The following is a 57,013-nucleotide window of genomic DNA, read 5'->3' as shown; positions in this document are numbered from 1 at the left end:
CCCACGGCATTCACCGTGGGTTTTCTTTTGGCAGGCGGCACCCCGAGAGGCACCCGCCACCGGCAGAGTCAGACGGGTCAGTCTGCCGTGGCCTCTTCCGGCTCGGCAGGCTCGGACTTGGCAGACCGCTCCTTCTTGGGCAGCGGCTGGATGTCGAGCAACACCTCGGGCGTTTCCACACCCTTGTCGTCGGTCTTCATCTCGATGTCCACCGCCAGACGCCCACCTTCGGTCAGGCGGCCAAACAGCAACTCGTCGGCCAGCGCACGGCGGATGGTGTCCTGAATCAGGCGCTGCATCGGGCGGGCGCCCATGAGCGGATCGAAGCCCTTCTTGGCCAGGTGCTTGCGCAGCGTGTCGGTGAAGGTGACTTCCACCTTCTTCTCGGCCAGTTGCGTCTCCAGCTGCAGCAGGAACTTGTCCACCACGCGCAGGATGATCTGCTCGTCGAGCGCCTTGAAGTTGACGATGGCATCCAGCCGGTTGCGGAACTCGGGCGTGAACAGGCGCTTGATGTCGCCCATTTCGTCGCCCGCCTGCCGCGGGTTGGTGAAGCCGATGGTCGCCTTGTTCATGGTCTCGGCGCCGGCATTCGTGGTCATGATGATGAGCACGTTGCGGAAGTCGGCCTTGCGGCCGTTGTTGTCCGTCAGCGTGCCATGGTCCATGACCTGCAGCAGCACGTTGAAGATATCCGGGTGCGCCTTCTCGATCTCGTCGAGCAGCAGCACCGCGTGCGGCTTCTTCGTGATGGCTTCGGTCAGCAGCCCGCCCTGGTCAAAGCCGACGTAGCCCGGAGGCGCGCCAATCAGGCGGCTCACGGCATGGCGCTCCATGTACTCCGACATGTCGAAGCGGATCAGCTCGATGCCCATGATGTAGGCCAGCTGCTTGGCCGCCTCGGTCTTGCCGACGCCCGTAGGGCCGCTGAACAGGAACGAGCCGATCGGCTTGTCGCCCTTGCCCAGGCCCGAGCGCGCCATCTTGACCGACGACGCCAGCACTTCCAGTGCCTTGTCCTGGCCGAACACCACGCTCTTGAGGTCGCGCTCCAGCGTCTGCAACTTGCTGCGGTCGTCGTTGCTGACATTGGCAGGCGGAATGCGCGCGATCTTGGCCACGATCTCCTCGATCTCGGCCTTGCCAATGGTCTTCTTGCGCTTGCTGGGCACCAGGATGCGCTGCGCAGCACCGGCTTCGTCGATCACGTCGATGGCCTTGTCGGGCAGGTGGCGGTCGTTGATGTACTTGGCGCTCAACTCGGCCGCTGCTTGCAGGGCTGCCGCAGCGTACTTCACGCTGTGGTGCTCTTCAAAGCGGCTCTTGAGGCCCTTGAGGATGTCGATGGTCTCGGCCACGCTGGGCTCGACCACGTCCACCTTCTGGAAGCGGCGGGACAGCGCGGCGTCCTTCTCGAAGATGCCACGGTATTCCGTGAAGGTGGTCGCACCAATGCACTTGAGCTGGCCGCTGGAGAGCGCTGGCTTCAAGAGGTTGGAGGCATCGAGCGTGCCGCCCGAAGCTGCGCCCGCACCGATCAGGGTGTGGATCTCGTCGATGAACAGGATGGCGTTGGGCTTGTCCTTGAGCGACTTGAGCACGCCCTTGAGGCGCTGCTCGAAATCACCCCGGTACTTGGTGCCCGCCAGCAGCGCGCCCATGTCGAGCGAATACACCGTGGCCTCGGCCAGGATCTCGGGCACATCGTTCTGCGTGATGCGCCAGGCCAGGCCCTCTGCAATCGCCGTCTTGCCCACGCCCGCCTCGCCCACCAACAGCGGGTTGTTCTTGCGGCGGCGGCACAGGATCTGGATCGTGCGCTCGACCTCGTAGTGACGGCCGATCAGCGGGTCGATCTTGCCATCCTTGGCCGCCTGGTTCAGGTTCTGGGTGAACTGCTCCAGCGGCGAGGCCTTTTCGCTGCGTTCACCACCACCGCCCTCCTCGCCCTCAGCCTGGTTCTCGGCCTTGGCAGGTTCTGGCGGCTCGCCCTTCTTGATGCCGTGGGCGATGAAGTTGACCACGTCCAGGCGCGTCACGCCCTGCTGGTGCAGGTAGTACACGGCGTGCGAATCCTTCTCGCCGAAGATGGCCACGAGCACGTTGGCGCCGGTGACTTCCTTCTTGCCGTTGCCGGTGGACTGTACGTGCATGATGGCGCGCTGGATCACGCGCTGGAAGCCCAGCGTGGGTTGGGTGTCCACCTCGTCGGTACCGGCGACCTGCGGGGTGTTGTCTTTGATGAAGTTCGACAGCGATGAACGCAGATCATCGATGTTGGCCGAACATGCGCGCAGCACTTCCGCTGCGCTGGGGTTATCGAGCAATGCAAGCAACAGATGCTCCACGGTAATGAACTCGTGGCGCTGCTGGCGGGCCTCAACAAAGGCCATGTGCAAGCTGACTTCCAGTTCCTGGGCAATCATGTGAACTCCTTTGTGCTTGCGTGGAAGGGATAACTGTATTTCGGGATCAAAGACCTGTTATTCAACAGGCTCACTGACACATTGCAGTGGGTGGCCCGCCTTGAGGGCGGCGTCAAGCACTTGTTCCACCTTGGTGGCAGCCACGTCGCGGGAGTACACGCCGCAAACGCCTTTGCCGTCGAGGTGGATCTTCAACATGATCTGGGTCGCTGTTTCGCGGTCCTTGCTGAAGAACTCCTGCAGCACCACGATGACGAATTCCATGGGGGTGTAGTCGTCATTGAGCATGACCACCTGGTACATCTGGGGCGGCTGGGTCTTCTGCGTGCGCCTTTCGAGCACGACCGAACCGCCATCATCCCGCGCTGGCCGTGTAACCGGCGGCGCGGTGGGGGGTGAAGGTGGTTTTGTTGCCATGAAAATCATTCTAGCGACCCGCGCAGGGGGCTGCCGCTGAAGAAGTTGGGAGTTGACCCGGTATTTTTCAAGCCATGGCGCCGCAAAGGGCGCCACACCCCGGAACCGCGCCACTCGCCTTGCCCTCGCCTTACTCGTACACCACCGTGGCCGCCCCCGGGCCCGCCTGCGCGGTCCATGCCGCCAGGGCCGCATCCGACGGGAAGAAGCGCGCGTTTTCGCCCAGCTGCAGCTCTGCCACCGCCACTGCTTCCCCGACCTTGCAGCGCACCCCCATGCGCACCCGCAGGCCATGCACGGCGACCTCGCCCTCGGCACTTTCCTCGCGCCGCGCGGGAAACTCCTGCACCAGGCGGGGCACATCGGGCAGTTTCTCACCCACCACCACATGCAGGTATTTGCCAAACCGGCAGCGTGCACCGGCCAGGTCCCACACCTGCTGCACCTTCACACGCAGGCCTCCGCTGAAATGGTCCAGCTGCAGGCGCCCCATCATCACCACAAACTCGTCTTCCTTGAGCTGGTTGCGGTAGGTGTTGAGCAAGGCTTCATCGGCCGATGCCTCGATGACGGCGGACTTGTCATCCAGCTTGAACAGGGCCAGCTTGCCCCGCTGCCCATTGATGACGCGGAAGTCGCTGATGATCCCGGCCAGCACCTGGGGCTCGCGGCTGTCGAGCAATTCGTCGATCTGGGTGCGCACGAAGCGGCGCACCTCGGTGGCCACTTCGTCGAACAGGTGGCCGGACAGGTAAAAGCCCACTGCGGTTTTTTCCAGCGTGAGCCGCTCCTTGATGCCCCAGGGCAACGCCTCCACCAGCTCGGGCTCCTGCGTGCTGGAGCCATGGGCGTCATCGCCCATCATGTCGAACAGCCCGCCCTGATTCACATTGGCCAGCGTGGCTGCCGCAAAGTCAAAAGCCCGGTCAATGGACGCCACCATCGCTGCGCGGTTCATGTTGATCGAATCAAAGGCACCCGCCTTGATCAGGGCCTCCACCGTGCGTTTGTTCATGCGCGACTTGTCCACGCGCAGGCAGAAGTCGAACAGGCTCTTGAAAGGCCCGGTGGTGGAACCATTCGGCCCCTCGCCCCGACCTTCGCGCGCGGCCACCATGGCTTCGATGGCCTGCTGGCCAGTGCCCTTCACGGCGCCCAGGCCGTAGCGGATGATCTTGTCCGTGACCGGCTCGAACCGGTACTTGCCCCGGTTCACGTCCGGTGGTTCGAAGGTCATGCCGAAGTGCTTGACCGCGTCCTCGTACAACACTTTGAGCTTGTCGGTGTCGTCCATTTCCACGGTCATGTTGGCGCAGAAGAACTCGGCCGTGAAGTGCACCTTGAGCCAGCCCGTGTGGTAGGCCAGAAGCGAGTAAGCGGCGGCGTGCGACTTGTTGAAGCCGTAGCCTGCGAACTTCTCCATCAGGTCGAACACCTCGTCGGCCTTTTCCTGCCCGATGCCTTTTTCGGCCGCCCCCTTGCGGAAGATCTCCCGGTGCTCGGCCATCTCCTCGGCCTTCTTCTTGCCCATGGCCCGGCGCAGCATGTCGGCGCCGCCCAGGCTGTAGCCGCCCAGCACCTGGGCGGTCTGCATCACCTGCTCCTGGTACACCATGATCCCGTAGGTTTCGGCCAGCACGGGCTCGACCAGGGGGTGCGGGTACTCCACCGGTTCCTTGCCGTGCTTGCGGTTCACGAAAGTGGGGATCAGGTCCATGGGGCCCGGGCGGTACAGCGCGTTCAGGGCAATCAGGTCCTCCAGGCGGCTGGGCTTGGCCTCCTTGAGCATGCCCTGCATGCCCCGGCTTTCAAACTGGAAAACAGCCTCGGTCAGCCCGTCCTGAAAGAGCTTGTATGTCTTGCCGTCGTCCAGCGGCACGGTCTCGAACGTGAAGTTCTCCTGGCCCTTGTGGCGCTTCATGATGAAATCGCGCGCAATCTCCAGGATGGTGAGCGTGGCCAGGCCCAAAAAGTCGAACTTCACGAGGCCGATGGCCTCCACGTCGTCCTTGTCGTACTGGCTCACGGCCGATTCGCTGCCCGGCTGCTGATAGAGCGGGCAAAAATCGGTGAGCTTGCCCGGCGCAATCAGCACGCCCCCGGCGTGCATACCAATGTTGCGCGTCATGCCTTCGAGCTTCTGCGCCATCTCGATGACGGTCTTGACGTCTTCTTCCTTACGCACGCGCTCGTAGAGCATGGGCTCCAGCTCCAGCGCATAGTTGTTTTTGTCGCCCTCTTTCTTCACCTCGGGCGGGTACTGCAAGGTGTACGACATGCCCGGCTTGCCCGGCACCAGCTTGGAGATGCCGTCGCAGAAGGTGTAGCTCATGTCCATCACCCGGCCCACGTCACGGATGGCGGCCTTGGCGGCCATCGTGCCGAAGGTGGCAATCTGGCTCACGGCGTTCTTGCCGTACTTGTCCTTCACGTAGTCAATCACGCGGTCACGGTTGCCCTGGCAGAAGTCGATGTCGAAGTCGGGCATCGAGACCCGCTCAGGGTTCAGAAAGCGCTCGAAGAGCAGGTTGTATTCAAGCGGATCCAGGTCGGTGATCTTGAGCGCGTAGGCCACAAGCGAACCCGCGCCCGACCCCCGGCCTGGCCCCACGGGACAGCCGTTTTCCTTGGCCCACTGGATGAAGTCGCCCACAATCAAAAAGTAGCCCGGGAACCCCATCTTAAGGATGGTGCCAATTTCGAACTCCAGCCGCTCCACATAGCGCGGGCGCTGCTGTTCGCGATCGGACTCCTTGGCAAAAAGTAGTTTGAGGCGTGCCTCCAGCCCTTCGAAAGACGCAAAGCGAAAATACTCATCGATCGGCATGCCGTTGGGCGTGGGAAAGTCCGGCAGTTGCGGCTTGCCCAGCACCAGCGTGAGGTTGCAGCGCTGGGCGATCTCCACGGTGTTCGCAATGGCCGAAGGCACGTCGGCAAACAGCGCCTCCATCTCGGCCGACGACTTGAAATACTGGTCGCGAGTGAATTTGCGCACCCGGCGCGGGTTGGCCAGGATTTCGCCCTCTGCAATGCAGATGCGGGCCTCATGGGCCTCGTAATCATCTGCCGTGGCAAATTGCACGGGGTGCGTGGCCACCACGGGCAAATTCAGGCGCGCCGCCAGCTGGGCCGCTGCGGCCACATGGGCTTCATCGTCGGCACGGCCAGCGCGTTGCAACTCCACGTAAAAGCGGTGCGGAAAAACCCCCGCCAGGCGCAGCGCGAGGTCGGCCGCACGAGACTCGTCGCCTTTCAACAGGGCCTGCCCCACCGGGCCCGCCTGCGCACCCGCGAGGGCAATCAGGCCTTCCGACAGCTCCTCCAGCCAGGCCCAGGTGCACAGCGCCAGGTTCTTGACCACGTTGCGCGTCCACGCGCGGGCCAGCAGCTCCGACAGGTTGAGGTAGCCCTGGCGGCTTTGCACCAGCACGATCATTCGCGATGGCGCAGCCCCCGCTTCGCCTTCCAGGAAAACTTCTGCGCCCAGGATGGGCTTGACGCCCTTGCCTCGGGCTTCTTTGTAGAACTTGATTGCGCCAAAAAGGTTGTTGAGATCGGTGATGGCCAATGCAGGCTGGCCATCCTTGGCGGCCGCCTTGGCCACCTCATCGATTCGGTTGGTCCCGTCCACGACGGAAAATTCGGTGTGCAGGCGCAGGTGAACAAACATGGGGCCATTGTAGAAAGCCCTGCCCACGCTCGTCCGAAAGCAGAGCACGCGGCGCCTCTGGGCGGTAACGGCCACCAGTACAATGCCTTTTCTGTTCAAGATGCCCGTGGACCCTTGGGCCGGAAGCGCAACACACGCCCCGGACGGACCCAGCCTCGTGTGCACCTGTTCCCTCCTTTGCTGAAAGCTGCTTGCGATGCTGCGTGCCCCACTGCCCCTCGTTTCCGCCCTGCTGCTTGCCGGTCTGCTGGCGGGATGCTCCAGCACTCCCGACGACAAGACGGCGGGCTGGAGCCCCAACCGCATCCACTCGGAAGCCAAGGACGAAATGAGCAGCGGCGCCTACGACAAGGCGGTACCGTTGCTCGAAAAGCTCGAAGGCCGTGCAGCCGGCACGCCGCTGGCGCAGCAGGCCCAGATCGACAAGGCCTACGCCCACTACAAGGCCGGTGAAAAGGCCCAGGCCATCGCCACGCTGGACCGCTTCATGAAGCTGCACCCGGCCAGTCCCGCGCTGGACTACGCGCTGTACCTCAAGGGCCTGGTGAACTTCAACGACAACCTGGGGCTGTTCTCCTTTATCTCACGCCAGGACCTGTCCGAGCGGGACCAGAAGGCCGCCAAGGACTCGTTCGAGGCCTTCAGTGAACTGTCCACCCGCTTCCCCGACTCGCGCTACACGCAGGATGCGCGCCAGCGCATGACCTACATCGTCAACTCGCTCGCGCAGTATGAAGTGCATGTGGCACGTTACTACTTCCAGCGTGGTGCGTATGTGGCCGCCATCAGCCGCGCCCAGGTGGCCGTGGCTGACTACCAGGGCGTGCCCGCGCTGGAGGAAGCGCTGTACATCCTGATCCAGTCGTATGACGCCCTGGGCATGACCCAGTTGCGTGATGACGCACGCCGCGTGATGGACAAGTCCTATCCCCAAAGTCCTTACATGAGTGGCGGCTTCAAGGGCAAGTCGGATCCGTGGTGGAAGGTCTGGTGAGCAGCGCCTGCAAGGCGTCTTCAAAAGCATCCTCCGACTCCAGCCGCCGCATCGGTGGCAATGCAGCCAGCAGGCGCTTGCCGTAGCCCATGGTGGCAAGGCGAGTGTCCCCCACCACCAGGATCCCCCGGTCCGACTCCCGCCGGATCAAGCGCCCCGCCCCTTGCTTGAGCGCTACGGCCGCCTCGGGCAGTGCATAGGCCTTGAAGGCCTTACCCCCCGCTTTTTCGATCCGCTGCGTGCGCGCCTCGACCAAGGGGTCGCCGGGTGGCGGAAACGGCAGCTTGTCGATGACCACCAACTGCAGCGCGTCACCGGGCACATCGAACCCTTCCCAGAAGGTGGCGGACGCGACCAGCACACAGCCCGGCTGGCCATGGTCAGCCCCCTCTCGAAAACGCTCCATGAGCCGCCGCTTGGGCCAGTCACCCTGCACCAGCACCTCCAGCGCTCCTGACGACGCAAACCGCTTCTGAAGCGCGTCGCCCACCGCGCGCAAGGCCTTCAACGTGGTGGTGAGCACCAGGGTGCGCCCCCCCAGCCGCTCGGCAGCGTGGCCCACCCATTGCGCCAGTGCCGGGCTGTGTGCCGGGTCGGCGGGTGCAGGCAAATGGCGCGGCACATACAGCGCAGCCTGCGCCGGGTAATCGAACGGACTGGCCACTCGCAGGATCTCGGCCTCCTGCAGCCCCGCCCGCTCGGTGAACCAGCTCAGGCGCTCGTCATCGCCCAGGGTCGCCGAGGTGAATATCCAGGCCCGGCCCGGGCCTGCGGGGCTGTCATCCGGCCAGCCATCGCCGCCCGCTCCCTCATAAGCCTCGGCAGGCGCCCCCAGCAAGCGGGTGCGCATGGCCTCGGCGATGTCCAGCGGCGACTCAACCAGCCGTAGCTGCATGCCCACATCCACCCAGCGCACCACCTCTGGATCACCGGGGCCCGCGAACCGGGCCAGGCGCGCCAGCAGCTCGGAGCCGCGCTCATACAGGCGCACAAAGTCCGGTGCGATCTCGCTGACCGTGTCCAGCGCCTCTTGGGCCTGCGCGCAGGCCTGCGCCACGCCGCGCAGGGCGCCGTGCCAGTGCTCCGTCGGAATTCCCTCCGGGGCATCGTCCGCCAACCGCAGCTTGGTGACACCTGTGACCGTGCGAGCGACCAGGCGCAGGTCCTGCGCCGACAGCTCCACCTGGCGGGACAACCCCACCCAGTCCGCCAGGCCCCGGGCATGCTGCAGGCCTGCGGCCAGCAGGTCCCTGCTGAAGTCCATCACCTGCCCTGTGGACAACTGGGCGCCGAGAAACTGCACACCCGTCTCATTGATCTGGTGCGCCTCATCAAACACCACCACACGCACCGTGGGCAACAACTCGGCCATGCCCGACTCGCGCACCGCGACATCGGCAAAGAACAGATGGTGGTTGATGACCACGATGTCGGCCGCCAGCGCCTCGCGCCGCGCCCGGTGCACATGACAGGGGCGGAACTGGGGGCATTGCGAACCCAGGCAGTTCTCGCGGGTGGAGGTGACCAGGGGAATCACGGGCGAGCGGTCATCCAGTCCCGTCAGTTCCGCCAGGTCGCCCGACTGGGTGTGGTGTGACCAGTCTTCGACCTTGGCCAACACACGCGCCACGCCCCGGTCCCGGGCCTGCGCGTCCTGGCGCGCCAGCTCCATGCGGTACAGGCACAGGTAGCTGGAACGGCCTTTGAGCAGCGCCATGCGCACCGGCATGCCCAGCGTTTCCACCAGCCAAGGCAGGTCCCGCGCGAAAAGCTGGTCCTGCAGCGCCTTGGTGGCGGTAGACAGCAGCACCCGCTCGCCGCTGAGCAGGGCGGGCACCAGATAAGAAAAAGTCTTGCCCACCCCGGTGCCAGCCTCTACCACCAGAGCGCCCCCTGCTTCGATGGTCCGTGCGACGGCACAGGCCATCTGGGTCTGCCCCTCGCGGGGCTGGAAGTGTGCGTCTGCCCGCTCCAGAACACCACCGGCGGCAAACACCTCCGCCACCATGCCAACCAGCGCCATCAGGCCGGCTCTTGGGGCAGGAGTTCACGTTCCAGCCGGTCCATCGCGTCGCGCAGGACCAGGCGGCGCTTCTTCAGCCTCCGCAGCGTCAGCTCGTCAGGCGCCGCATCGGGGGCGCAGCGATCAATCAACGCATCCAGATCGGCATGTTCCATGCGCAATTCGATCAGTTGTCGGTGGGGAGAATGGAGGCTGGGTTTCAAGGCAGGAGCGCCACAAGCATGGCGAAAATGCCACAGGCGGGCGGATAATACGCGCTTGGCCCGTTTTCCACGACGAGCGTTTGTGCACGCGCCCCCACAATCACCAGCATGACCAAAGCGTTTCGCCTCATCGCGTCCACCGGCATCCACAAGGGTGACCGGGAATACCAGCAAGACCAGGTCGCCCTGATCTCCCACGACCGACACAATGGCTGCGTGCTGGGCGTGATCGCCGATGGCATGGGCGGCCGCAGTGGCGGCCGCAAGGCATCGGACCAGGTCATGATGACCGCGCGGCAGCTGTTCGAGCGTTACTCGCCCGACACCGACGACGCCGTGTCCATGCTCAAGAACATGGTCGAAGAGGCCCACATCGTCATCCGCCTGACGGCCATTTCGGCAGAACAGGAACCCCACAGCACGATTGCGGCCTTCCTCATCAACCCCCGGGGCGACTGCCACTGGGTGCATGCAGGCGACTCGCGCATCTACCATTTCCAGGGCCCCCGCATGGTGTTCCGCACCAGCGATCACTCCTATGTCCAGGCGCTGGTGGACCGGGGTGAGCTGACCGAGGCCGAGGCCAACAACCACCCCCACTCAAACATCCTGGTGGGCTGCCTGGGCACCGAAAGCGACCCGCCCATCACCACCCACATCATTCCGCAACTGCAACCGGGTGATGTGCTGCTCGCCTGCAGCGATGGTGTGTGGCACTACTTCTCGCCCACCGAACTGGCCTCAGTGGTGGATTCGCTGTCCCCCCGCGAAGCCACCGAGTTTCTGATCGAAAAAGCGCGCTCCCGGGCCCGGGGTGGTGGCGACAACCTCTCGCTGGTCATCGTGAAGATCGAAGCCCTGGTCGAAGAAAAGAAGATCGCACGCCTCGTTCCGCTCGACGCGGGCCGCGCCTGACCCACAGCCCACTGCGGCTGTATCAGGCCATCGGGAGGCAAGTGGCTTATGGCGGCGGCTACCCACCAGTGGAGCGGCTTGCCCCCATAAATCGATAGGCCAGCGGGCCATCGATGCCCCCGCTGCGCTTTTTCAGGCGATCAGCGCACTGGGCTGGATGCCACCCGCGCCGGTGCTGGCAACGGCGCAGCAGGCGGGTGCCCCTTTGCAGCGGCATCGGCCTGGGACTTTTCGACCCGTGCACGGCGCTCGTCCGCCGCTTTCAGTGTTTCTGCATGGCGGACACGCGCCTGGGCGGCGCGGTCGGCCTGAATGGCCGCGCGGGCAGCCTGCTCGTTGTCATGCTGCTGGACCCGGTTGCGTTGCAGCAGTGCGCGCTGCTCGGCTCCGTGGTCCCGCTGCGCCTTGGTGTTCGCGGGGTCTGCCGGGGTTTTGCGCACCGCGGCGTCTGTGCCCTGCCCCCTGGACGCCGGGGGTGGCACGGCCTTCTGCTTTTCCTCAATGGAGCGCAGGCGTTCGGCCGCCTTCTCCCTGCGCTCAGCGTCGTTCAACTCCACTTCCTGGGCACGGAGCCGGTCGCCGGCTTCACGTGCCTTTGTGCGGACGCTGCGCAGGCAGTCCTCCACCGCAAACTGCCTGTAACACGCAGCTTCTTCCTTCTGGCGCACAGCGGCCAGCGCCTCGCGCTCGTGGCGGATGCGCTCGTGCTCGGCCTTACGGTGCGCGGCTGCAGCGGCCAGGGCGCTGTCCTGTGTTCCATCGGTGGCCTGGGCCCACACGGAAGCCACTGGCAGCACCAGCACGGTGGCAAGCACCGTTGCAGCAAAACATGCACGCTGCATCATGTCAGCCCCGTATCCACCATGCGCCGCTCCAGGTCCAGGAACTCCTTGGACTGCATCTCATTGAGACGCGACACCGTGCGCGGAAACTCGTGTGCCAGCGGCCCTTCGGTGTAGAGCTGCTCGGGCGGCACAGCCGCCGACAGGATGAGCTTGACACGCCGGTCATACAGCACGTCCACCAGCCAGGTAAAGCGCCGCGCGGGCGACGCCATGCTCACCGGCATGTAGGGCACGTCGGAGAGCAGCACCGTGTGGAACTGCGTGGCGATCTCCAGGTAGTCGTTTTGCGAACGCGGGCCGCCGCACAACGCCTTGAAGTCAAACCACACCACGCCGCCGGCCTTGCGCCGCGCACGGATCTCACGCTGCTCGATGTGCAGCACCGGGTCTTCGTCATGCACCTCGGCAAGCTGGTCGAAGGCCTGGCTCATCTCGGCGTCGGCCTCGGGGCCCAGGGGCGTATGGTAGAGCTTCACATGCTCCAGCGTGCGGCGCCGGTAGTCCGTGCCGTTGTCCACGTTCACCACTTCCAGCTTCTCGTTGAGCAGCGCAATCGCGGGCAGGATACGGTCGCGGTGCAGGCCACCGGGGTACAGATCGTCCGGTTTGAAGTTGGACGTAGTGACAAACCCCACGCCGTTGTCGAACAGCGCCACCAGCAGCCGGTGCAGGATCATCGCGTCGGTGATGTCCGCCACATGGAACTCGTCGAAGCAGATGAGCTTGTAGCGCTTGGCAATGCGCTCGCCCAGCACATCCAGCGGGTTCTGCGTGCCCTGCAACGCCACCAGCTCGCGGTGCACTTCGCGCATGAACTCGTGAAAATGCAGGCGCACCTTGCGTTTCAGGGGCACGGCATCGAAGAAGCATTCCATCAGGAAGCTCTTGCCCCGCCCCACCCCGCCGTACATGTACACGCCACGTGGAATGTCGGGCCGGTTGATCAGCTTCTTGAGCGCGTTGGAGCGCCGCGCCTTGTAGGCAGCCCACTCATCGGCGCAGCGCTGCAGCGCATCCACGGCCCGCAGCTGGGCCGGGTCGCTTTGGTAGCCTTTAGCGGTCAGCTCGGCCAGGTAAGCCTGTTTGACTGTCACGGGATGGGCACCCTTCCGATACTATGAATTTAATAGCTACCAGCGCATGACTAGCAGGCGCTGGAGCCCTTTTTTATTCAAATATCAGAAGTTGAGGGTGCGCTTGTCCACGGCCAGGGCCGCTTCCTTGGTGGCTTCGCTCAGCGAGGGGTGCGCATGGCAGATGCGCGCGATGTCTTCGCTGCTGGCCTTGAACTCCATGGCGACCACGGCTTCGGAGATCAGCTCGCTGGCCTGCGGGCCCACGATGTGCACGCCCAGGATCTCGTCGGTCTCGGCATCCGCCAGCATCTTGACCATGCCGGTGGTGTCGCCCAGCGCACGTGCCCGGCCGTTGGCCAGGAACGGGAAGCTGCCCGCCTTGTACTTCACGCCGTCGGCCTTGAGCTGCTGCTCGGTGCGGCCCACCCAGGCAATCTCAGGGCTGGTGTAGATGACCCAGGGCACGGTGTTGAAGTTGACATGGCCGTGCTGGCCGGCAATGCGCTCGGCCACGGCAACGCCCTCTTCCTCGGCCTTGTGCGCCAGCATCGGGCCGCGCACCACATCACCCACCGCCCACACGCCGGGCAGGTTGGTCTTGCAGTCGGCATCGACCACGATGGCACCGCGCTCGTCCAGGGCCAGGCCCACGGCTTCGGGGTTCAGGCCGATGGTGTTGGGCACACGGCCGATGGAGACGATGAGCTTGTCCACGTCCAGCGCCTGGGCTTCGCCCTTGGCGTTGGTGTAGGCAATGCTCACGCCCTTCTTGCCGGTCTTGATCTCGCCGACCTTCACGCCCAGTTCGATCTTCAGGCCTTGTTTGTCGAAAGCCTTCTTGGCTTCCTTGGCGATCTGCTCGTCCACCGCACCCAGGAAGGTCGGCAGGCCTTCGAGGATGGTGACTTCGGCACCCAGGCGGCGCCACACGGAGCCCATTTCCAGGCCGATCACACCCGAGCCGATCAGGCCCAGCTTCTTGGGCACCGCGCCCACGCGCAGCGCACCGTCGTTGGACAGCACCAGTTCTTCGTCAAACGGCGTGCCGGGCAGCGCACGGGCGTTGGAGCCGGTGGCGATGATGATCTGCTTGCCAACGATGGATTCTTCAGCGGCACCTGCCACCTTGATCTCGTAGCCGCCTTCGGCGGCCTTGACGAACGAGCCACGGCCATGGAAGAAGCTGACCTTGTTCTTCTTGAACAGGTACAGGATGCCGTCGTTGTTCTGCTTCACGACGGTGTCCTTGCGGGCAATCATCTTGGCCACATCCATCTTGACGCCGGTGGCCGTGATGCCGTGTTCGGCAAAGTGCTTGTTGGCATGCTCGAAATGCTCGGACGACTGCAGCAGGGCCTTGGAGGGAATGCAGCCCACGTTGGTGCAGGTGCCGCCGGGTGCGGGGCCACCCTTGTCGTTCTTCCACTCGTCGATACAGGCGACATTGAAGCCCAGCTGGGCGGCACGGATGGCGGCGATGTAGCCACCAGGACCGCCACCGATGACGATCACATCAAATTGTTTGCTCATGGGAAATCTCGTTCAGTCTGTTGGAGAAAGACCCACCGGCGGGCAGGACCAGAGGCCGGGCCACGCGGGTGGGTCAATGCAGTCAGGGGATCAGATGTCGAAGAGGAGACGCGATGGATCTTCCAGCGCGTCCTTCATCGCCACCAGACCCAGCACGGCTTCGCGGCCGTCGATGATGCGGTGGTCATAGGACATGGCCAGGTAGTTCATCGGGCGGATCACGATCTGGCCGTTTTCCACGACAGCGCGGTCCTTGGTGGCGTGCACGCCCAGGATGGCCGACTGGGGCGGGTTGATGATGGGGGTGGACAGCATGGAGCCGAACGTGCCGCCATTGGAGATCGAGAACGTGCCGCCGGTCATTTCTTCAATGCCCAGCTTGCCTTCGGCAGCCTTCTTGCCGAACTCGGCGATCTTCTTCTCGATGTCGGCGAAGCTCATCTGGTCAGCATTGCGCAGGATGGGCACCACCAGGCCACGGGGCGAGCCCACGGCGATACCGATGTCGAAGTAGCCGTGGTAAACGATGTCGTTGCCATCGACCGACGCGTTCAGCACGGGGTACTTCTTCAGGGCGTGCACAGCGGCCTTCACGAAGAAGGACATGAAGCCCAGCTTGGTGCCATGTTCCTTGGTGAAGCTGTCCTGGAACTTCTTGCGCAGGTCCATCACGGGGGCCATGTTCACTTCATTGAACGTGGTCAGGATGGCGTTGGTCGATTGCGACTGCAGCAGGCGCTCGGCCACGCGGGCGCGCAGGCGGCTCATGGGCACGCGCTGCTCAGGACGACCGCTCAGGTCTTCCTTGCCAGCGGGGGCTGCCACCTGGGGCAAGGCCTTGGAGGGCACACCAGTGGGGATCACGCTGGGGGCTGCCACAGCGGGCTTGGCGCCACCGGCCACAGCGGCCAGCACGTCGCCCTTGGTCACGCGGCCGTCCTTGCCCGAACCGGCCACGGCCGAGACAGACAGGTTGTTGTCGGCCAGCAGCTTGGCAGCGGCGGGCATGGCCACATCACCCTTCGAGCCACCAGCAGCGGCAGGCGCTGCAGCGGGGGCAGCTGCGGCGGGGGCTGGCGCGGCAGCTGCAGGAGCTGCTGCGGCTGCGCCCGCCTTGCCTTCGGTGTCGATCTTGGCGATGAGCTGGTCGGCCACCACGGTGGCGCCGTCGCCCTGGATGATTTCGGACAACACGCCTGCGGAGGGGGCAGGCACTTCGAGCACAACCTTGTCGGTTTCGATCTCGATCAGGATCTCGTCCACGGCCACGGCTTCACCGGCCTTCTTCTTCCAGGTGAGCATGGTGGCTTCTGCCACGGATTCGGACAGCTGGGGGACTTTGACTTCTACGATAGCCATTTTGAATTCTTTCGGTAGGGGTTCTGTTCTGTGTTCGTTCGGGTAGCTGGCCTTACTTGGTCAGGACAAAACCCTTGAGCTTGGCGAATGCTGCATCCACCAGCGCCTTTTGCTGCTCTTGGTGCAGGTGGGCGTAACCCACAGCGGGCGAAGCGGACGCGGCGCGGCCTGCGTAGCCCAGTTTCTGGCCGTCGAGCATGTTCTCGTGGATGTTGTGCTGGATGAAGAACCATGCACCCTGGTTCTGCGGCTCGTCCTGGCACCACACCACATCCGTCGCGTTGGGGTACTTCTTGAGTTCAGCCGCAAACGCCTTGTGAGGGAACGGGTAGAGCTGTTCCACACGGATGATGGCCACGTCCTCGTCTTCGCGCTCAGTGCGCTTCTTCACGAGGTCGTAGTACACCTTGCCCGAGCACGCGATCACGCGCTTGACCTTGGCGGCCTTCTTCACGATGGCTTCGTTCTGCTCGGGAATCACCGTCTGGAAGCTGCCCTTGGTGAACTCGGACAGCGGCGAGGTCGCGTCCTTGTTACGCAGCAGCGACTTGGGCGTCATGATGATCAGCGGCTTGCGCAGGTCACGCACCATCTGGCGGCGCAGCACATGGAAGATCTGGCTGGCCGTGGTGGGCTGCACGATCTGCATGTTGGCGTCAGCCGCCAGCTGCATGAAGCGCTCCAGGCGGGCCGAGCTGTGCTCGGGGCCCTGGCCTTCGTAGCCGTGCGGCAGCATCAGCGTGATGCCATTGACACGGCCCCACTTCACTTCACCAGAGGCGATGAACTGGTCGATCACGACCTGGGCGCCGTTGGCGAAGTCGCCGAACTGCGCTTCCCAGATCACCAGGGTGTTGGGGTCGTTCGATGCGTAGCCGTATTCAAAGCCCAGCACCGCCTCTTCGGACAGGATGGAGTCGATGACAACGAACGGAGCCTGGTTGTCGGCCACGTTCTGCAGCGGCACATAGGTGCCTGCATCCCACTTCTCGCGGGCCTGATCATGGATCACCGCATGGCGGTGGGTGAAGGTGCCGCGTCCGCAGTCTTCGCCCGACAGGCGCACCGGGTAGCCACTCGCCACCAGGGACGCGAAGGCCATGTGCTCACCCATGCCCCAGTCCACGTTGATTTCGCCACGGCCCATGGCAGCGCGGTCGTCGTAGACCTTCTTCACCAGTTGGTGCGGTGTGACGCTGGCAGGAATGGTCGTGAGCTTTTCGGACAGGCGCTTCCATTCGGTCAGCGGAATTGCGGTATCGCCCGCATCGGTCCACTTCTTGCCCAGGAAGGGCGACCAGTCCACCGCGTACTTGCTCTTGAAGTTGGTCAGCACGGGGTCTACCGTGTGTTTGCCTGCATCCATCGCTGCGCGGTAGGCCTTGGCCATGTCCTCACCCAGCGTCGCACCCAGGCCCTGGGTGGCCAGCTTGTCGGCGTACAGCTTGCGGGTGCCGGGGTGGGCCGCAATCTTCTTGTACATCAGCGGCTGCGTCAGCGAGGGCGTGTCCTGCTCGTTGTGGCCCAGCTTGCGGAAGCAGGTGATGTCCACCACCACGTCCTGGCGGAATTCCATGCGGTATTCCAGCGCCAGTTGCGTGGCCAGCACCACGGCTTCGGGATCATCACCATTGACGTGCAGCACCGGCGATTCAACCATCTTCACGATGTCGGTACAGAACGCGCTGGAGCGCATGTCGCGCGGGTCCGAGGTCGTGAAACCGATCTGGTTGTTGATGATGATGTGCACCGTGCCACCTGTGGTGTACCCACGGGTCTGTGCCAGAGCCAGGGTTTCCTGGTTGACACCCTGGCCGCCGAATGCGGCGTCGCCGTGCACCAGCACGGGCAACACCTGGCTGCCCCGGGGGTCATCACGACGGTCCATGCGGGCGCGCACCGAGCCTTCCACCACGGGGTTGACGATTTCCAGGTGGGAGGGGTTGAACGCCAGCGACAGGTGGACCGGGCCGCCGGGAGTGGACACGTCCGAGGAAAAGCCTTGGTGGTACTTCACGTCACCGGCAGGCAGGTCTTCCGGGGCCGTGTGGTCAAACTCGGCAAACAGGTCGGCCGGCATCTTGCCCAGCGTGTTGACCAACACATTCAGGCGGCCACGGTGCGCCATGCCAATGACGATTTCCTGGATGCCCTTGGACCCCGCTTGCTGGATCAGCTCATCCATGGCGGCAATGAAGCTCTCGCCTCCTTCCAGGGAGAAACGCTTCTGACCGACGTACTTGGTGTGCAGAAAGCGCTCCAGGCCTTCAGCGGCCGTCAGGCGATCAAGGATCTGCTTTTTCTTTTCCGCGCCGAAGCTCGGCTTGCTTCGGATGGTTTCCAGCTTTTCCTGCCACCAGCGTTTCTGGTTCTGGTCGGTGGCATACATGTACTCGGCGCCAATGGAGCCGCAGTACGTTTCGCGCAAGGCATTGATCAGCTCGCGCAGTGGCATCGATTCCTTGCCGAAAAACGTGTTGCTGGTGTTGAACACGACTTCCTGGTCGGAATCGCTGAAGCCGTAGAAAGAGGGTTCGAGTTCAGGGATCGCGGGGCGCTCGGTGCGCTTGAGCGGGTCCAGATCGGCCCAGCGTGCGCCCACATTGCGGTACGCGGCGATCAGCTGTTGAACAGCGGTGCGCTTGCGGCCCAGTTCGGAATCTGCGCCGGTGGCAACAACCACCTTGGTGCCGCCCTGCTTTGCGCGCTCGGCAAAGGCATTGATCACGGGCAGGTGGGGAACGTCCTTGGCATTGCTGCCGTCCACTGCGGGCACATTTTGCAGTGCATCAAAGTACTCGCGCCAGTTGTCTGGCACGCTACCTGGGTTGGCTAGGTAGTTTTCGTACATCTCTTCGACATAGGGCGCATTGCCGCCGAAGAGGTAGGTGTTGCCTTGGTAGGCTTGATAGACGGATGTCGTATCGCTCATATTCCGCTGACCTCCGCTTTCCTTGGGAAAGCATTAGCTGGTTGAGAAACCTTCCGCGACACGGCTGAACCGATTGGCGGATGCGACTGTGGCTGGGGAAGGGCCTTGGTACGGGCGGTATTGTGCCACCGAACGGGCAATCGCCCAAAGGAAGGGACAAGCGCGCGCCAACAGCAGGCTGCAGGCAAGCTGACGCCTGCGGGCCTCGCGTACATTCTGGGTATCTCATTGCCTCCAAGCGACATGACACCCAACCACCTCCAAGACAAAGCCTTCCTGCTGCTGCTGATCGCCGTGACCATTGCCTTCGGGGCCATCCTCTGGCAGTTTCACGGCGCTGTTTTTTGGGGCGTGATCCTGGCCATCCTGTTTGCCCCGCTGCACCGCAAACTGCTCAAGCGCATGCCCAAGCGCCCCACCCTGGCAGCCCTGTGCACCCTGGGGCTTTGCCTGGTGATCGTCATCCTGCCCATGACCGCCATCACAGTATCGTTGGTCCAGGAAGCCAGCGTCATCTACGAACGGGTGCGCTCAGGTCAACTCAATTTCGGGCTGTATCTACAGCAAGTGATCGCGGCCCTGCCCGCATGGGCCGCCAATCTACTAGACCGGCTGAATCTCACCAGCATCGGAGAACTGCAGCAGAAGCTTTCCTCCGTTGCCGTGCAGGCCAGCCAGTTCGTCGCAACACAAGCTCTGAGCATCGGCCAAAACACGCTGGAGTTCCTCGTCGGCTTCGGCATCATGCTGTACCTCCTGTTTTTCCTGCTGCGCGATGGCGCGAGCCTGGCCCGCCGGATTGGCCACGCGACCCCACTGGACGATGCCCACAAGCGGCAACTGGTCAGCAAATTCACCACGGTCATCCGAGCCACCGTCAAAGGCAACATCGTGGTAGCGGCCTCCCAAGGCGCTCTGGGCGGCCTGATCTTCTGGGTGCTGGGCATTCAGGGCCCGGTTCTGTGGGGGGTACTGATGGCGTTCCTGTCACTGCTGCCCGCTGTGGGCGCAGGCCTGATCTGGGTGCCGGTGGCCATCTACTTCCTCGCCACCGGAGCCGCGTGGCAAGGGGCGGTACTCACCGCATTCGGGATCGGCGTGATTGGGCTTGTGGACAACGTCCTGCGCCCCATCCTGGTCGGCAAGGACACCAAGATGCCGGACTACATCGTGCTCATTTCCACACTGGGAGGCATGGGTCTTTTCGGCCTGACAGGTTTCGTCATCGGCCCCGTCATCGCTGCGCTGTTCATGGCCAGCTGGGACCTTTTCGCACCGAACCACACGGACTCTTCAGCCAGTCCGTGACGCGCGATACGCCCCTCATGCGGGGCGCACCTGCAAAACGCACGCCGGAAAAAACAAAGGCCTCCGCAGGGAGGCCTTTGAAATCGCACATCAGTCGCTGTGCAATGAATCGTGTGGTAGGACGTACTGGATTCGAACCAGTGACCAACGGATTAAAAGCCAGAATCAACGCCAATGATCAGTCTTCATTTTGCATGATAAGTCGTTGATTGACAATGATTTTTTCTCTTCTACATCCCTCGTCAACCGTCTACCTTTGGCATCAATTTTGGCTCTGAGTGCACCACTTTTGCACCACTTTTTGACTTCGACCAGTCCCATCCACTAGTGGACATGAACGACATCTCAGAAACCCAATCCGCTAACCGATCGACCTGTTCTGCGGCCGTCGCGTCAACCCTGTCCACCTCACTGAGATAGTAGTTGCGCAGGCGCGAAAAATTGAAACGAGACGGTTGATACTTAGTGCGCTTCGGGTCAGGGATTGGGGGATGCTTCATGACTTCAGCCAACTCTTGCAAGGCCTGCGCAGCCTTGTTCCGGGCCTTGTAGAAGTCTTCGGCCTTTTTCGATTCTGCGGCAAAGTCGAATTCTGTGGAGCGCCGCACTTCTTCGCTGGTCACCATGCCGAAGTCGTCCCCGGGCGGATCGATATACCCCGCGGCCACCAATTGGTCGTGCATGGTAACTAAGCCACTACATGCACTTCTACGGCCGTTCAGCAGCTCGCTAAAACGGCTGCCTTCAGATTTTCTCTGCTTATCCAAATCGGCCAGCGCAGATTCAAGCTCCACATTGGTTCGACCACTTTTTTCCTTAGCCATCTTCGCAACACGCTCGGTTTCGAGCAGAACCTGTGCTGCGATTGCACGGGGGGATTGCGGCATATCGGTGAGTTTTTGAGAAAGTTCGGGATGGTGGGTTGAATGCTCTTTGACGACCATCGGTTTGTCAACCACTCACGACAACCGACACCATGCACTGCAAGAAAAAGCCAGGCGACGATGGCGACTTTCTCAAGGCCTTCGCGGCCCTTGATGACTCAACACTTATCAGTCCAAAAAACTGGGCGGCCCTATGCGAGCAATCGCTTGACAGCATCTACAGCGCGCGGGCGCGCGGCTTTTTGCCGAAGCCAGTTATTGAAAAGAACAGACTAGTGCGCTGGACTGCGGGGCAGTACCGTGAATGGGTACGCGGCCTGGCAGAGGCCGCGACTGCGCATCGACGCGGAGGGCGGCCACGTAAGGCTGCGCAGCAGTCCGAAGGGGGCGAAGCATGAGCACCCCCTCTGCCAAAAGTTATCCACAGCCCGAGGGAGTTGGAGAAACTGGTAAGTTGTTAGTTGTTGTTAATACTAAAAACAACAACAACAACAACGCAGCGCGCAGCGCGGCCCCCGTACTCAGCTTTGCCAACGGATCTGGTTTGACACAGGCCGAGCGGGAACACCTTTCCAAGCTGCTCCAGTACCACCCCCACGGCCAAGCCATCGTCGACGAGCTGTCCGGTCAACTGCGGGCGCGCGGGCGCGGCGGCGCAGGTATCAGGAGCCCGCGCGCCCTGGCAGTGCGGTTGGCCAGGGAAGCCACGATCCGTGGTGTAGGGCTGTGGTACTACTGCCTGGATGAAGCGGACCGGCGGGCCTTGCAGCCCGGGGGCACGCACGATGAAGCCTCCGCGCCTGCAAGTCGGGAGACGATTGAACGAGCTCGGGCAGAGGCCCAAGCCATCAGAGAGCGCATGGCAGCAGAGCGGCTGACGAGAGGTGGTAAATGACCACCCCCCGCACTAAAAAAATCGAGGAACTGCAGCAGCGCTTGGCGCGCCTGCAGGCCGAGCAGCGCAAGGCAGCGGCCCGCGCTCGCGCTTCGGCCAGCAAGGCCTGCCGAGCCCAAGAAACGCGCCGCAAGATCCTCCTCGGCGCATTCTTGCTGGAGCAGCTCGGCGGTGCGTCGGGCGTGGCTGACTTGAGCGTTCAAGGCAAGCGTTTCGACTCATGGTTGACCCGCCCCGACGATCGCTCATTGTTCGGCCTGCTGCCCCCATCCCCCGCCTCGCCTGCCACCCCAGCACCTCCCGGCGCTGGCGTGTCTGCGGCGGGTGCGGCGCCCTATGCTGGAGGAGGCTCAGAATGAAGCGCCGCGCTCAACTCCCGTTCGCTTTTCAAGCGAAGGGCGCACTTACGCAGTTTCTCTTCGAGAAACTGAGTGCGACAGAAGGCGTGCCGCCTCCTGTACCTCCTGCTTGCCGCGCCGCCTGAGATGAAAGAAACACCATGGCAATCTTTCATCTCAGAGCCCGTTCCCTGGGCAAGGGGAGCGGCTCGTCTGCAGCCGCCAGCGCCGCCTACATCCTGCGCCTTGGCAAGTATGCCAAGGCGGGACTGGATCCCTGCATTCACTCAGAGTCGAAGAACATGCCTGCGTGGGCTGCTGGACCGCGCAAGCACCTCGACTATTGGAAGTCGGCGGACCAGAACTCGAGGGTGAATTCCAGACTTGCGAAGGGCTTGGAATTCAGCCTACCCGTTGAGCTCAGTCACGACCAGCGCCTCGCACTGGCACGCGAGTTTTGCACCCGTGTGGCCACCACTAGCACGGGAGAGCCGCTGCCTTTTGTCATGGCGGTGCATCACGGTGGCGCTCTGGCTCTGAACCCCCACGTGCATGTACTCCTAAGTCAAAAAATCTGGGATGGTTATGACAGAAGCCCTGAGCTCTGGTTTTCTCGGGCAGCGCCGAAAGACAAGAAACCAGAGAGCGGAGGTGCTAGGGCTACGAACGACTTGCGGCCCCGTGAATGGTTGCTAGCTACGCGCGAGCTACTGGCCCGGTTGACCAATGAGGCTTTGGCCGCAGCTGGCTTCACGGCGCGCGTGGACCACCGCAGCCTGTTGGCCCAAGGGATCGAGCGCCCCCGCGGCTTGCACCTCGGCCCTGCCGGGGCGGCCAGGCTGCGGCGTGGCGCGGGTTCGCGGCGCGCCGAGGACCTGGCGCAGCACCAAGCCGCGGAGCAGGAGGCAAAGCAGCTCTTGGCCGAGCTGCGCAAGGAAGCCCGAGCCGTCGAGTTGGAACTGGCCAACACGTTGCACTCGGCCCCCGTCTCAACGCCGCCTACCAACAACAGCACAACCGCCATGCTGGCCCGCGCGCAGCGCCAAGCCTCGCAAGAGCAGCAAGACGCAGCTGCGAAGAAACCCGAAAGGAGAAAATCAAATGACTTTGAATTCAGACCTTGATTCCGAAGAGAAATGGGTTATTCAACGTCGAGTTTATCGGCGCGGAGATAAATGCTCTTGGAAAACGATCTCACCACCAACCAGCTACGGTGAAGCGTTAAAGGAACTGTTCAAGCTCCCCGCCGAAACAGCTCGCCTGATGGCGGGCATCGAAGAATATTTTCCAATTAACTCAATTCAGCGAGAAGTTTAACCATGGACTTCACCATTACACCGCGAAACCTGACCAAAGAGCAGCGCATTTCTATCTGGCAGACTGAATTTCAGCCTAGCGCACCGACCGGATTCGAAGTATACGACTGCGACCTAAAACAAGAAAATATTTTGACTCTTAGTCTGGATAAATACTGGTGGGAAGAAAGTATTGTTCACTATTCAGAGTCAGATTTGGTGAAGCGCTGGCTAGATGATGAATATCCTGAGCGGCAGCAGGACGTGGAAAACCTTGCGAAATATCTATTTCTAACGCGCGACAAATCAAAAACTGAGAGAGCATGCTATCTAGCATGCCTCTGGGCCGAGCGAAGTGGAAAACTAGCTCGAATGACGAAATTCAAGTCCGCCAACGATATGCTTCTTGAGAAATATCCCACACTTGATTCCAAGGCTCGCGAAGCTATTGCTATTAATTGGCTCTCACCTGGATTTTTTGGCGATTTGCCTGAGCCAATCCTAAAACTTCTTGCGCTTGCTATCGATGAGGATATGCACAATTTTGCATTGTGGATCAATCAAAATATGGCCTTTGAACTCGATGATATGTTGGGATTCCTTGTGCGTGCGCATCAAGTCGATCCAGACTCTTCAAATAACCCACCGAGCCAGGGCTCTCCAGATGACCATGGCGGAGAAGCAAAGTCGAGCATGGAGATTGAATTGTGAGCGTACCAGTGCTAGTTAAACATTTGGTTCAGGCGGATGAGTGTAAGACACAATGGCTGAACGCCATGCTTGCCACTGCGGTTGAAGCATGTCGTTTCGAGAAGGTGCCAGGCGTCAGAATTGCCCCCCTATCCGGTCCGCGAACAAGATTTTCAGGCTGCGTGGATCGCTGGAACTATGAATGGGCAATTCAGCTAAGCATTTCTGTTGGATTCTGGAGAAAAGAGGAAATTACTTCTGTCTATATTCATGAATGCGCCCATTTAATGGTCATCAATGAAGAGAGAGCGCGTGGTGTTTACACCTTAGCTCATGGTCCGGTGTTTTTTCTCACCAATCTCGTTCTTTGCTCAAGAGTGGACGCAGCATGTAATCTGCCCAGGAGTTTAGTAAGGCTAGTTGGCTTATACGACTTCCAAGACTCGCCCTTTGAGAGCTGGCCTGAGGCCAGATGGCGCAGTTTAGTGATGCATTTTGCATTTAAAAACTATGCCTGCTTAGCCGACAGCGATCTGTCTGCAGAAGCTGTAGCCCGTGAAGCGTGGAAGCTTTGGGAAATCGAGCGTGAAACCCTCTTGAACGAGGAGCAATCGAAAATCGCCGAGATCAAGGAGAAAATCAACCTTGTGAATGAGCGCGACAATTTCAAGGCTAAAGTCAATGAACTGGAGCGCCAACGGGCTGTGTCATTTGGCTGGAGATTTTTATTCGGAATTGGGTGGGCCGGACTGATCTTTCCCGGTTTTCTTGGTTTGGCGGTCTATACCTCGCTTGTGGCGTCCATCGCGTATGCCACTGCCTTACACAGGCTCCTATGAGGAGATGTCCCCGCGCTAGCGCGGGGCCGGGCCCTATGGCTTTGCCACCAAGCCACCTACGGTGTCTCGGCCCATACGGGTCACGGTCCCTCATCCGGAATACCAGGGGGAAGGCCGACGGCCATCCCCCTCGGTTACACCACACCCCCTCCAACCACAAGGCGCGACGCGCCATGTGGGCGCCCCTGGCGCGTGCTTCGCTTCGCTCGATGGTCTGCGGCCACGTTCCGTGGCCGAGGGGCGCTCGCCGCGCGGCGTCGAATGCGCACATGTGGGCTTCTCGGGCCTTTGGGATGCCTCAGCCGTTTTCACCTTCGCCTTTTCGTGTGACGGTAGCCGCCCTGGCCAGCGGGGCAAGGGTTCGGCTCCGCCCACGTCCTCACCCGGTCCCTCCGCTGCGCTGCGGGCTGCGGCTTGCGGGCGTGCCCTTGCCCCGCTGGCCAGGCCGTCTCCTCTTGTCACACGGCGACGGTGAAAACGGCTGAGGCAGGCCACAAACGAAAGGAATAGCCATGCGCGCACTCGACAAATCACAAACCGGCTCGGGCTCTACAGCCAAGGCGGGCTTTGAACTCCCCTCACCGGCTTCGCCGGTGCAAATTGATCCTGAAACCTTTGCAGAGCTGCTGGGCGCAATGGATGAAAGAACCGTAAACGAAGAGGAGACAGCGGCGCTGGAGCGCTTGATTCAGGTTGCACAGGGCGACACGGGCCAAAGCCGACGCGTGGCCGACTTCTTGTTGGCCTGGTGGAACGCGGCGAGCTGCGGAGCCTTCGATCTAACGACGCTTTGGGGATTGGATACCGGCATCGCCAAGGACATGGTGACGGTCTTTGGGCTGGTCGCGAAGGTGAATCAGTACCCGGACTCACTGGGCTATGAAGAGCCTTTCAAGCGCATCGTGCGCGAGTGGCGACCCGAACTCTGAACTCACGAGCTCTCTGGAGCGTCAAGGTATCGACGCTCTACACGGGTCAGAAACACGCCCAAAGGAAGCTCCAAAGCCGTCGCCAGACGATGCAGAACGCTCAGGGTTGGCTGCTTCCTGGCGGCCTCAATCAGGGTGACATACGGCCTATCGAGATCTGCACGCGCAGCAAGGTCTTCTTGGGTCAACCCTCTTTCCAACCTGCACACCTTCAGCTCCACACCCAAAGCGCGGATCAGAGCTGAATTTGTGCTGGCTCGCATGGAGCCAATGTGCCAACTATGTATACTAAAGACACGTGTCTATAGACAACAAAATTGAATGTATCTTCACAAGGAAAGTCTATGAATCCGAAAATTGAGAAGCTCACACTTACAGACAAGCTTGTCGAAATTGGGCCAGAAACAACATCTGGACAAACGGGGTCTTATGCTTATCTTGAATTTGAACGTAGAGGCCGAATTTTGAATGTGGCGTCTGACGATCACACGCGATCAAGATTAGCAGGGATGCTTGGCATTAATAATTCTCAATTTTATCTTTTGCTGACAACCAATACTCATACCAAACAAGCGACTGCTGCTATGGTAGCCTTTGGCGAGCGGCTCGGTCCAAAATATGCATTAAATATGGAAGGTCATGGGGCCGAAGATGCAATTTCAGCAAGCAAAAGGAAAATAAAACACTCCTACATGGTTCAGCTATTAGGGTTATTTTTCCTAATAATTGGTATACCTGCATTTTTTATATTCATAGGAATTCCAATGATCATCGGTGGAATTTATACCATCCTCCAAGGAGGAAAAATGCGAAAAGCGGCTTCGCATTCAATTGCATTGATTCAAGAAATGATAAATATTCAACACAGCATACCTGAAATAAAATATCTATAATTCAAGCGAATCATGCGCACACGCAATGAGATTGGCTCAGCTCGCTTACAGATTCTGAAAATTCCGCAACCTGTTTGAGGTCGTGGATCGGCATCGACTCCAACTCAGTGACCTTTTTAGGGTCGTTGGCTCTGTATCGCCTGAAGTTCCGCGACCTGTTTAAGGTCTCCGGGAGACATTGGAGGGGCCCAGGATACGTTCTGGCGCCCCTATTTGCTTGTATGTTCTTAGCACGACCTTTTTCGACCCACACCATCTCAGCAAGACAATTTTCAAGCCACCACAAAAAGTTCGTAAATACCGGCGGCTAACGTGGCATCAGAGACGTCAATCACATTAGGGATCAAATATTCATCGACGCAAGGCAGCATTCTGCCTCGCTATGATTTTCTTAGCCCGCGTTACCACTCAGAGTGGCTCACTGAAAGCTCCGAATCTTTAGCTTTGAAAATTATCTAGAACCAACGCCTCTGGCGTGACGCATCGCCCGCGATGCCTGAGAAGCAGGCTGAATAGTCAGAAAGCGTTGTAACTCCTGGGAGAATGCAATCACTGCAGCCTCGTTCTCCTTACATAAATGCTGAATAATATCTTGTTGACTCATTATTCTTTGCCTGACTACTTCTTTAAGCAATCTTTTTCCAGCATCACCGAATTCGCCTTCTGAAGAGACATCAGATTTTTTCCCTTTCTTCCTTCGTGGAACCAGTAGTGAAGACCGGAGAAAATTGCAGAGCCTGTCTTTCAATGAAAGGTTCGCCCTCGTTGGGCCAGCAGAGGTAGGAGCCTTCCTTAGAATTGGCACATAGCGGCGTAGCCGATCAACATCACCTTTCAAAAAGGCCTGACAATCTATTCGCCCTTTAAGCCCTCCTTCTAGACAATGCGCTAAAAACTCCTTTTCTAAGCTTTCAAAAGGGATGCAGAGCGTCGAATTGTTCTTAGCATGTCTAAGTTTTCTTTGATCGCCATCGAGGACACTGATGACGTTATCTGCACTAGAGAAAAATTCTTCTACGCGATTTCGATTCATTAAATCAGTAGTGTTTAATCCACCGCCGATATAAATTATGTTGTAAGAAAAATAAACATTACTGCAATAATTTTTAATTAGATATTCCAGCAACTCCTTCAAAGCAGCATCCTCGGTAAGAATATATTTATCCCAACCCTTAAATCCAAATAAAATGCTTTTAATATAATTGTAAGGCACATTCTCAATCTTCGCCACACCGGAGGACGGTTCAAATTCCAAATGAAAAATTTCATGAGATTTGAGTGTCTGCATCATCGCAAGCGAATGCGTGGTAAGCAGAAACTTGACATCGATGTCAGCGCCAAAATCTCTGAGACTTTCAATTAATCGAACTTGCGCTGCTGCATCCAAAGAAATATCAATTTCATCAATCACGATAAGGCGATAGCCTTGGGAGATTCTTCGATAGATGTTGATCAAAAAATACTCACCAGAGCTGAAATAGTCTTCCCGCAAGTAGCGGGTGCCCACCGTCAGTCGACAATAGTAAGTCTGTCCCTTAATTTCCACTGCCACCAAATTATCAAAATTCTTGTTCTCATAAATTCGATGAAGGAATTTTATTAATTCATCTGGTTTTGTATATCTTTTAAGAACAACTGCTGTACGTATGTCAGCATCCAAGTTACTGATTCTCTGAAAAAACGTGAATCGCTCTCCATGCGGAATTGGAAGCTCAACGTATATCTTAGACCGATACTCTATCGGTACAGGAGTCCGGCAGTTGATTGTTTCGATTGATTTTTCGTAAGCATAGGCCAATGTAAGATCGTCAATTTCATACTCAATCGAGCTACCCTCGTTGAACACGCCTTCGGAAGAGGTTTTGGCGAAAGTATCAGAGTTGGTCAGATTTCGAATTGCTTTAACCAATGTAGTCTTACCGGCGCCATTTTTTCCGGTGACACATACAATAGGGCCTTGATCGAAATTAACATTAAACCTCAAATCAACTATTTGTTGAACATTATTTATCTTGATATTCAACTTCATCTTTGCGCCTTCTCTTTCGGCAACGGACGATGAAGAAATGTATCGATGACTGTGACACCAAAGTCTCTTCTTAGTTTGTCCAAATAGTCCTGATCCACAGAATTAATGTAATTCAAGTAGCCGGTAATTTTCGCCTTTACACGATCTTCTTCCTTTTCGATTGCCGCAAGAAATGCTTCTCGGCCTTGCGAATATCTATACAAAAGGACCTCAACTTCTCTTTTAATCTTTGAGTCGACAGTTACCTTGCCATTAGGCAAAATCATGAGGCCGAGAATCACGATTTTTCCGCCTACTCGAAAATTTTTGCTCTTCCTCTCGTTCAATTTGAGTTCTGCAGCCCCATGCTGAGTCAGTAAATTCTGCACGATGCTCTTAATATCTGCAAGATCTTCTTTTTTTTCTGCAGAAATAATAATATCATCCGAATATCTTGTATATATTAATCCGTGCGCAGCGCAGTACTGATTGAGCGCATTGTCGAATTTTAAAAGAACTGCATTACTCATGGGTGCTGAGCATGGAAACCCCATAGGCAGCGAATTATCGATACATATTAGATCGATAATTCTTGCAAGGTTAACGAGCACATCCCCAGCAGGGCAAAATTCTTCGCCCTCCGCAATAACTTTACCCACCAAATTTGCGTTAATACTTGAAAAGAAAGAAGATATATCTGTCTGAAAAAAATGCTTAGATTTTGCATGCTTTACAACAGCATCGTATGCACTGCTTCCCTTTCTGTACGAAAAAACAACTTCTTGATTTATTGGCAAAAATTCGATTACGAAAAGATTCAAAAATGAGTGATATATCCTAAGTTTCTTCTCTGGAACTAGAACTTCGCGCTGATTTCTGGGGGGGCCAATAAATTTCCGACGGTATAAGCCCTCGACGGGTTCGGAGATAAATTCGGAAAACTTTTGCTTGCCGTGATACATCGAGTCAAAAAGCTCTGAGAGCGGTGTTCTTGTCATATGTAGTTCTCAATGGGACATGCTCGGCGACTCAGCGTCTCTTGGAGTTGCAAGAAGGAGCCTCTTGCGTTATCCTAACGGCATGTCAGTGACTAGGAGCATCTCCAGTCATCTTGCTGACCTCTAGGCCGTCAGATCTACCCGATCGGAATTTGTGTGGTCGCGCAGCGCGCGATCACACAAATCGTAGACTCAGGCGCGCATCCTCATATCCCGCCCTGCTCCCTCTCTATTTCTCTGCTTTGACCTTGCTATCGTTGGTTCGGTACAACTGAGTTGCGCCATCGACTGTCACGTTGAAGGCGTGTGGCTCCTCGTTCTCGCAGTGTTCCATATCAGTCCAACGAACTAACCTAGCCGGATTTGCACGCCGTCGATCAACAGCTCGCGACTCGGACCCAGGACGTGACAAGCGATGCGGCAGGTGTGGCGGCAGCGAGGCGCGCTGGGCGACTTCTTCTCTGAATCGCCCCGGGGCGATTCAGAAGCTCGATTCACATTACGTCAGCCCAGCTTACTGAGCAACTGAGCTGGCGATAGGTGCACGTAACGACGCAACATGCTCAAACTGCGATGGCCCGTCACAGCCGAAGCCTCCATGGGATTCAGCCCGCGCTCAAACAAGCGCGAGGCCCCTTCGTGTCTCAGGTCATGCCAACGGAGGCCCTGTAAGTGCCCAGCCTTGGGGGAACGACCTGCAGCCCGCTCCGCATCCTCATAGCGACGCCGCGCAGCTGCAAGTGCACGTTTCCAAGCAACAGACACCGCATTCTGAGAACAGCCCAGTAGTTTGCCCGCACGCTCGCCTGATCCGCACTCAGGCAAGGCCACAACGATTTCCGCAGCACGACTGGACAGAATCACAAACGCTGGCACGGCTTTGTTGCCTTTACCCTGGTGCTCACGCGGAACGCGGAAGAAGCGACCCGATGCATCCAGCCAAGCCCGCTCCAGTTTGAATAGCATTCCTTGACGCAAAGTCGTTTCAATTGCCAGCTCAAAGGCTGGAAGCACCCAAGGATTCCCACACCTAGCCAATTCCTCGGCTAGCGCCTCAAACTCTCCAGCCATCAGGCGCCTGTCACGCTCGCTAGAGCCTGAAGGCTTCCGAATGTCGTTGAGCGGGTTCAGCAGGCCCTCCATGCCCCACTCCTTGCGCGCCACATTGAACAGGTGGGCAACTAGTTGCAGTTCCAATCTAACAGTGTTTTCTGCGCGTCCGAGCTTGCGTCGAGCATCGCGGTAGGCGGCGAAATCCACCCCTCGCAGATTGGAGAGATACCTTTGTGCCAGCGGCTGCGCTTGCCAGTGCCGGATTCGCTGATGCTCTTGCTTGGGATAGCTCTTAGCGGAACCAACTTCGCGCCAGTAGCGCTCCAGCGCCTCTGCTAAGGTCATTTTTTCAGCGTCGCCGAGAGTTCGGAAAACGCCTTGATCCATAGAGCCCTCAGTCGCTCTCGCCCATGTCTCAGCTTGGAGTTTCGTGTCGAAGGTCCGAGAGATTGCCGGATACCCTTTACGGCGAACTTGTGCTCTCCAGTACTCGCCGCGCTTCTTGATGCTTGCCACCCGCTGTCCTTTCTTTGGAAGATCGACTGGCGTTGAGTTTCCGTGTGCACCACTTTTGCACCAATCCCGAATTTTTTCGAGAAGTCAAAGAAAAAAGGCCTTGGCGCGAATGCGCTAAGGCCTTGATTTCATTGGATTTTAAGTGGTAGGACGTACTGGATTCGAACCAGTGACCAACGGATTAAAAGTCCGCTGCTCTACCAACTGAGCTAACGTCCCGACCGATTGCAATAATCAGAATTTATCAGACTGCTGCAAAGCCTTGAATTATAGCGTCTTTTTTGAACCCGACTTGGAATCTGTCGCAAGTTTGTCGAGCACCCACCCAGCAGCACATTGCCCAAAGGTGGCCGTGACCGCGACCACCGAGCCATAGCCGTGGCAGTTCAAAGTGCCATCCCCCTCGATGTTGCAAGATGCATCAGGAGGGGCCACAGCCTCGCGGCTGAACACGCAGGTCACACCGATCTTCTTGCCTTCACGCGGCGCGCGGTGGTGTTTTCGCATCTGGTAACGCAACTGCGCCAGCAAAGGATCGTGGGTCGTGTGGGCCAGGTCATCCACATCGACCTTGTGCGCCTGGCGCTTGCCACCGGCAGCACCGACCGCAATGTGCAGCACCCCCACAGATTGCGCCCATGCGGCAATCGCCACCTTGGCCCGCACTTGGTCACACGCATCGATGACTGCATCCACAGGGATCGTCAACAGCCCAGGCCAGTTGCCAGGCTCCACAAACTCCTCAATGCAATGAACGGCGCATGCCGGATGGATCTGGGCTATGCGATCCCGCATCGCCAATACCTTGGCCTGGCCCACCGTGTCTGTCAGTGCATGAATCTGGCGGTTGATGTTGGACTCGGCGACGTGGTCCAGATCGACCAAAGTAATCTGGGCCACACCGCTGCGCGCCAGCGCCTCAGCGGCCCAGGACCCCACCCCTCCGATACCGATGACGGCAACATGGGCACGGCGGATTTTCGCCGCGCCTTCTACGCCATACAGCCGCGCCAAACCACCAAACCGGCGCTCCAATGCGGCCTGAGATTCCTCCGGCAGTGGCACCCCAGGCGAGACAATTTCGCCCGCCATTACTTCAAGCGGGACAGACGCTCTTTGGCAGCGACGGCCGCCTCAGATTGTGGATAGGCGCGGACCAGGTCTTCCAGCGTCTTGCGTGCGGTGCGCGTGTCCTTGAGTTCGATCTGGCAGTTGGCAATCGACAAAGCGGCCTCTGGGGCCCGGGCATGGCCGGGCGCATCCGCCAACATTTGCTTGAAGTTGCCAATGGCCTCCTTGTACTCCCGCGTGGCGTACTGGGCATTGCCAAGCCAGAAACGCGCTGACGGCACAAAACCGCTGCGCGGGTACTGGCGCACATACCCGGCAAACGCCGTGCTGGCTTCGGGGAACTTGCCAGATCGAAAGACCGCAAGTGCGGCCTCGAAGTCCCGCTTTTCTGCGGGGTCGGCCTGAAACTCCTTGCCATCCAAAGCCACCTTGACGGGCTCGAACTGGCGAAGCCGTTCATCCACCCCTTGGGCGATGTCCTTTTGGCGCCGCTGAAGGTCGCCCACATCACGCAGCAGTTGCTCGTTTTGACCGTTCAGCTTAGCCTGCTCGGCCCGCAGGGTCTCTATCTGTGTCTGCAGGTCCAGAAGGCTGCGGCGCAGCTGGGCGTTTTCTTCACCCAGCTTGCGCAGCTCCTCGGCAGAGCGCTGGCTGGACATTTGCAGTCCATCCACACGCTGACGCATTTCCAGAATGGCCCGGCGCGCCTCGCCATCTTCAAAGATGGCCGCCTGTGCCGAAGGCAGCAAGGACACCGACAACGCGGCAGCCGCCAAGAGCCGAAGAGGGAACACCACAGCAGCGGTTCGCATCAACGGTAGGACAGTTCAGCACGGCGATTCTTCGCGTGCACATCTTCAGTACCGCCTTGGGCTGCGGGCTTCTCCTTGCCAAAGCTCACCGCCTCCACCTGGCCATCCGGCACGCCCAGCAGACCGAGCGAACGGCGCACAGCCTCGGCACGCTTTTGGCCCAGCGCCAGGTTGTACTCACGGCCGCCACGTTCATCGGTGTGGCCTTCGATCATGACCTTGCGGCTGGGGGTTGCCTTGATGAAACGGGAATGTGCTTCGATCACGGATTGGAACTCGGGCTTGATGACATAGCTGTCGTAGTCGAAGTACACGATGCGCGCCACGCCCACAGGGCCTGCGCCATCACGGCCGGATTGCCCCAGATCCACACCGGCCACGCCGCTCTGCGACGTATTGCCAGAGTTGGCACCGCTGTTGGCGCCGCCCATGGTGGACGTTGCGTTTTTGTCTTCGACGGGAACATCGTCCAGCTTCACGCCAGAGCTGCAGCCAGCCACCAGTGCAACAACGGTAAGGGCAAGGGTAAAACGTTTGATCATCCAAATTTCTCCTGAAGGCTTGATAACTAAAAATATCGATAAGTTCATTGCTTTTGAAACGGACCCCAGTCCGGTTCGCGAAGATCGCCCGCCTGCCCTGCAAGGCGGGCCTTGATCTTGCCGTCCAGCGTGGTGGTCATCAGTGCCTCACGCCCCTGCTGCTGGGTGGCGTACACAATGAGGCGGCTGTTCGGGGCAAAGCTCGGGTTTTCGTCGGCCATGGTGTCGGTCACGGCATTCACGGTGCCTGTGGACAGATCCATCACGTGCAGCTTGAAAGCCCCACCCACGCGGGAGATATAGGCCAGCCAGCGCCCGTCCGGGCTCACCGTGGGCGAGATGTTGTAGGTGCCCGTGAAGGTCACACGCTCGGCGTTGCCGCCCGAGGTGCCCACCTTGTAGATCTGCGGCGCACCACCACGGTCGCTGACAAAATAAATGCTGCGGCCATCGCCCGAGAACACCGGCTCGGTGTCAATGCCGGAGCTCTGCATCAGGCGGCGCGGCTCGCCGCCATTTGCGTCGATGGTGTAGAGCTGCGAGCCACCGTCGCGGCTCAGCGTCACCGCCAGCGAACGCCCGTCCGGCGCCCAGGCAGGCGCACTGTTGGAGCCCCGGAAGTTGGCAATCAGGCGGCGACGGCCTGATGCCACGTCGTGCACATAGACCACCGGTTTGCGGGACTCGAAGGACACATAGGCCAGCTGCCCTCCATTGGGCGACCAGGCGGGGGAAATGATGGGCTCCGGGCTCGACAGCGCCGATTGCGCGTTCTCGCCATCTGCATCGGCCACCCACAGGCTGTAGCGGGGGCCCGTCTTGGTCACGTAGGCAATGCGCGTCGAGAACACGCCGCGCTCGCCGGTGAGCTTTTCGTAGATGAAATCGGCAATGCGGTGCGCCACCAGGCGCAGGTCGCCCTGGGTCACGACAAAACTTTGCCCTCCCAGGTCCTGCCCCCTGACCACGTCCCACAGCCGAAAGCGCACATCAAAACGCCCGTCGGCCAGCCGCGTCACGCTGCCAGTGGCCAGCGAGTCGGCACTTTTTTGCCGCCACAGCGCCACATCGGGACGGGCGGTTTCGTCCAGTGCAGCGCCCGCAGCGTCGATAGCACGGAACTGGCCGCTGCGCTCCAGATCGGCCTGGATGATGGCCGCAATCTTCTGGGGGGCTTGCGCCTCGCCCCGGAAGGGGGCAATGGCAATGGGCAGCTGGGTAAGGCCCACACCTGTCACCTCGACGCGAAACTGCGCCAGGGCCGGAAGGGAGGGGGTTGCGATGAGCGCGGCCAAAAGCTGGCGGCGCAAGGGAAGCGGCGAAGCCGCGGAGGAGAGGTGTTTGGAGATTCGATCTGTGGTCATTGGCATCCAGCAGTGGCCGAACAAATGCCGAAGGGCAACCCCGAATGGTACACACAGCGGTAAACCCCCTGTGACAAACTGTGCCTCCCCTACAGGCTTCGCATGCACCGCACCCGGTTGTGCCAGGCATGCGCCTTCGGTGCAGACTGCCCCCCATGAGCACAACCTTAGAATCCGGGCCACATGCACGCCACCGACACGGGCTCCGCGCCTGCCAACGCCCCCTCCTCGCCGCCGCCCAGCCTGACCACGCGCCTGAAGCGGCTGTCCATCTACTTCGGCGGCCAGCGGCTGGCCTGGGGCCTGGCGATTGCCGCCACCCTCGTGGGGGCCGTGACCGAACCCCTGATCCCGGCCCTGCTGCAGCCCCTGCTGGACCAAGGCTTCACCCAAGGGAGCCTGGAACTGTGGATGGTCCCTCTGGCCATTCTTGGAATCTTCTTCGTGCGCGGGCTCGCCCAGTTTGTGGGCCAGTACGCCCTCGCGCGCATCGCCAACGAAGGCATGCTCAACTTGCGCACCTCATTGTTTGAACGGGTGCTGGCCGCAGAAATGGGCCTGTTCAGCCGCCAGTCGGCCAGTGCGCTGTCCAACACCGTGGTCTATGAAGTCCAGACCGGGTCAACACTGCTCGTGCAGGCGCTGATGGGGATTTCGCGCGACGGATTCACGCTGGTCGCACTCTTGTTCTACCTGCTCTACCTGAACTGGCAGTTGACGCTGATCGTGGCCGTGGTAGTGCCTGGCGTGGCCTGGATCATGAAGACGCTATCCAAGCGGCTGTACCACCTCACCAAAAGCAGCCAGCAGGCCACGGACGAACTGGCCTATGTGGTGGAGGAAAACGTGCTGGCACACCGCATGGTCCGGCTGCACGGTGCCCAGGAGGGCCAGGCCCGGCGCTTCGAGGGCCTCAGCCACAGCCTGCGACGGCTAGCCATCAAATCCACGATTGCATCCGCAGCCATGACACCGCTGACCCAGCTGCTGGCGGCTGCCGCACTGTCGGTGGTGATATGCATCGCACTCTGGCAGAGCCGTGGGGCGGTGGATGCCAAGGGCGTCACGGTGGGAGGGTTTGCCGCCTTCATCACCGCGATGTTGATGCTCATCGCCCCCATCCGGCGCCTGGCCGATGTTGCCAGCCCCATCACGCGCGGCGTGGCGGCGCTGGAGCGCGGCCTGGCCCTGTTGGGCGAAACGGGCGCTGAAAGTGGCGGCCAGTACCGCACCGACCGGGTCCGTGGCGAGCTGGCGCTGGAGCGGGTCACGGTCTCCTTCGGGCCGGACCATGCGCCTGCCCTGGACCAGGTCAACCTGAAAGTGGCACCCGGCGAGATCGTGGCGCTTGTAGGCCCGTCCGGTGCTGGCAAGACCACACTCGTCAACCTTCTGCCGCGTTTTATTGCACCGGTTGAAGGCAACATCCTTGTCGATGGTCATCCCGTCCAGGACTGGGACTTGGGGTCGCTGCGCTCGCAGTTTGCAATGGTGAGCCAGGACGTGGTCATGTTCAACGACAGCATTGCCGCCAATGTGGCATTGGGAGCTGCGGTGGACGAACAACGGGTGCGCGACTGCCTGGAAGCCGCGAACCTGGCGGGGCATGTCGCCGGACTGCCGCAGGGCATCCACACCATCGTCGGCCACAACGCCACGCAGTTGTCGGGTGGGCAGCGCCAACGGCTGGCCATTGCACGGGCCCTGTACAAGGATGCGCCCATCCTGATCCTGGACGAAGCAACCTCAGCGCTCGACACCGAATCCGAGAGACTGGTGCAGGATGCCCTGCAACGCCTGATGCAAGGTCGCACCACGCTGGTGATTGCCCACCGCCTGTCCACCATCGAACACGCCGACCGCGTGGTCGTCATGGAACGGGGCCGCATTGCCGAGCAAGGCACCCACAGCGCATTGATGGCACAAGGCGGGTTGTACGCGCGCCTGCAGGCACGTCCAGCGACTGGCAACACAGCCGCGCCGGAATAGCCCCCCGGCAACGGCAGGGACTACGCTCTTACCACTTGCCCCGGTTGGGCTGGCGCCGCCGAATGGCGGCAGCAATTTTCTCGGCAGATTCCGTGCGGCTCACACGCAAGGCGAAATCGGCGGCGGTCAACCCCAGCTGGTTCTTGAGTGTTGGGTCTGCGCCCTCTTCCAGCAGAAGCTGCACCGCTTCAATCGATCCATAGTGCGCGGCCATCATGAGCGGCGTGGTGCCGTTGGGCGAAGTGGCATCGATGTAGGCATGGTTCTCCAGCAGCAGCGAGATGATGACGGCATGCTGCGGCGAACCCGCCGATGCGGCGTAGTGCAGCGGCGCCCAACCGGTCTTGTTCACATCGGCCTCGCGGGCGATCAGCGCCTTCACCGCATCCACATTGCCCTTGATCGCGGCGATCATGAGCGGGCTTTCGTCCTGGGCATTGCGCGCTTCCACATTCACCCGGCGCGAGGCCAGCAACGCTGCAAAAGCCTTGTTGGCACCATTCTGCAAGGCCAACGTGAGCCCCACCTGCCCCTTGGGATCGCGCGTGTTGGGGTCAAAACCTCGGCGCAACAATGCAGTAATCGCATCGCCATCGTCTCGCAGGATGGCCACAAAAAAATCTTCATAAGCACCCGCCCAGGCCCGGGCAGACACCAGGCCCAGCGCCACAGCGGCCAGGGCAGAACGTCGTTGCAGGCTCATGCCATCACCCCCGGGAACAAGCGGTCGAAATTGCGGCTGGTGGCCTCGGCCACCACCTCCAGCGTGAGGCCCTTGGTCTCGGCCACCTGCCGGGCCACGTGGGGAACATACGAAGGGTTGTTGGTCTTGCCACGGTAGGGCACCGGGGCCAGGTAAGGGCTGTCGGTCTCGATGAGCATTCGGTCCAGCGGCACAAAGGCCACCACGTCGCGCAGCTCCTGCGCGCTCTTGAAGGTGACAATGCCCGAGAACGAGATGTAGTAGCCCCGATCCAGTGCGGCCCGCGCCACCTGCATCGATTCGGTAAAGCAGTGGAACACGCCGCCCGCCTGGTTGCCCGCACCATCCTCGCCCTCTTCCTGCAGGATGGCCAGCGTGTCGTCGGACGCGCTGCGCGTGTGGATGATGAGCGGCTTGCCACAGGCGCGCGCCGCGCGGATGTGGGTGCGAAAGCGGTCGCGCTGCCACTCCAGGTCGGCAATGCTGCGCCCGCCCTTGCGATCTTCCATGCCGTAGTAGTCCAGGCCGGTCTCGCCAATCGCCACCACGCGGGGCAGCGCCGCGCGGTCCAGCAGATCCTGCACGCTGGGCTCCGTCACGCCCTCGTTGTCGGGGTGCACGCCCACCGTGCTCCAGAAGTTGTCATGGGCCAGGGCCAGGGCGTGCACGCCCTCGAACTCTTCCATGGTGGTGCAAATGCACAGGGCCCGGGTGACCTGCGCTTCGGCCATGGCCTGGCGGATGGCGGGCAGCTGGCTGACCAGTTCCGGGAAGTTGAGATGACAGTGCGAATCAGTGAACATGTGATGAAAAACAAAAATGCCGACCAGCCAGCGCGGGTCGGCACAGAGGCAGCGGCGGCGCCGATCAGATGGTCTGGGTAGGACGGTCAGAGCCCAGCGCAGTTCCCAGCAATTCCTCGATCTTGGCCTTGAGCTGGCGGGATTTTTCGTCCTTGGGGAATTGGATGCCCACGCCCTGCGTGCGGTTGCCTGCCGCACGGGCCGGTGTCACCCAGGCCACGCGGCCTGCCACGGGGTAGCGCTGGGTATCGTCGGGCAAGGTCAGCAGCACATACACGTCGTCGCCCAACTTGTAGTCGCGCTGGGTGGGCACAAAGATGCCCCCTTCGGCAAAAAAAGGAATGTAGGCGGCATAGAGAGCGGCCTTTTCCTTGATGGCCAGCTGCATGACACTGGGACGGGGCGCGGTGGATGGACTGCTCATGGGTGGGGGGTGCGGCTTAGTGTTTGGAGTGTAGGGTGTTTCGCGCCTGGGCGACAAGCGCCTCCAGCATGAGCCCGCCGTTGAACGGGTGGTCTGCCGTGCGCGCAGCCTTGGACAGTGCGCGCGACCAGCGCATGAGCGCGCCCAGCGGCGGCGTCTTGGGCAGATCGGCTGGCGCAAAGTAGCGTGGCGCGGCGCCTACGCTGGCAGCCAGCAGGTCGTGGCAGAGCTTCTGCAGCGCGTCGATCACCTGGGCCGGGGCCCAGTCGCCCAGCGCCGTCAAGTCACCCCGCGCCACCGCCTGGGGCAAGGCGGACCAGGCTTGTGGGCTGCGGCCCGACTGGGCCAGCGCCAGGGCATCCTCAGGCCGCCCGCCTGCCGCACGCAGAAACGACGCTGCCGCATCCCGGGCCAAGCCCTGGGCCTGCAACCAGGCCAGGCTGTCGGCCTCCACAGGCCAGACCATGGTGTGGCCCAGGCAGCGGCTGCGGATGGTGGGCAGCAGCTGGTGCGCAGCCTCGCTGGCCAGCACAAAACGCACGTCGCCCGGCGGTTCTTCCAGCGTCTTGAGCAACGCGTTGGCCGTGACATGGTTCATCTGCTCGGCCGGGTAGACCAGCACGGCCTTGCCTTTGCCACGCGCCGAGGTGCGCTGCGAAAACTCCACCGCATCGCGCATGGCTTCCACGCGGATCTCGCGGCTGGGCTTGCGCTTTTTGTCGTCGATGTCTGCCTGCGCCTTCTCCGACAAGGGCCAGCCCAGCGCCATCATCTGCACCTCGGGCATCAGCACGCACAGGTCGGCATGGGTGCGCACGTCAATGGCGTGGCAGCTGCCGCACTGGCCGCAGGCGCCCCGCTCTGTCGGCGCGTTGCACAGCCATGCGCGGACCAACTCCAGCCCCAGGGCGTACTGCCCCAGGCCCGACGGCCCTTGCAACAGCCACGCGTGGCCGCGCTGGGCCAGCAGGCTGATGCGCTGCGCGGCGATCCAGGGTGCCAATGGCACGACCGACTCGCTCATTGAGGCCCTCCCTGCGTGGCCACCATGATGGCCAGCCAGCCCTTGCGCACAAACACGCTGGTGAGCTGCTGCCACACGCGGTGGCGCTCCTGCGCGGCATCCAGGCGGGCAAACCGCTGCGGTGCGGCGGCAGCGCGGTCGGCATAGCCCTGGGCGACGCGGCGGAAAAACTCGACCGGCTGGGCTTCAAAGCGGTCGGGCACGCGCGCGCCAGCCAGCCGCTCGGCCGCCACCTCGGGGGCCAGGTCAAACCATACCGTCAGATCGGGTTCACGCATCAAAAGGGGGTCCTGCGCCAGTCCCGTCTGGGCCAGTTGCTCCAAAATTGATAGCACCTCCAGATCAAAGCCCCGCCCCGCGCCCTGGTAGGCAAAGGTGGCGTCGGTGAACCGGTCACACAGCACCACATCGCCCCGCACCAGGGCAGGCTCGATCACGTTGCGCAGGTGGTCGCGGCGGGCGGCAAAGATCAGCAGCGACTCGGTGAGCGCATCCATGGAGTCGTTCAGGACCATCTCGCGCAGCTTTTCTGCCAGCGGCGTGCCGCCGGGCTCGCGGCTCACGGTAACCGTGCGGCCCTGGGTGCGGAACGCGGCCGCCAGGCCCTCGATGTGCGAGGACTTGCCTGCGCCGTCGATGCCTTCAAAAGTGATGAACAGTCCGGGTCGTGACATGGTGGCCTTGCTTGATTACTGCTGCCCGCGCTGATAGCGGTTGACGGCGCGGTTGTGCTCTTCCAGCGAGGCACTGAAGTGGCTGCTGCCATCGCCCTTGGCCACAAAATACAACGCGCGCGTGGCCTCAGGCTGCACGGCGGCCAGCAGCGCGGCCTTGCCGGGCATGGCAATGGGCGTGGGCGGCAGGCCGGGGCGGGTGTAGGTGTTCCAGGGGGTGTCGGTCTGCAGGTCGCGCTTGCGCAGGTTGCCGTCAAATTTTTCGCCCAGTCCGTAGATCACCGTGGGGTCGGTCTGCAGCAGCATGCCCACACGCAGGCGATTGACAAACACGCCTGCAATCTGGCCCCTGTCGCTGGCCTTGCCGGTTTCCTTCTCGACGATGCTGGCCAAGGCCAGCGCTTCGTCTGCCGACTTGAGGGGCGTGTCGGCCGCACGCTGCGCCCAGGCGGCTTCGAGGCGGCGGTCCATGGCATGCAGGGCACGGCGCAGCAAGGCGATGTCGCTGGAGCCTTTGGCATAGGTGTAGGTGTCGGGGAAGAACCGCCCTTCGGGCGCCACGCCGGGGCGGCCCAGCTGGGCCATCAGCGCTTCGTCGGTCAAAGTGGCGGACTCGCGCTTGAGCTGCTCCTCCTTGGCCAGCGCCTGGCGCACCTGGCGCCAGTTCCAGCCTTCGACCAGGGTGAGCGCGCGCAGGGCCTCTTCGCCCCGGGCCAGCTTTTGCAGCAGGCTGATGGGGGTGGTGCCGGGCGGTATTTCGTAGTTGCCCGCCTTGATGGCGCGGTCCTGCCCCGAGAAGCGGAACCAGGCGTAGAGCAGGCGGGCGTCCGTCTTGACCCCGGCCGCCACCACGTCGCGCGCCACACCGCGTGGCGTGGTGCCGGGTTCGATGGCCAGCTCCAGCGGCTCGGGGCCGAGGTCCAGCGGCTGGTGCAGCCACCAATAAGCGGCACCGCCCAGTGCGATCCCCACCAACACGATCAAAGCCAGTAAACGTCGCACAACCCTGCCGTCTGTATGTATGAAACAGGGCATCATAATTCAGCGATGACCTACCCCTTGAATGGCATTGCCCCCCTGTCCCACCTCGGCGTGATTCGCGTGGAAGGCGAAGACGCCGCCAAGTTTCTGCACGGCCAGCTCACCCAGGATTTCGCCCTGCTCGGCATGGACCAGGCCCGCCTCGCAGCCTTCCTATCGGCCAAGGGCCGGATGCAGGCCAGCTTCATCGGCTTCAAGCGCAGCGCCACCGAGGTGCTGCTGGTCTGCAGCCGCGACCTGCTGCCGCCCACGCTCAAGCGCCTGTCGATGTTTGTGCTGCGCGCCAAGGCAAAGCTCACCGACGCCTCCAACGACTTTGCCCTGTACGGCCTGGCCGGAGATGCCGTGCCCGGCGGCAGCCAGCCCGCCTGGACCAAGGCCGACACAGGCAGCGCATCGGTGGTCCACCTGTATCCGGCCGACGGGCAGCCCCGCGCACTGTGGGTGGCCCCGGCGTCAGACCCTGCCCCTGCAGGCCCCGTGCTGGACGAGGCCCTGTGGCGCTGGAGCGAAGTAAAAAGCGGCGTGGCCACGCTGACCACGCCCGTGGTTGAGGCCTTTGTGCCCCAGATGCTCAACTACGAATCCGTGGGCGGCGTGAACTTCAAGAAGGGCTGCTACCCCGGCCAGGAGGTGGTGGCGCGCAGCCAGTTCCGGGGCACGCTCAAGCGCCGGGCCTACATCGCCCACGCGGCGGCCGAGGTGGCCGTGGGTTCCGAGGTGTTCAACACAGCGGACCTGGAGCAACCCTGCGGCACGGTGGTGCAGGTGGCTGCCGCGCCGGGTGGTGGCTTCGAAACCATCGTGTCGCTGCAGATCAGTGCAACGCAAGAAGGCAGCCTGCAGGTGGGCGCAGCAGGCGGCGTGGCGCTGACGCTGCAGCCCCTGCCCTACCCTTTGCTCGAAGATATTTGAACAAAAATGGGCTTTTGCGCGCGTCCATCATGCGCAGATAGCTCACTTTTTAATAGCAAATCAGTTATAGCTGCCGGGCCATTGCGATGTGCGCGATGCCCGCCTCTTCGTAGCGCTCGCCCACCACGGCGAATCCTGCGCGGCGGTAGAAGCCCTCGGCGCTGCTCTGGGCATGCAGCTGCACCTCGGTGTCACCCCGGGCCTGCGCAGCGTCCACCAGCGCATCCAGCAACTGCCGCCCCCATTGCGCGCCGCGCACCGAGCGGTCCACCGCCATGCGGCCGATGCGGCCCACGCACGGTGAAGGCTGCAGCAGGCGGCCTGCGGCGATGGGCATGCCCAGCCGGTTGTAAAGCACCGCATGGAGGGCCGAGATGTCCTGCAGGTCGGCCTCGATCTCGGCGGGAATGCCCTGCTCGCGCACAAACACCGCCGTGCGCACGCGGCCTGCATCGCGGCCCAGGGTGTTCCAGTCGCCGGTGCGCACTTCGGCCATCTCGGCGCCTGCCTCAAAGCCTTCAAAGATCGCGCGCAGCGCAGGTGGCACGGGGCGGGAGGTCTGCGTGGCCGGGTCGGCAAACACATAGACCAGCTCGGCCGAGATCAACAACCGGTCGCCACTGAAGATGCCTGCCGTGAACAGGCACGACGAGTTGCCGATGCGCGTGGACTGCATGCCCACGTCCAGCGTGTCATCGAGCCGCGCCGAGGCGTGGTACTCCACGGTGGCCTTTTTCACATACAACTCGCCGCCCAGGGCCAGCAGGCTCGCCTCATACGGCAATGCCAGCGCGCGCCAGTAGTCGGACATCGCCGTGTCGATGTACATAAGGTAGTGCGCGTTGAACACGATCTTTTGCATGTCCACCTCGGCCCAGCGCACGCGCAGGCGGTGAAAAAAGCGGAAGTCACTGCGTTGCATGGATTGATTTACTCCAGGTGAAAAGCCAGCCGCAGCGCGCGGGCCGCGTCGGCATGGGCCTTGCGCGCCTCAGGGATGGCGCGGCCCATCTTGATGAATTCGTGGGTCACGCCCCGGTAGATGTCCAGGTCCACCGGCACGCCTGCCAGGCGCAGCTTGTCGGCGTAGGCTATGCCTTCGTCCACCAGCGGGTCACACTCTGCCAGACCGATCCAGGCGGGGGCCACACCATCGACATCCGGGGCATGCAGCGGGGCAAAGCGCCAGTCTTCGCGCTCGGCGCGGCTTTGCACGTAGTTGCCGAAGAACCAGCTGATGGCAGGCTCTTCCAGCACCAAGCCGCGCGCGAAGGTAGTGTGCGAAGGCGTGTCCTGGTGCGCTGCACAGCCGGGGTAGATCAGCAGTTGCAGCGCCAGCGGCAGGCCCGCATCCCGCGCCAGGATGGCGTTGACGGCGGCCAGCGTACCGCCTGCACTATCGCCGCCCACGGCCAGCCGCTGGGGGTCGGCCCCCAGGCGCTCAGCGTTGGCAGCCAGCCACTGCAGCGCATCCCACGCATCGTTGCTGGCCGTGGGAAAGCGGTGCTCCGGCGCCAGCCGGTAGTCCAGCGACACGACCATGCAACCTGCAAGGCGTGCCAGTTCGCGGCACAGGATGTCGTGCGTGGCAACGCTGCCGATGGTGAAGCCGCCGCCATGCGTGTACAGCAGCATGGGCAGGCCCGCGTCGGTGCTGGGCGCATACAGCCGTCCGGGCAGCATGGCGCCATCGCGGGTGGGGATCTGCAGGTCCTCCACCCGCGCCAGCGCGGCCTTAGGCACCTCCAGCACATCCGCGCCCGCCTGGTAGGCCACGCGGGCATCCTGGGGCGTGCGCGTGTGCAGCGGCGGGTGCCCCGCGCGGGCCATGCGTTCGAGCACGCTGCGCATCTGGGGGGTCAGGCGGGTGTGGTGGATGTGCAGGTCGGTCAACGGTTGGGGTCTCGGCAAAAAAAGAAAGCGGCCCGCACGGCGGCGGGCCGCTCATCGGTGGCTTACTTGAAGGTCACGCGCACCGGTGCGGCGCCGGGCAGGCCATCGTAGGTGGCCGTCACCGACAAACCGGCCTTGGGTGGCAGCAGGGGCGAGAATGAGCCCAGGCTGATCAGATCGCCCGGCTGCATGGCCAGGCCTTCTTGCGCCAACGCGCCCGCCAGCCAAACCACGGCATTGAGCGGATGCTCCAGGATGTCGCTGCCCTTGCCGCCACCCAGGCGCGCACCCGTGCTATCGGTCAACGACACGTTCATGTCGGCCAAGGCCTTGAGCATGGCAAAACGTTCGCCCCGGTACACAGGCACGGCAATCGGCGCACCGGCCACGCCCAGGCGCGCGCCCACGTTGATGGCTGTCACGCCCGCGCCGTTGAGCTTGGGTGGGGCCTGCACCATCAGGTCGGGCAGCTCAATGAACGGAATGACCTGGTCCACGGCGTCCAACACGTCCATGGGGGTCTTGGCCTGGTTGATGGCCGCGCTTTTCACGCGCACCAGCATGTCGGCTTCATACAGCGGGCGGGCACCAAAGGCGGGGTCCACCGTGGCACCGCTGGCCAGCACCATGCCCTCGTAGAGCTTGCCCCACACGGGCTTGTCGGTGTTGAAGCGCTTTTGCACGGCGGGGTTGGTCAGGCCCGCCTTGTAGCCGATCACCTTGCCCATGCGCTGGGCCAGCAACTGGTTGACCTTGCCCCGCGTGCAGGCGCCATCGGCGTCCGTCAGGTTCTCAGGGTTGGCGGCCGGGGCCTTGGCCATATAGCTGGCCACCAGCTCGGCGGACTGCGCATCGGTCAGGCACTGTGCCTGGGCCGTTGTCACAGATGCGACGGCCACCAGGGCTGCCATCAGGGTTTGCTTCGTTTTCACGCGTGTCTCCTCCTTATAAAGTGGGCTCAGAACCCGTATCCAGGGCTGGCGGGCTATCGTAATCGCTGGCACTCCCATTCACACATCCTGTTGCACCATGGCTTTCATCTACTACGTCACCCAGATCCAGTTTGAATTCGGCGCTGTCCAACTGCTGAAGCAGGAATGCGAGCGCGTGGGCATCACCCGCCCTCTGATCGTGACGGACCCCGGCGTGAAGGCCGCCGGTGTGCTGCAAAAGGCGCTCGATGCGCTGCCCGGCATGACGGTGGCGGTGTTTGACCAGACCCCGTCCAACCCCACCGAAGCCGCTGTGCGCGCTGCCGTCGAGATGTACAAGGCCCAGGGCTGCGACGGCCTGATTGCCGTGGGTGGCGGCTCCGCCATCGACTGCGCCAAAGGCATCGCAATTGCCGCGACACACGAAGGACCACTGACCCACTACGCCACCATCGAAGGCGGCTCGCCGCGCATCACCGACCGCGCAGCGCCCCTGATCGCCGTGCCCACCACCAGCGGCACGGGCAGCGAGGTGGCGCGGGGCGCGATCATCATCGTAGATGACCACCGCAAGCTGGGCTTTCACTCGTGGAACCTGGTGCCCAAGACGGCCATCTGCGACCCCGAACTCACCCTCGGCCTGCCCCCCATGCTCACAGCTGCGACGGGCATGGACGCGATTGCGCACTGCATGGAGACCTTCATGTCCGCCGCGTTCAACCCCCCCGCCGACGGCATTGCACTTGACGGCCTCACGCGTGGCTGGGCGAACATCGAGCAGGCCACCAAAAACGGCAGCGACCGCGACGCGCGCCTGCACATGATGAGCGCCAGCATGCAGGGCGCCATGGCGTTCCAGAAGGGCCTGGGCGCCGTGCATTCACTCAGCCACAGCCTGGGTGGCGTGAACCCGCGCCTGCACCACGGCACGCTCAATGCCATTTTTTTGCCCGCCGTGGTGCGCTTCAATGCACAGGCCGAATCGGTGCAAAAGGAAAAACGCCTGGAACGCATGGCCCATGCCATGAGCCTCGCCAGCGCAGGTGACATCCCCGAAGCCATCCGCGACATGAACGCACGCTTGGGCCTGCCCACGGGCCTGGCCGCCATGGGGGTGACCGAGGCGATGTTCGACTACATCATCCAGGGTGCCATGGCCGACCATTGCCACAAGACCAACCCGCGCATTGCAACGCCCGGGGAGTACCGGGACATGCTGGCGCAGTCGCTCTGACCACATCCCCCTCAGCCCGCCACGGGTCTTCAGACCCACGCGCGGGCCCCGCCACAGGTGGCACGGGGTTGAAAATTACAAAATGTCACAAACTCGCCACACTCCCCCACCGGGCTTCGATCAAAAGGCAGCCCGCGCAGCACCAGCGGCTAGACTCCCTCCGGTGCACCATTAATTAACGATTCATTACCTGGGATGTGGGAGAGGGCCACCGCCGATGACGCGCACTGCAAATCTCAGCACCTGGGTTCTGCGGGGCACCTACCCCCGGCTCTACGTCCCTATCGTGCTGCTCATCCTGCTGGTCAGTGGCGTGCGCTACCACTACCTGCTGCAGGCCGAGACCGGCGAGGTCCACCGCCATGCTGCGGCCGAGCTGCGCCGCGCCAGTGACTACCTCTTGCCGCGCCTGGCGACCACACCCACCCCGGATACCGACGCGATTGCAGGCATCCTGCGCGATGGCATCACCCACCTGGGCCCCGGCGTGCAGGCGCTCCGGTGGGAGCCCTCAGAGTCGGCGCAGCAGCTCGCGTCGCCTGCCACCGAGGTGCATGCCCCCGCACACACCGCCCCGGCGGCCCCTGCCTGGTTTGCCCGCTGGCTGAACATCCCCCCGCCCCTGCAACAGTCCGCCCAGCGCCTGGTCGACGGCACCCCGGGCCGCCTGACCATCGCGCTGCACACCCAGCCGCTGGTGGACCGCGTCTGGGACACGGTGATCGTTCAGGCCCGCATCTCGGCGCTCAACATCTTCACCATCCTGTTTCTGCTCACCCTGCTGCTGCGCGCCAATGCACGCATGCTGCGGCGGCTGGCGCAGGCCACAGACGCCTTCCGCCAGGGCCACCTGGGCACCCGCATGGAAGTGACCGGCACCCTCGAATCCCGGGCCATGGCCGAGGCATTCAACGACATGGCGGGCAAGGTCCAGTCGCTGGTGCTGTCGCTGCACGAAACCCAGCGCCAGCAAAGCGAGCAGCTGCATTTCACGCGGCAGCTGATCGACGCCCTGCCCCTGCCCGTGTTCGTGCGCGATGCCGACGGCGCCTATGTGGACACCAACCGCGCCTGGCAGCGGCTCTTCCAGGCCCCGGTGGACCCGACTGGCGCACACCACGCATCCACCCTGCCCGAGGCCCTGGCTCCCGAACACTCTGCCCAGGTCGCCAACGCGCAGGACAACGTGGTCGCCATCCACCCCCTCCACGCAGCCCACCAGCCGCCGCTGTATATGGCGTACTACGAAGCGCCCTTCACCAGCACCAGCGGCGCCTTGGCCGGCACCATCGGCACCCTGGTGGACGTGACCGAACGCAAGCGCGCGCAAGAAGCCCTGCATGCCGAAAAGGAACGCGCCGAAGTCACGCTCGCCTCCATTGGCGACGGCGTCATCACCACCGACCTGGCAGGGCGCATCGACACCATCAACGAGGCCGCGCAGCTCATGACCGGCTTCACGGCCCAGCAGGCCGTGGGCCGGCAGCTGGACGATGTGTTCCGCCTGTATGAAGAGTCCGCCAGCCGCAACGCCAGCACGGCCGCCGAGCGCGACAGCCAGCCCGGCGCGCTGCAGCAAGCCACGCACGAGGTGCTGATCCACCGCTCGGGCGAACGCTACGCCATCGAATGCACCGCCTCGCCCATCCGCCAGCACAACGGCCAGGCCGTGGGGTGCGTGCTGGTGTTCCGCGATGTGACCGAAACCCGCAACCTGCGCCACCAGATCTCCTGGCATGCCCGGCACGACCCGCTGACCGGGCTCTACAACCGCACCGCCCTGGCCGAGCGCCTCACCCACGCCCTGTTCGTGGCCCGCAACAAACGCCTGCTGCTGGCCGTGTGCATGCTGGACCTGGACCATTTCCAGGCCGTGAACGATGCGTTCGGCAACCGCGTGGGCGACCGCCTGCTCAAGGAAACCGCCCGGCGCCTGGGGGCCTTCATCACCCCCAGCGACGCCGTGGCCCGCATGGGCGGCGACGAATTTGTGCTGCTGCTGGGCGAGCAGCCCGACATCCCGGCCATCGAAGCCCGCCTGGCCGTGCTGATGCAGCAACTGGCCGCGCCCTATGCCATCGACAACCGCGAGGTGAACACCACCGTGAGCATTGGTGTGGCCGTGTTCCCACACGACAACGCCAACCCCGACACCCTGCTGCGCCACGCCGACCAGGCCATGTGCCAGGCCAAGAGCTTTGGCCGCAACCAGCTGCATGTGTTCGACGTGCAGCAAGACCACGCCGTGCAGACCCAGCACACCCGCCAGACCCGCGTGGCCCAGGCCCTGCACGCGGGCGAGCTGGTGCTGCACTACCAGCCCAAGGTCAAACTGCGCACCGGCGAGATCATCGGGCTGGAGGCCCTGCTGCGCTGGCAGCACCCCACGGAAGGACTGCTGGGCCCGCAACACCTGCAGCCCCTGGTGGAAGACACCGACCTGCAGGTCGAGCTGGGCGAATGGGTGCTGCGCCAGGCCCTGGCCCAGATGCGGCAGTGGACCGACGCGGGCATGCTGTGGGAGGTCAGCGTCAACATCGCCGCAGCCCACTTCCACCGGCCCAACTTCGTGCCGCGCCTCAAGGACATCCTGCACACCTGCCCCGAGGTGTCCCCCACCCGGCTGGAGCTGGAGATCCTCGAATCCGCAGCGCTCGAAGACATGCAGTACATGCGCAACATGATGCAAAGCTGCCAGGCCCTGGGCGTGCGGTTTGCGCTGGACGACTTCGGCACCGGCTACTCGTCGCTGTCTTACCTGAAACGTCTGCCCGCCGAGACGATCAAGATCGACCAGTCGTTCGTGCGTGGCATTCTGGAGGATGGCGACGACCTCACCCTGGTCCAGGCCATCGTGGCCCTGGCCGCCGCCTTCCACCGCCATGTGGTGGCCGAAGGCGTGGAGACCGCCGAGCATGCGGCCCGGCTGCTGGAGCTGGGCTGCGAGCGGGCACAGGGCTACGGCATCGCGCGGCCCATGCCCGCCCACGAGGTGCTGGGCTGGGCACGCGACCATGCGGCCCGCCACGCCGCCCGGGCGGTGCAGGACGCGGCCGCGCGGCGTCCTGCGTCGGCTTGATCGGCATAAGGGCCAGGGCGACGAACAGGCAACTTCCCTCGCAACGCAGTGGATGCGTGAGAACAGGCCAAGGCGGCGGAGCGTTCAGACCGCCCCCCCCCCGTTCAGACCACGTTCACCCCGCCTACAGCGGATGCACAGCCCCCATGTCGGGCCGCTGCAACCACTCGGCCCATTCATCCGCCAGCTGCTGGCTGGCGCTGGTGGCGCCCAGCCAGGCCTGGGCACGGGCGCGGCTGTCCGTGCCGTAGTGGGTGAAGTCCTTGCGGTCGGGCAGCTTGGCGTTGGGCAACGCGCGCACCCAGTCGGGGTCGGGCGACAGCACCACCATGTTGTCCAGCGCGGGGGTGGCCCGGTGGCGCCACTTCAGGCCCTTGTCCAGCCAGCCCGGCACCACCCGGTGCTGAAAGTGCGGATACAGCACGATGCCCGCAGAACCCGGGCGCGCACCTGCTGGAATGGCCTGCACGCCCTCTTTTTTCAAGGTTTTTAGGCCGTCTGCGCCCGTCCCTATTGCCTTTTTAGCTATCAAATTAGAAGAATCCGAGCCCACCCGGTCATAGGCCAGATGCAGGTGGTAGTCGGTGATTCCGCCATCCCAGTACGCCCCGGGCGGCGCCCCCGGAATGTTGTGCACGGCTTGCAGCACAAAAGGGATGGAGCAGCTCGCCTGCAGTGCGGCCATGAAATTGGCCACACTGAGCCGCACCTGCCGCGTGCGGTAGTCCGACGTGCCAAACGGCAGGGCCGCACAGACCGCCCCCGGCACCGAGGTATCGGGCGACGAGAACACCACCCGCTCCAGCCAGGCCCCCATGGCCTTGCGATGGACGGTATTGGTCAGGAAGGCGCCCAGATAGCCCAGCGGCGTTGCCACGCCATGCTCGCGCCCCAGCAGGTGCCGCCCCCGCGATGTGATGATGTGCAGGCGATAGCGCGGGTGGCTCAGCACCTCCTCCACCCGCCCGCCATAGAACGCATCCAGGTTGCGCCCAAACCGCTCGCTCACATGGGCTGCCGTGGGGCGCTTCTTGCCAGGGGGTAGTTCATAGTCCTGGTGGATGTAGTCATGCTCCAGCCGCTCAAACGCCGCCACCGATTGCTGCAAACAGGCCGTGGCCATGCGCCACGCGCCAATCGATGCGCCCACCAGATGCACGGGCTGGTCCGATTGCGGCAGCCACTCTCCAAAAATGAACCGGTCCAGCGGCCCCAGGATCAGCCCCTTGGGGCCCCCAGCCGCCGCAGGGATCACGCCCACATCGCCTGGCTGCAGGCCGTTGCGTTCAAGGTGTTGCCGGGCGCGGGGGCCGGCGTGGATGCGCAGTGCTTTCATGGCGGCGATTGTCGCAAAGCAGCACGTTGCGGGCTGTAGCCAAGCAGCGCAGGCCCGGGGGCCTACACCACAAAATCCGCTACTTCCGGCCGGGCCGTCCAGTCGATGGGGTCCTGCTGCAACACCATGTCGATGTCCAGGCCCAAGGTCAGGCCCACTTCGCCAGGGAAGGACACGGCGAGCTCTTTCTCGGTCAGCTCGGCCTCGCGGGCGCGGGCGCGCCAGGCGGCCAGGTGGATCACGCCCGCGAGGGGCTCGTAGGCCTTGTTGTCGAACGGTGCACTCTGGTACTGCAGGGCGTCGATCACCACCTCGGGCAGTTGCCAGCGACGCGCGCAGCCGGCGGTGACATGGCCGTAGCTGTAGCCAAAGATGCGCTGCTCGATCTTGTCGCGGCGCATGTCGAACGGCGCCACCAGCGTGTTGACCGACTGGGCTTTCTCCGGGTCGGCAAGGTGGATCACCAGCTCGCCCAGCGCATGCAGCAGGCCCGCCGTATAGGCAGCTATCTGGTTCTGGTGGACGATACCGGCCAGCGAGCGGGCCAGTTTGGCGGTGTTGAGGCTATAGCGCCAGAACTGCTGCATGTTCACCCCCGGCACCGACCGCGAGGTGGTGCCCAGCGGGGCCGACGACACCAGCGTGCGCAACTGGGCAATGCCCAGCAGCGCCAGCGCTTCGGGGATGCCCGCGATCTGGCGCGGCAACTGGAAGGTGGGGGAGTTGGCCAGCTCCAGCAGGCGCGCGGCCAGGGCCGGGTCGGTACCAAACAGCTGGTTCAAGCGCCGCAGGCTGGGTTCGCTCTGGGCCAGTTCGCTCATCAGCAGCGCCACGGCGCGCGGCAGGCTGGGCAATGCCACAGGTTGGGCCAGCAGTGCGTTCAACTCCATGGGACAGGGCACCGGTTGTGATGGGGGTGCTGGCGATTATGGCCCCCGGCAGGCCCCATCCGCCAGCCCGCAGTTACCGGCCCTTGGCCTGTTGCAACTTCGCAAACGCCGAGGCCATGGCCGACGGCTGGGCCGCCTCGTTGGCGCGGCGCGGCGGCTGCGCGTAGCCGCGGCCAGCGCCTTCGAAACGGTTGTCGCGCGGGCCCCGGTCGCGGTCGCCCTGCTGGCGCGGTGCGGCGTCCAGCTTCATCGACAGACCGATGCGCTTGCGCTCCACATCCACCTCCATGACCTTGACCTTGACGATGTCACCCGTCTTGACCACTTCGCGCGCGTCATTCACGAACTTGTGCGCCAGCTGGCTCACATGCACCAGGCCGTCCTGGTGCACGCCCAGGTCGATGAAGGCGCCAAACTGGGCCACGTTGCTCACCGTGCCCTCCAGCACCATGCCTTCCTTCAGGTCCTTGATGTCTTCCACGCCGTCGTTGAAGCGCGCCACCTTGAAGTCGGGGCGCGGGTCGCGGCCAGGCTTTTCCAGCTCGGCCAGGATGTCCTTGACGGTAATCACACCAAACTTCTCGTTGGCAAACAGCTCGGGCTTCAGGGTCTTGAGCATGTCGGCCCGGCCCATGATCTCCACCACCGGCTTGCCCGTCTTTTCCATGATCTGCTCGACCACGGGGTAGGTTTCGGGGTGCACGCCCGTCATGTCCAGCGGGTTCTCACCACCGCGAATGCGCAAGAAGCCCGCGCTCTGCTCAAACGTCTTGGCGCCCAGGCCCGCCACGTCCATCAACTGCTTGCGGCTCTTGAACGCGCCATTGGCCTCGCGCCAACGCACCACCGCCTTGGCCACGCTGCCCGACAGGCCCGACACGCGGGAAAGCAGCGGCACGCTGGCCGTGTTCAGGTCCACGCCCACCGAGTTCACGCAGTCCTCCACCACCGTGCCCAGCGTGCGCGCCAGCTCGCTCTGGTTCACGTCGTGCTGGTACTGGCCCACGCCAATGCTCTTGGGGTCGATCTTCACCAGTTCGGCCAGCGGGTCCTGCAGGCGGCGTGCAATGGACGCCGCACCGCGCAGGCTCACGTCCACGTCGGGCATCTCTTGCGACGCGTATTCGCTGGCGGAATAGACCGAGGCACCCGCCTCGCTCACCACCACCTTCTCGATGGCGCGCTCGGCCTTGGCGGCCATCTTGATCAAATCCGCCGCCAGCTTGTCCGTCTCGCGGCTGGCCGTGCCGTTGCCAATCGCAATCAGGTTCACACCGTGCTTTTCCACCAGCTTGGCCAGCGTGAACAGCGAGCCATCCCAGTCGCGCTTGGGCTCGTGCGGGTACACCGTGGCCGTCTCCACCAGCTTGCCCGTGGCGTCCACCACCGCCACCTTCACGCCGGTGCGGATGCCGGGGTCCAGGCCCATCACCACGCGCGGGCCCGCAGGCGCAGCCAGCAGCAGGTCGCGCAGGTTGTCGGCAAACACTTTGATCGCGACCTTCTCGGCCTCGTCGCGAAGGCGGGCGAACAGGTCGCGCTCGGTGGAGAGGCTCAGCTTCACACGCCAGGTCCAGGCCACGCACTTGCGGATCAGGTCGTCGGCCTTGCGGCCTGCATGGCTCCAGCCCAGGTGCAGGGCGATCTTGCCTTCGGCCAGGCTGGGCTTGCCCGGCTCGGGCTCCACCGGCAATACCAGCTTGGCTTCGAGAATCTCCAGCCCTCGGCCCCGAAACACCGCCAGCGCGCGGTGCGAAGGCACACGGCCAATGGGCTCGTCGTAGTCAAAGTAATCGCGGAACTTGGAAACCTCGGGGTCATTCTCGTTCTTGCTCTCCACCTTCTTGCTGCGCAGCAATCCCTCGGCCCAGAGCCACTCGCGCAGGTTCTGCACCAGGGTCGGGTCTTCGGCCCAGCGCTCGCTCAGGATGTCGCGCACACCGTCCAGCACGGCGGGCACGGTCGAGAAATCGGCGCCCGGCTTGCCGTCATCCAGCACTTCAGGCGGTTTCGTGAACGCTGCGGCTTCCACCGCAGGGTCCAGCGTAGGGTCGGCAAACAGCTTGTCGGCCAGCGACTCGATGCCGAACTCGCGCGCAATCTGGCCCTTGGTGCGGCGCTTTTGCTTGAAAGGCAGGTAGATGTCTTCCAGCTCCTGCTTGGTGGGCGCGGCAGCGATGGCGGCACGCAGTGCGTCGGTCAGCTTGCCTTGCTCGTCAATGGCCTTGAGCACGGCCACGCGGCGGTCTTCCAGCTCGCGCAGGTACGACAGACGCGCCTCCAGCTCGCGCAGCTGGATGTCGTCCAGCCCGCCCGTCACCTCCTTGCGGTAGCGCGCGATGAAGGGCACCGTGGCCCCTCCATCCAGCAACTCCACCGCTGCGCGCACCTGGGATTCACTGACTTTGATTTCTGCGGCCAACTGCCGAACGATCTGCTGCATGGGGGAAAACTCTCTCAGACGCGGTCTAACGATAGGAACAAAAGGCGAAGCGCGGGAGTTTGCCACAGGCGGTTTGGCCACTCCCCGGCCCTCCACGGCCGGATCGTCGATTGTTTTCAATACTGGAACAGTTAGTTTGCGACTGGGTGGTTTTTCCGTGAACACCATCGGCGTACAGTTCAACCCATCGATGAGCCGAACCCGCAAGGCGACTCACCGAACCCGGTTCAGGAATGGTTTTTGACCCGGCTTTTTTGAGACGCTTTTTTAACTTTCAAGGATTTTCATCATGAACAAGACCGCCCGTTTCCTCTCTGTCGCCGCTGTTGCTGCTTTCGCCTCGTTTGGCGCCCACGCTGACGAAGCCGATGGCTCGCAATTTGCCCTGAAGTTCGACACGAACCGCACCCGTGCTGAAGTGCAAGCCGAAGCCGTAGTGGAAGCCAAGACCCACAGCATGGAACCCGCAGGCTCGCGCGTGGTGACCTACAAGTCCAACGCCGACCGCGCCGCCGTGCGCGCCCAGGCTGCCGAAGCCGTGCGTACCGGCCAGATCCCCCACGGCGAATTCAGCGCCATGTAATCGGCTGATCGATTGACACAGTTGCGGGACTTCCCATGGTGGCGGCATTTCGCGCGGTGCGGGTGCTGCTGCCATGGGAGGTGTTTTGAAGACACCCGCACTGGACAAGCAAACAGGGCTCCCATTGGGAGCCCTTTTTGTTGGTGCTTGAATGCCTCAAAAACTCTTGAACCTGCCCCCGTTGATTTCTGGCGCTCTGCATGCGGCCTACGCTGTCGTAGCGGTAGCTGGTAAGGCCGTCGCCCAGCAGGTCGCCTGCGCTGTTGTATTGGTAGGTGACGCTGGTGCTGGCGCTGTTGCCTGCCGCGCTGGTGGTTTGCTCAAAGCCCAGCAGGCGGGCTGGCCTTGCTGGGTTTAGAGCCAAATTGGGCGTCACCGCCTGATGGGTATGTGCTGGCAGCTATCAATTTAGGAGTTTTTGACAGCTGCAAGCCAGCACTTGTGGCGTGGCGTGACCCCGGTGGGACCATTGACCCCGGTGGGACCTTTGTCGCGCTGACTGGCGCCATGGCAGGTGGGAGACGGAGGTTTTTAGAGGTTCCCTTATCGAATCATCCGGAGAATCAGGAACACAAATAGCGTAACTACGCCTGCCCAAATTACGCTGTTCAGCAGCATAAGTGGCACGAGCGCATCCGCAGCTTCAATCCACTGCGACAGATACACCGCTGGGAACGCAAGGACCTCAGCAATCCATCGCCAAGTGGGGGTAGCCTGCGTCTCCCGGATTACTGATGACTTCGTGAACGCAATAAATGCCATCACCAAATACATCGTCGCCGCAGCAATGAAGGTTCCCACAAGTGCGAGATTCATCGAAGATTTTTGCATTGCCATTCCTCTACCGCCAAAAAGGTCCGCTTGCGAATGGAGATCCGTATCTGTATTTTTTTCGAAGCTCTTGATATATGCGCTCCGAGAAATCTCTACAGTTATTTCCGAGTAAGAAATATCGACCCTCACGTCCCAGCAATGATCGGAAAAATGCTTCGATCTCGGAGTCCTGCGCCGCACTAGACGATTGGAAGTAATTTGCTACAAGCGACCCAGCTGCAGAATTATCTTCGTACACCTCACCTTTGCAGTTCATTAGGCATTCATCCTCTGCCACTCCAAAGCTGATACATAGTCGCCCGCCGGAGTATTTACCTACACACACGCTACGATGAAATGGGTGTCCTCCTTCGCCTTCTACCGACCCTTCCACCCAAAAATCAAGGCCTTTTGGATCAACACGACTAAGCGGATTCCCGTCTACATACCCAAACCGATTCCACCCTCCATCCAGCCCAATAGGATCCCCCTGCGTATACCGCCCCGTACCCGGCGCATACGTCCGGAAGTAGTTGTAGTGCAGCTTGGTCTCTTTGTCGAAGTACTGCCCCGGATACCGCAGGTTGAACGTGACTTCCGGGATGCTGGTGGCGCCCGTGGTCGGTGTGGTGCTCTCGCTGGTGAACCGCTTGGCCCCGATGGTGGGCTGTTCGTCTCCGAACGCACTGTACGCCCATTGCCAGGCCACCTGGCCGTCGGGCTGGGTGAGTTTTCTGGGCGTGTTCAGGTGGTCGCTGTGCACTGCATAGGTTTGGCCTTTGATCACTGCCGCTATCGGCATGGGGCCGCTGGCGGTGGATAAATAGATGTATTGGGCGGTGCCTGTGCTGTTGCTGCCGCCCGAGCCGTATTCGCCCAGCAGGCTGCCGTCTTCTGCGTACACATAGGTCCAGCCCAGTTTCTCTGCATCGCTGGTGGCGGGGCTCCAGAGTTTGCTGAAGAAGAAGTTGAGCAGTCGCTGGATAAGGCCGGGCTGTTCGCCCTGGGGGGCCTTGTCTCCGTCATCGCCGTCATCGGCCAGCAGGTTGTTCAGGTTCTTGGTGCTGGGGGGCCTGCGGCGCAGTTGCCGCTGGCAGCGACGGGCCGCTCAAAGCCCAGCAGGCGGTTGGCCTTGCTGGGTTTGGAGCCCAATTGGGCGTTTCCGCCGGATGGGTATGCGCTGGCAGCTATCAATTTAGTAGTTTGAGACAACTACAAGCAGGCATGCGTGGGGCGGGTTTCACTTCAGTTTGAATTCTGCATTCTGTGATTTAGGCAAAAGGCAAGACCTGAAGAATCATCTAGCCCGAGTTGTCGATCCCCGTTCACGGGCCTACCGTTTGGTTTCCAGATCAAGCGGGCAAGCCCCCGAAGGAGACCGACATGACACTGTACGCAGCCATTGACCTGCA

50 protein-coding genes and 1 tRNA gene are annotated in these 57,013 nt (G+C 62.0%); 17 read left to right on the top strand and 34 right to left on the bottom strand.

Going from position 1 to position 57,013, the window contains the following annotated elements; translation table 11 throughout:
* Nucleotides 1-77: 77 nt before the first annotated feature.
* The 3 genes from clpA to dnaE form a co-directional block, all read right to left on the bottom strand.
* Nucleotides 78-2,426 (bottom strand): ATP-dependent Clp protease ATP-binding subunit ClpA, encoded by a 2,349-nt coding sequence (gene clpA, locus ACYZGB_RS02675; protein ID WP_462386663.1) that lies wholly within the window; start codon nt 2,424-2,426, stop codon nt 78-80.
* Nucleotides 2,427-2,483: 57 nt separating this feature from the next.
* A complete protein-coding gene (gene clpS, locus ACYZGB_RS02670) occupies nt 2,484-2,852 on the bottom strand; it encodes an ATP-dependent Clp protease adapter ClpS (protein ID WP_015013909.1) in 369 nt (122 codons plus the stop codon).
* 121 nt (nt 2,853-2,973) lie between these two features.
* Nucleotides 2,974-6,513, bottom strand: coding sequence for a DNA polymerase III subunit alpha (dnaE, locus tag ACYZGB_RS02665; protein WP_462386662.1), 3,540 nt, complete (start codon nt 6,511-6,513; stop codon nt 2,974-2,976).
* 196 nt (nt 6,514-6,709) lie between these two features.
* On the opposite strand from dnaE, the gene ACYZGB_RS02660 reads away from it, so the two are divergent.
* Nucleotides 6,710-7,507 carry an outer membrane protein assembly factor BamD gene (locus ACYZGB_RS02660; RefSeq protein ID WP_462386661.1) on the top strand — a complete coding sequence of 266 codons (798 nt, stop codon included), beginning with the start codon at nt 6,710-6,712 and terminating at the stop codon, nt 7,505-7,507.
* Here ACYZGB_RS02660 and ACYZGB_RS02655 read toward each other — a convergent pair.
* Nucleotides 7,470-9,530 carry an ATP-dependent DNA helicase gene (locus ACYZGB_RS02655; RefSeq protein ID WP_462386660.1) on the bottom strand — a complete coding sequence of 687 codons (2,061 nt, stop codon included), beginning with the start codon at nt 9,528-9,530 and terminating at the stop codon, nt 7,470-7,472. The genes ACYZGB_RS02660 and ACYZGB_RS02655 overlap by 38 nt on opposite strands.
* Nucleotides 9,530-9,733 carry a YdcH family protein gene (locus ACYZGB_RS02650; RefSeq protein ID WP_462386659.1) on the bottom strand — a complete coding sequence of 68 codons (204 nt, stop codon included), beginning with the start codon at nt 9,731-9,733 and terminating at the stop codon, nt 9,530-9,532. The genes ACYZGB_RS02655 and ACYZGB_RS02650 overlap by 1 nt, the downstream gene beginning before the upstream one ends.
* A gap of 108 nt (nt 9,734-9,841) precedes the next feature.
* Here ACYZGB_RS02650 and ACYZGB_RS02645 point away from each other — a divergent pair, with 108 nt between their 5' ends.
* Nucleotides 9,842-10,648 carry a PP2C family protein-serine/threonine phosphatase gene (locus ACYZGB_RS02645; RefSeq protein ID WP_108616793.1) on the top strand — a complete coding sequence of 269 codons (807 nt, stop codon included), beginning with the start codon at nt 9,842-9,844 and terminating at the stop codon, nt 10,646-10,648.
* Between the two features lie 140 nt (nt 10,649-10,788).
* Here ACYZGB_RS02645 and ACYZGB_RS02640 read toward each other — a convergent pair whose 3' ends face one another.
* The 5 genes from ACYZGB_RS02640 to ACYZGB_RS02620 form a co-directional block, all read right to left on the bottom strand.
* Nucleotides 10,789-11,493, bottom strand: coding sequence for a hypothetical protein (locus ACYZGB_RS02640; RefSeq protein ID WP_462386658.1), 705 nt, complete (start codon nt 11,491-11,493; stop codon nt 10,789-10,791).
* On the bottom strand, nt 11,490-12,587 hold the full coding sequence (zapE, locus tag ACYZGB_RS02635; protein WP_462386657.1) for a cell division protein ZapE: 1,098 nt from the start codon (nt 12,585-12,587) through the stop codon (nt 11,490-11,492). Before zapE ends, ACYZGB_RS02640 begins: the two co-directional genes overlap by 4 nt.
* A gap of 84 nt (nt 12,588-12,671) precedes the next feature.
* On the bottom strand, nt 12,672-14,099 hold the full coding sequence (gene lpdA, locus ACYZGB_RS02630) for a dihydrolipoyl dehydrogenase (protein ID WP_462386656.1): 1,428 nt from the start codon (nt 14,097-14,099) through the stop codon (nt 12,672-12,674).
* Nucleotides 14,100-14,189: 90 nt separating this feature from the next.
* Nucleotides 14,190-15,458: a 2-oxoglutarate dehydrogenase complex dihydrolipoyllysine-residue succinyltransferase gene (odhB, locus tag ACYZGB_RS02625; protein ID WP_462386655.1), complete on the bottom strand. Its 1,269-nt coding sequence runs from the start codon at nt 15,456-15,458 to the stop codon at nt 14,190-14,192.
* A gap of 52 nt (nt 15,459-15,510) precedes the next feature.
* The gene (locus ACYZGB_RS02620) at nt 15,511-18,390 is read right to left on the bottom strand and encodes a 2-oxoglutarate dehydrogenase E1 component (RefSeq protein WP_462386654.1); all 2,880 of its coding nucleotides are present in this window, start codon (nt 18,388-18,390) and stop codon (nt 15,511-15,513) included.
* A 243-nt stretch (nt 18,391-18,633) separates the two neighbouring features.
* Between ACYZGB_RS02620 and ACYZGB_RS02615 the strand changes: the two genes are divergently transcribed.
* Nucleotides 18,634-19,698 carry an AI-2E family transporter gene (locus tag ACYZGB_RS02615; RefSeq protein ID WP_462386653.1) on the top strand — a complete coding sequence of 355 codons (1,065 nt, stop codon included), beginning with the start codon at nt 18,634-18,636 and terminating at the stop codon, nt 19,696-19,698.
* Between the two features lie 242 nt (nt 19,699-19,940).
* Here the strand turns inward: ACYZGB_RS02615 and ACYZGB_RS02610 are convergent, their stop codons facing one another.
* Entirely contained in the window at nt 19,941-20,642 is a 702-nt protein-coding gene (locus ACYZGB_RS02610; RefSeq protein WP_462386652.1) for a hypothetical protein, read from the bottom strand.
* Nucleotides 20,643-20,674: 32 nt separating this feature from the next.
* On the opposite strand from ACYZGB_RS02610, the gene ACYZGB_RS02605 reads away from it, so the two are divergent.
* The 8 genes from ACYZGB_RS02605 to ACYZGB_RS02570 all read left to right on the top strand — a co-directional run bounded on the left by ACYZGB_RS02605 (nt 20,675) and on the right by ACYZGB_RS02570 (nt 25,568).
* Nucleotides 20,675-20,980, top strand: coding sequence for a hypothetical protein (locus tag ACYZGB_RS02605; RefSeq protein ID WP_462386651.1), 306 nt, complete (start codon nt 20,675-20,677; stop codon nt 20,978-20,980).
* On the top strand, nt 20,977-21,477 hold the full coding sequence (locus tag ACYZGB_RS02600) for a hypothetical protein (RefSeq protein WP_462386650.1): 501 nt from the start codon (nt 20,977-20,979) through the stop codon (nt 21,475-21,477). The genes ACYZGB_RS02605 and ACYZGB_RS02600 overlap by 4 nt, the downstream gene beginning before the upstream one ends.
* Nucleotides 21,474-21,836, top strand: coding sequence for a mobilization protein (locus tag ACYZGB_RS02595; RefSeq protein WP_462386649.1), 363 nt, complete (start codon nt 21,474-21,476; stop codon nt 21,834-21,836). Before ACYZGB_RS02600 ends, ACYZGB_RS02595 begins: the two co-directional genes overlap by 4 nt.
* 140 nt (nt 21,837-21,976) lie before the next feature.
* Entirely contained in the window at nt 21,977-22,939 is a 963-nt protein-coding gene (locus tag ACYZGB_RS02590; RefSeq protein WP_462386648.1) for a MobA/MobL family protein, read from the top strand.
* Entirely contained in the window at nt 22,917-23,132 is a 216-nt protein-coding gene (locus ACYZGB_RS02585) for a hypothetical protein (protein ID WP_462386647.1), read from the top strand. The genes ACYZGB_RS02590 and ACYZGB_RS02585 overlap by 23 nt, the downstream gene beginning before the upstream one ends.
* Before the next feature lie 2 nt (nt 23,133-23,134).
* On the top strand, nt 23,135-23,821 hold the full coding sequence (locus ACYZGB_RS02580; RefSeq protein WP_462386646.1) for a hypothetical protein: 687 nt from the start codon (nt 23,135-23,137) through the stop codon (nt 23,819-23,821).
* Nucleotides 23,818-24,639: a hypothetical protein gene (locus tag ACYZGB_RS02575; RefSeq protein WP_462386645.1), complete on the top strand. Its 822-nt coding sequence runs from the start codon at nt 23,818-23,820 to the stop codon at nt 24,637-24,639. The genes ACYZGB_RS02580 and ACYZGB_RS02575 overlap by 4 nt, the downstream gene beginning before the upstream one ends.
* 635 nt (nt 24,640-25,274) lie before the next feature.
* Nucleotides 25,275-25,568: a DUF7673 family protein gene (locus tag ACYZGB_RS02570; RefSeq protein WP_462386845.1), complete on the top strand. Its 294-nt coding sequence runs from the start codon at nt 25,275-25,277 to the stop codon at nt 25,566-25,568.
* A 2-nt stretch (nt 25,569-25,570) separates the two neighbouring features.
* Here the strand turns inward: ACYZGB_RS02570 and ACYZGB_RS02565 are convergent, their stop codons facing one another.
* Entirely contained in the window at nt 25,571-25,831 is a 261-nt protein-coding gene (locus ACYZGB_RS02565; protein WP_462386644.1) for a helix-turn-helix domain-containing protein, read from the bottom strand.
* An 81-nt stretch (nt 25,832-25,912) separates the two neighbouring features.
* On the opposite strand from ACYZGB_RS02565, the gene ACYZGB_RS02560 reads away from it, so the two are divergent.
* On the top strand, nt 25,913-26,461 hold the full coding sequence (locus ACYZGB_RS02560; protein ID WP_462386643.1) for a hypothetical protein: 549 nt from the start codon (nt 25,913-25,915) through the stop codon (nt 26,459-26,461).
* Between the two features lie 451 nt (nt 26,462-26,912).
* On the opposite strand, the gene ACYZGB_RS02555 is transcribed toward ACYZGB_RS02560, so the two are convergent.
* From ACYZGB_RS02555 to tolB, 8 genes are all read right to left on the bottom strand, one after another.
* Nucleotides 26,913-28,490, bottom strand: a complete 1,578-nt coding sequence (locus ACYZGB_RS02555; protein WP_462386642.1) for an AAA family ATPase — start codon at nt 28,488-28,490, stop codon at nt 26,913-26,915.
* A complete protein-coding gene (locus ACYZGB_RS02550; RefSeq protein ID WP_462386641.1) occupies nt 28,487-29,467 on the bottom strand; it encodes a reverse transcriptase domain-containing protein in 981 nt (326 codons plus the stop codon). The genes ACYZGB_RS02555 and ACYZGB_RS02550 overlap by 4 nt, the downstream gene beginning before the upstream one ends.
* Nucleotides 29,468-29,971: 504 nt before the next feature.
* Nucleotides 29,972-31,036: a tyrosine-type recombinase/integrase gene (locus ACYZGB_RS02545; RefSeq protein ID WP_462386640.1), complete on the bottom strand. Its 1,065-nt coding sequence runs from the start codon at nt 31,034-31,036 to the stop codon at nt 29,972-29,974.
* A 143-nt stretch (nt 31,037-31,179) separates the two neighbouring features.
* Nucleotides 31,180-31,255: transfer RNA gene (locus tag ACYZGB_RS02540), tRNA-Lys, on the bottom strand.
* Nucleotides 31,256-31,303: 48 nt separating this feature from the next.
* Nucleotides 31,304-32,128, bottom strand: a complete 825-nt coding sequence (locus ACYZGB_RS02535; RefSeq protein WP_462386639.1) for a tRNA threonylcarbamoyladenosine dehydratase — start codon at nt 32,126-32,128, stop codon at nt 31,304-31,306.
* Complete coding sequence (gene ybgF / locus ACYZGB_RS02530) at nt 32,128-32,919, bottom strand: tol-pal system protein YbgF (protein WP_462386638.1); 792 nt, start codon at nt 32,917-32,919, stop codon at nt 32,128-32,130. Before ybgF ends, ACYZGB_RS02535 begins: the two co-directional genes overlap by 1 nt.
* Nucleotides 32,919-33,461: a peptidoglycan-associated lipoprotein Pal gene (gene pal / locus ACYZGB_RS02525; protein ID WP_462386637.1), complete on the bottom strand. Its 543-nt coding sequence runs from the start codon at nt 33,459-33,461 to the stop codon at nt 32,919-32,921. The genes ybgF and pal overlap by 1 nt, the downstream gene beginning before the upstream one ends.
* 44 nt (nt 33,462-33,505) lie before the next feature.
* Nucleotides 33,506-34,825: a Tol-Pal system beta propeller repeat protein TolB gene (gene tolB, locus ACYZGB_RS02520; RefSeq protein ID WP_462386636.1), complete on the bottom strand. Its 1,320-nt coding sequence runs from the start codon at nt 34,823-34,825 to the stop codon at nt 33,506-33,508.
* A 183-nt stretch (nt 34,826-35,008) separates the two neighbouring features.
* On the opposite strand from tolB, the gene msbA reads away from it, so the two are divergent.
* The gene (gene msbA / locus ACYZGB_RS02515) at nt 35,009-36,814 is read left to right on the top strand and encodes a lipid A export permease/ATP-binding protein MsbA (RefSeq protein ID WP_462386635.1); all 1,806 of its coding nucleotides are present in this window, start codon (nt 35,009-35,011) and stop codon (nt 36,812-36,814) included.
* Between the two features lie 28 nt (nt 36,815-36,842).
* On the opposite strand, the gene ACYZGB_RS02510 is transcribed toward msbA, so the two are convergent.
* From ACYZGB_RS02510 to mltG, 6 genes are all read right to left on the bottom strand, one after another.
* Complete coding sequence (locus ACYZGB_RS02510) at nt 36,843-37,517, bottom strand: ankyrin repeat domain-containing protein (RefSeq protein WP_462386634.1); 675 nt, start codon at nt 37,515-37,517, stop codon at nt 36,843-36,845.
* Entirely contained in the window at nt 37,514-38,320 is an 807-nt protein-coding gene (locus ACYZGB_RS02505) for a TatD family hydrolase (RefSeq protein ID WP_462386633.1), read from the bottom strand. Before ACYZGB_RS02505 ends, ACYZGB_RS02510 begins: the two co-directional genes overlap by 4 nt.
* A 64-nt stretch (nt 38,321-38,384) precedes the next feature.
* Nucleotides 38,385-38,744: a PilZ domain-containing protein gene (locus ACYZGB_RS02500; RefSeq protein WP_015013859.1), complete on the bottom strand. Its 360-nt coding sequence runs from the start codon at nt 38,742-38,744 to the stop codon at nt 38,385-38,387.
* A 16-nt stretch (nt 38,745-38,760) separates the two neighbouring features.
* A complete protein-coding gene (locus tag ACYZGB_RS02495) occupies nt 38,761-39,768 on the bottom strand; it encodes a DNA polymerase III subunit delta' (protein ID WP_462386632.1) in 1,008 nt (335 codons plus the stop codon).
* Entirely contained in the window at nt 39,765-40,442 is a 678-nt protein-coding gene (tmk, locus tag ACYZGB_RS02490; protein WP_462386631.1) for a dTMP kinase, read from the bottom strand. Before tmk ends, ACYZGB_RS02495 begins: the two co-directional genes overlap by 4 nt.
* 15 nt (nt 40,443-40,457) lie before the next feature.
* Nucleotides 40,458-41,444 carry an endolytic transglycosylase MltG gene (gene mltG / locus ACYZGB_RS02485; protein ID WP_462386630.1) on the bottom strand — a complete coding sequence of 329 codons (987 nt, stop codon included), beginning with the start codon at nt 41,442-41,444 and terminating at the stop codon, nt 40,458-40,460.
* A 45-nt stretch (nt 41,445-41,489) separates the two neighbouring features.
* On the opposite strand from mltG, the gene ygfZ reads away from it, so the two are divergent.
* The gene (gene ygfZ / locus ACYZGB_RS02480; protein WP_462386629.1) at nt 41,490-42,398 is read left to right on the top strand and encodes a CAF17-like 4Fe-4S cluster assembly/insertion protein YgfZ; all 909 of its coding nucleotides are present in this window, start codon (nt 41,490-41,492) and stop codon (nt 42,396-42,398) included.
* Between the two features lie 64 nt (nt 42,399-42,462).
* Here the strand turns inward: ygfZ and ACYZGB_RS02475 are convergent, their stop codons facing one another.
* The 3 genes from ACYZGB_RS02475 to ACYZGB_RS02465 all read right to left on the bottom strand — a co-directional run bounded on the left by ACYZGB_RS02475 (nt 42,463) and on the right by ACYZGB_RS02465 (nt 45,223).
* Nucleotides 42,463-43,320: a YbgC/FadM family acyl-CoA thioesterase gene (locus ACYZGB_RS02475; protein ID WP_462386628.1), complete on the bottom strand. Its 858-nt coding sequence runs from the start codon at nt 43,318-43,320 to the stop codon at nt 42,463-42,465.
* An 8-nt stretch (nt 43,321-43,328) separates the two neighbouring features.
* A complete protein-coding gene (locus tag ACYZGB_RS02470) occupies nt 43,329-44,291 on the bottom strand; it encodes an alpha/beta hydrolase (protein ID WP_462386627.1) in 963 nt (320 codons plus the stop codon).
* A 62-nt stretch (nt 44,292-44,353) separates the two neighbouring features.
* On the bottom strand, nt 44,354-45,223 hold the full coding sequence (locus ACYZGB_RS02465) for a 2-keto-4-pentenoate hydratase (protein WP_462386626.1): 870 nt from the start codon (nt 45,221-45,223) through the stop codon (nt 44,354-44,356).
* Nucleotides 45,224-45,320: 97 nt separating this feature from the next.
* Here ACYZGB_RS02465 and ACYZGB_RS02460 point away from each other — a divergent pair, with 97 nt between their 5' ends.
* Together ACYZGB_RS02460 and ACYZGB_RS02455 are read left to right on the top strand one after the other, a co-directional pair.
* Nucleotides 45,321-46,457 carry an iron-containing alcohol dehydrogenase gene (locus ACYZGB_RS02460; RefSeq protein ID WP_462386625.1) on the top strand — a complete coding sequence of 379 codons (1,137 nt, stop codon included), beginning with the start codon at nt 45,321-45,323 and terminating at the stop codon, nt 46,455-46,457.
* Between the two features lie 217 nt (nt 46,458-46,674).
* The gene (locus tag ACYZGB_RS02455; protein ID WP_462386624.1) at nt 46,675-49,536 is read left to right on the top strand and encodes a bifunctional diguanylate cyclase/phosphodiesterase; all 2,862 of its coding nucleotides are present in this window, start codon (nt 46,675-46,677) and stop codon (nt 49,534-49,536) included.
* A gap of 124 nt (nt 49,537-49,660) precedes the next feature.
* On the opposite strand, the gene ACYZGB_RS02450 is transcribed toward ACYZGB_RS02455, so the two are convergent.
* The 3 genes from ACYZGB_RS02450 to ACYZGB_RS02440 form a co-directional block, all read right to left on the bottom strand.
* Nucleotides 49,661-50,872, bottom strand: coding sequence for a patatin-like phospholipase family protein (locus ACYZGB_RS02450; protein WP_462386623.1), 1,212 nt, complete (start codon nt 50,870-50,872; stop codon nt 49,661-49,663).
* 62 nt (nt 50,873-50,934) lie between these two features.
* Nucleotides 50,935-51,762, bottom strand: coding sequence for an HDOD domain-containing protein (locus ACYZGB_RS02445; protein WP_462386622.1), 828 nt, complete (start codon nt 51,760-51,762; stop codon nt 50,935-50,937).
* A gap of 73 nt (nt 51,763-51,835) precedes the next feature.
* Nucleotides 51,836-54,205, bottom strand: coding sequence for a Tex family protein (locus ACYZGB_RS02440; protein WP_462386621.1), 2,370 nt, complete (start codon nt 54,203-54,205; stop codon nt 51,836-51,838).
* A gap of 289 nt (nt 54,206-54,494) precedes the next feature.
* Between ACYZGB_RS02440 and ACYZGB_RS02435 the strand changes: the two genes are divergently transcribed.
* Entirely contained in the window at nt 54,495-54,788 is a 294-nt protein-coding gene (locus ACYZGB_RS02435; protein WP_137747165.1) for a DUF4148 domain-containing protein, read from the top strand.
* A 543-nt stretch (nt 54,789-55,331) separates the two neighbouring features.
* On the opposite strand, the gene ACYZGB_RS02430 is transcribed toward ACYZGB_RS02435, so the two are convergent.
* Complete coding sequence (locus ACYZGB_RS02430; protein WP_462386620.1) at nt 55,332-55,619, bottom strand: hypothetical protein; 288 nt, start codon at nt 55,617-55,619, stop codon at nt 55,332-55,334.
* A 10-nt stretch (nt 55,620-55,629) separates the two neighbouring features.
* Nucleotides 55,630-56,505, bottom strand: a complete 876-nt coding sequence (locus ACYZGB_RS02425) for an RHS repeat domain-containing protein (RefSeq protein WP_462386619.1) — start codon at nt 56,503-56,505, stop codon at nt 55,630-55,632.
* Between the last annotated feature and the right edge of the window lie 508 nt (nt 56,506-57,013).

Source organism: Acidovorax sp. Q11, assembly GCF_054950075.1.
The sequence above is the reverse complement of the archived record's forward strand: the minus strand, read 5'-3'. Positions and strand labels throughout refer to the sequence as shown.

Bases quoted from the DNA above. Each gene is read 5' to 3' on its own strand.
- ACYZGB_RS02565 (WP_462386644.1), bottom strand. From the start codon at position 25,831: ATGCGAGCCAGCACAAATTCAGCTCTGATCCGCGCTTTGGGTGTGGAG.
- ACYZGB_RS02585 (WP_462386647.1), top strand. From the start codon at position 22,917: ATGACTTTGAATTCAGACCTTGATTCCGAAGAGAAATGGGTTATTCAA.
- ACYZGB_RS02645 (WP_108616793.1), top strand. From the start codon at position 9,842: ATGACCAAAGCGTTTCGCCTCATCGCGTCCACCGGCATCCACAAGGGT.
- ACYZGB_RS02560 (WP_462386643.1), top strand. From the start codon at position 25,913: ATGAATCCGAAAATTGAGAAGCTCACACTTACAGACAAGCTTGTCGAA.
- clpA (WP_462386663.1), bottom strand. From the start codon at position 2,426: ATGATTGCCCAGGAACTGGAAGTCAGCTTGCACATGGCCTTTGTTGAG.
- tolB (WP_462386636.1), bottom strand. From the start codon at position 34,825: ATGACCACAGATCGAATCTCCAAACACCTCTCCTCCGCGGCTTCGCCG.
- ACYZGB_RS02600 (WP_462386650.1), top strand. From the start codon at position 20,977: ATGAGCACCCCCTCTGCCAAAAGTTATCCACAGCCCGAGGGAGTTGGA.
- ACYZGB_RS02555 (WP_462386642.1), bottom strand. From the start codon at position 28,490: ATGAAGTTGAATATCAAGATAAATAATGTTCAACAAATAGTTGATTTG.
- msbA (WP_462386635.1), top strand. From the start codon at position 35,009: ATGCACGCCACCGACACGGGCTCCGCGCCTGCCAACGCCCCCTCCTCG.
- lpdA (WP_462386656.1), bottom strand. From the start codon at position 14,099: ATGAGCAAACAATTTGATGTGATCGTCATCGGTGGCGGTCCTGGTGGC.
- ybgF (WP_462386638.1), bottom strand. From the start codon at position 32,919: ATGCGAACCGCTGCTGTGGTGTTCCCTCTTCGGCTCTTGGCGGCTGCC.
- ygfZ (WP_462386629.1), top strand. From the start codon at position 41,490: ATGACCTACCCCTTGAATGGCATTGCCCCCCTGTCCCACCTCGGCGTG.
- ACYZGB_RS02460 (WP_462386625.1), top strand. From the start codon at position 45,321: ATGGCTTTCATCTACTACGTCACCCAGATCCAGTTTGAATTCGGCGCT.
- ACYZGB_RS02640 (WP_462386658.1), bottom strand. From the start codon at position 11,493: ATGATGCAGCGTGCATGTTTTGCTGCAACGGTGCTTGCCACCGTGCTG.
- ACYZGB_RS02510 (WP_462386634.1), bottom strand. From the start codon at position 37,517: ATGAGCCTGCAACGACGTTCTGCCCTGGCCGCTGTGGCGCTGGGCCTG.
- ACYZGB_RS02450 (WP_462386623.1), bottom strand. From the start codon at position 50,872: ATGAAAGCACTGCGCATCCACGCCGGCCCCCGCGCCCGGCAACACCTT.
- pal (WP_462386637.1), bottom strand. From the start codon at position 33,461: ATGATCAAACGTTTTACCCTTGCCCTTACCGTTGTTGCACTGGTGGCT.
- ACYZGB_RS02615 (WP_462386653.1), top strand. From the start codon at position 18,634: ATGACACCCAACCACCTCCAAGACAAAGCCTTCCTGCTGCTGCTGATC.
- ACYZGB_RS02610 (WP_462386652.1), bottom strand. From the start codon at position 20,642: ATGGTCGTCAAAGAGCATTCAACCCACCATCCCGAACTTTCTCAAAAA.
- ACYZGB_RS02500 (WP_015013859.1), bottom strand. From the start codon at position 38,744: ATGAGCAGTCCATCCACCGCGCCCCGTCCCAGTGTCATGCAGCTGGCC.
- ACYZGB_RS02660 (WP_462386661.1), top strand. From the start codon at position 6,710: ATGCTGCGTGCCCCACTGCCCCTCGTTTCCGCCCTGCTGCTTGCCGGT.
- odhB (WP_462386655.1), bottom strand. From the start codon at position 15,458: ATGGCTATCGTAGAAGTCAAAGTCCCCCAGCTGTCCGAATCCGTGGCA.
- ACYZGB_RS02655 (WP_462386660.1), bottom strand. From the start codon at position 9,530: ATGGCGCTGGTTGGCATGGTGGCGGAGGTGTTTGCCGCCGGTGGTGTT.
- ACYZGB_RS02440 (WP_462386621.1), bottom strand. From the start codon at position 54,205: ATGCAGCAGATCGTTCGGCAGTTGGCCGCAGAAATCAAAGTCAGTGAA.
- clpS (WP_015013909.1), bottom strand. From the start codon at position 2,852: ATGATTTTCATGGCAACAAAACCACCTTCACCCCCCACCGCGCCGCCG.
- ACYZGB_RS02595 (WP_462386649.1), top strand. From the start codon at position 21,474: ATGACCACCCCCCGCACTAAAAAAATCGAGGAACTGCAGCAGCGCTTG.
- ACYZGB_RS02590 (WP_462386648.1), top strand. From the start codon at position 21,977: ATGGCAATCTTTCATCTCAGAGCCCGTTCCCTGGGCAAGGGGAGCGGC.
- tmk (WP_462386631.1), bottom strand. From the start codon at position 40,442: ATGTCACGACCCGGACTGTTCATCACTTTTGAAGGCATCGACGGCGCA.
- ACYZGB_RS02535 (WP_462386639.1), bottom strand. From the start codon at position 32,128: ATGGCGGGCGAAATTGTCTCGCCTGGGGTGCCACTGCCGGAGGAATCT.
- ACYZGB_RS02455 (WP_462386624.1), top strand. From the start codon at position 46,675: ATGACGCGCACTGCAAATCTCAGCACCTGGGTTCTGCGGGGCACCTAC.
- ACYZGB_RS02445 (WP_462386622.1), bottom strand. From the start codon at position 51,762: ATGGAGTTGAACGCACTGCTGGCCCAACCTGTGGCATTGCCCAGCCTG.
- ACYZGB_RS02550 (WP_462386641.1), bottom strand. From the start codon at position 29,467: ATGACAAGAACACCGCTCTCAGAGCTTTTTGACTCGATGTATCACGGC.
- ACYZGB_RS02605 (WP_462386651.1), top strand. From the start codon at position 20,675: ATGCACTGCAAGAAAAAGCCAGGCGACGATGGCGACTTTCTCAAGGCC.
- ACYZGB_RS02570 (WP_462386845.1), top strand. From the start codon at position 25,275: ATGGATGAAAGAACCGTAAACGAAGAGGAGACAGCGGCGCTGGAGCGC.
- ACYZGB_RS02495 (WP_462386632.1), bottom strand. From the start codon at position 39,768: ATGAGCGAGTCGGTCGTGCCATTGGCACCCTGGATCGCCGCGCAGCGC.
- ACYZGB_RS02580 (WP_462386646.1), top strand. From the start codon at position 23,135: ATGGACTTCACCATTACACCGCGAAACCTGACCAAAGAGCAGCGCATT.
- ACYZGB_RS02430 (WP_462386620.1), bottom strand. From the start codon at position 55,619: ATGCAAAAATCTTCGATGAATCTCGCACTTGTGGGAACCTTCATTGCT.
- ACYZGB_RS02475 (WP_462386628.1), bottom strand. From the start codon at position 43,320: ATGCAACGCAGTGACTTCCGCTTTTTTCACCGCCTGCGCGTGCGCTGG.
- ACYZGB_RS02435 (WP_137747165.1), top strand. From the start codon at position 54,495: ATGAACAAGACCGCCCGTTTCCTCTCTGTCGCCGCTGTTGCTGCTTTC.
- ACYZGB_RS02505 (WP_462386633.1), bottom strand. From the start codon at position 38,320: ATGTTCACTGATTCGCACTGTCATCTCAACTTCCCGGAACTGGTCAGC.
- dnaE (WP_462386662.1), bottom strand. From the start codon at position 6,513: ATGTTTGTTCACCTGCGCCTGCACACCGAATTTTCCGTCGTGGACGGG.
- ACYZGB_RS02620 (WP_462386654.1), bottom strand. From the start codon at position 18,390: ATGAGCGATACGACATCCGTCTATCAAGCCTACCAAGGCAACACCTAC.